A 57,671-nucleotide genomic window follows, 5' to 3' on the forward strand; every position below is an offset into this window, starting at 1 on the left:
ATTCCCTTCATCGATCCCATCGATATCCGCTATCGCCGCTTCGAGACCATGCCAAAGCCGGTGGCGCAGGCTGTCATGTTCTGCCTGATGGACGTTTCCGGCTCAATGTCCGAGCACATGAAAGATCTCGCCAAGCGGTTCTACATGCTGCTCTACGTCTTCCTGACACGCCGTTATCGCAAGGTCGATATTGTCTTCATCCGCCATACCGACCGCGCCGAGGAAGTCGACGAACAGACTTTCTTCCATGGCCCGGCTTCGGGCGGCACGCTGGTCTCCAGCGCGCTGCAGGCGATGCATGAGATCGTGCAGTCGCGCTATCGCCCCGCCGACTGGAACATCTATGCCGCGCAGGCCTCCGACGGCGACAACTCCTATGCCGATGGCGATCTCTCCGGCCGCCTGCTGAAAGACATGATCCTGCCGGTGACGCAGTTCTTCGCCTATCTCGAAGTTGGCGAAAGCGGCAGCCATCCGTTCGAAACGTCGGAATCCTCGCTGTGGACGCTGTATCAACGGCTGCGCGCGGAAGGCGCGCCGCTCTCGATGCGCAAGGTCAACGACCGCAGCGAGATTTTCCCGGTGTTCCACGATCTCTTCCAACGCCGCACGGGCAAAGAGGTGGCACCATGACAGACCGTCTCTACCAGGGCGCCGAATGGGACTTCGTCACATTGCAGCGCATTCACGATGCCTGCGAGGAGATCGCCGAAAAGGAGCTCGGCCTCAACGTCTATCCGAACCAGATCGAGGTCATCACCGCCGAACAGATGCTGGATGCTTACTCATCCGTGGGCATGCCGCTGTATTACAAGCACTGGTCGTTCGGCAAACAATTCGCCCATCAGGAAGCATCCTATCGCAAGGGCCTGATGGGTCTGGCCTATGAAATCGTCATCAACTCGTCGCCATGCATTTCCTACCTGATGGAGGAAAACACGGCGACGATGCAGACGCTGGTGATCGCTCACGCCGCTTTCGGCCACAATCACTTCTTCAAGAACAACTACCTGTTCAAGCAATGGACAGATGCCGACGGCATTCTTGATTATCTCGATTTCGCCAAGGGCTATGTGGCACAATGTGAAGAACGCCATGGTCGTGCCGCTGTAGAACAGACGCTCGACGCCGCTCACGCGCTGATGTCGCACGGCGTCGATCGCTATCCCGGCAAGAAATCGCTGGATTTGCGCGCCGAGGAAAAACGCGCCAAAGAACGCCGGAACCACGAAGAAACCTCGTTCAACGATCTCTGGCGCACGGTGCCCGTGGGGCCGACGAAGAGTGCCTCGCTGCTCAGCGCGGAGCGACGACGCGCCCTGCTCGGCCTGCCGCAGGAAAACCTGCTGTACTTCCTGGAGAAAGCCGCGCCGCGGCTGCAAACCTGGCAGCGTGAGCTGCTGCGCATTGTCCGGCACATCTCGCAATATTTCTACCCGCAAGGGCAGACCAAGGTGATGAACGAAGGCACGGCCACTTACGTGCATTATCGCATCATGACCCGGCTGCATCAGAGCGGGCAGATTTCGGACGGCAACTACCTGGAATTCCTGCAATCCCACACCAATGTCGTGTTCCAGCCGAATTACGACGACCGGCGCTTCTCGGGCTTCAACCCCTATGCGCTCGGCTTCGCGATGATGCAGGACATCGAGAAAATCGTTACCGATCCGACCGACGAAGACCGCGCCTGGTTTCCCGATATCGCCGGCAAAGGCGACGCGATGGCGGTGCTCCGCGATATCTGGGCAAACTACCGCGATGAGAGCTTCGTCAGCCAGTTCCTTAGCCCACGGCTGATGCGCCATATGCGGATGTTCCACCTGCATGACGATCCTGCCGAGAGTGCGGGCATTCGGGTCGACGCCATCCATGACGAGCGTGGCTATCGTCGCGTCCGACGTGTGCTGGCCCGTCAGTACGATGTCGGCCTGATCGACGCGAATATCGAAGTGGTGGACGTCGACCTCGCCGGCGATCGCCGGTTAATGCTGAAGCACTCGGTGCTCAATGGCGCCCTGCTCAATGAAGCCGACGCCAAGCGGGTGCTGCAGCATCTCGCCGATCTCTGGAGCTATGACGTCTCCCTCGCCGAGGTCGATGCCTCCGGCCTGGTGCTCAAGGAACACGTCGCCCATCCCCGCGTAATGGCCGCAGCGGCCTGATCGCCTCCTCCGTTTTCTCCCGCAAACTCCCCTGCCCGGCTTTTCGCCGGGTGGGGACTTTCCTTTGAAGGAAATATAGGGTAGGGGACTATCCTATGTCGCATCTCACCGCTAACAAGACCAAGCTGCTCGCCCGGGTCCGTCGGCTCGCCGGCCAAATGGCCGCCATTGAGAGGGCCATCACCGAAGACGCCGGCTGCGCCACGATCCTGCATCAGGTCGCAGGCGTGCGTGGCGCCGTAAGCGGGCTGATGGATGAACTGATCGAGGACCATGTCCGCGAACATGTCGCCCATCCCGACCTCAGCACGGACAACCGTGCGGCCGGCGCCGAAGAACTCATCGCCGCCATCCGGCGCTACGCGAAATAAGGACTGGCCGTCATGAGTATTCACAGCGACATCGATGCCCTGTCCCATGACCATATGTTCCTTGGCGACAGGCACGACGAAAACACCCGCCGCACATTGTGGGTAGTGGCGCTCACGGCGATCATGATGGTCGGCGAGATTATCGCCGGCACGATTTTCAATTCGATGGCGCTGCTGGCGGACGGGTTTCACATGGCGACCCATGCTGGCGCGCTCGCCATCGCTGCAGGCGCCTATGCCTTTGCGCGGCGCAACGCGCACAACCGCCGCTTTACGTTTGGTACCGGTAAAGTCGGAGATCTCGCAGGCTTTGCCTCGGCACTGATCCTGGCCGTTATTGCGCTCGGTATCGCCGTGGAATCCATCGTTCGATTATTCGATCCTTCGCCCGTAGCCTTCGGCGAAGCCACCTTCGTCGCGGTCATCGGCCTCGCTGTCAATATCGCCAGCGTCTTCCTGCTGTCGGGTGGTCACGGTCACCATCACGGCCATGACCATCATCACGACCATGCACACGACCACGGCCACAATCACGATCATCACGCACGCCATGACGACAACAACATGCGGTCGGCCGTCGTCCATGTGATGGCCGACGCGCTGACGTCCATACTTGCCATCGCGGCCCTGCTTGCCGGGCGCTATCTCGGCTGGGTCTGGCTAGATCCCGCAATGGGAATCGTGGGCGGCATCGTCATCGCCGTCTGGGCGTGGAATCTGCTGCGCGACACCTCAGCCGTCCTGCTCGATACCTCGGACCCGCATCTCGAACAGGAAATCCGCGACGAGGTTGAGCGCGCCGGCGACGCCCGAATCTTCGACCTGCATGTCTGGCGCGTCGGCCCCGGTGCGCATGCCGCGATCGTCGGCTTTGCCGGCGCAGCGAGCGTCGAGGCGGTGCGCCAACGCCTGACAGCCGTGCATGAATTGCAGCATGTGACGGTGGAAGCGCGCTAAGCGCCGGACGCACATCTCCCGCGCGACGAGCCTGCGGCGAGGCGGGTTGGCTTTCGCCGCATGGCTGATTAACCTGACGTCATCATCGCCAGCCAAATGGCGGTCGCGCCAATTGTGGCGTGCAAGAAACGTCTGGGATGGACATGCAAGAAAAGATCGCGCCGGGAGCCTCGATGCCGGCGACACGTCACGAAGTTCTCTATGACGACCGTGTCGTCACCTGTTTCCTGGACCGTCCTCTGAGCCTCGACGCCATGTTGCGCGCCGTCGTCGCGCGCAAGCCCGACGGCATAGCACTGGTGCTTGGCACGCAGCGCGTCACTTATGCCGAGCTCGACCGCATCGCCGAGAATATCGCGCGCAATCTCATCGCCGCCGGCTTCCAGAAAGGCGAGCGCATCGCCATGCTGCTCGGCAACTGCCTGGAATTCGTCTATCTCGCGCTCGGCGCCGGCCGTGCCGGCCTGATCGTCGTCCCGCTCAACACGCGGCAGCGCAAGCCCGAGATCGACTATGTGCTGCAGCAGTGCAAGGCCTCGGCGCTGGTCTATGACGCCGATTGCGAGATGAACCTGCCGGAGCCGCGCGCCGAATTGCGCGGGCAATGGGTGGTCGGCAGCGGACGGGCAACATCATTTAGCGAACTGATGAATGATGCGCCCGCCGTGGCGTTTCCCGAGCCTCATCAGGAAGACACCGCCTATCTGCTCTATACGTCGGGCACGACAGGCAATCCGAAAGGCGCGATGCTCACCCATGTGAGCATCATCCACTCGGTTCTCAATTTCCAGCACGGCTATGGCCTGCGCGACGGCGATGTCACCATGTTGGCGGTACCCGCCTCGCATGTCACCGGGCTTGTGGCGCTGATCCTTGCGACCATCAATGTCGCCGGCACCACCGTCATCCTGCCGGCCTTCAAGGCGCCGGAATTTCTCGCCGTCGCGGCACGCGAGCGCATGACCTACACACTGATGGTGCCGGCGATGTATAATCTCTGCCTGCTGCAGCCGGACTTCGAGACCCATGACCTGTCGGCCTGGCGCATCGCCGGCTTCGGCGGGGCGCCGATGCCCGAAGCGACCATCAAGCGGCTCGCCAAGGCATTGCCGGACCTCAATCTCTGCAATGCCTATGGCTCTACAGAGACGTCATCGCCAGCAACAATCCTGCCGCCCGGCGCGCCTGCGAACAAGATCAACACGGTTGGCCGCCCGGTGACCGGCGCGCATATCGTGGTCGCCGATGACGATGGCCGCGAGGTGCCGACCGGGCAGGATGGCGAGCTGCTGATCGCGGGGGCGATGGTCGTGCCCGGCTATTGGGACAATCCGGATGGAACGCGCAGCGGCTTCGTCGGCGGCTATTGGCGCTCCGGCGATATCGGCCGCATCGATTCGGACGGCTATGTCTCTGTGGTCGATCGCAAGAAGGACATGATCAACCGCGCCGGCTTCAAGATCTACTGCACCGAGGTCGAGAACGTGATGTCGCATCATCCCGCCATCGTCGAGAGCGCGGTGATCGGCAAACCCGATCCGGTGCTGGGCGAACGCGTGCATGCCTTCGCCTACAGCCCCGATGGCGGCAACGAGGCCGACATCCGGAAATACTGCGCCGAGCGATTGTCCGACTACAAGGTGCCGGACACCATCACCTTCCTGAAGGAACCGCTGCCGCGCAACGCCAATGGCAAGATCATGAAGACCGAGTTGCGCAAGCTGATGGCGGGCTGATCACCACGCCGCCACGGCGCCGTCCGACCTTGGATCCGTCGCGCCTTCGAGCACGCCGTTCTCATGCAGCACGATCGCGCCCGCGTGACCCATGGTGCCGGTATAGCTGCCGAGCACTTCCACCACGTGACCGGCATCGCGCAACTGCTGGATCAAGGCGGGGTCGAAACGATCCTCCAGTTTCAGCGTAACGCTCTCGTCGCCCCAGGTCTTGCCGAGCAGCCAGCGCGGTGCCGTCACCGCCTGCTGCAGCGGCATGCCGAACATGCCGTAACGCGAGAACACGGCCGACTGCGTCTGCGGCTGCCCCTCGCCGCCCATATTGCCATAGACCATGCGGCGGCCGTCATCGAAGATCGCCATCGCCGGATTGAGCGTGTGGAACGGCTTGCGGTTCGGCTTCAGTGCGTTCCAGCCACTCTCGGCGAGGCGGAACGAGGCACCACGGTTCTGCCAGCAGATGCCCGTGTCCGGCAGCACCACGCCGGAACCGAATTCGAAATAGACCGACTGGATGAACGAGACCGAGCGGCCCTGACCGTCGATGACACCGAGCCAGATGGTGTCGCCGGGCTTGCGGACATGCGGCCACGGCAAGGCGACCTTGCGATCGATATGACGCGCGAGTTCGTCCAGCTTGGCGTTGTCGAGGAAAGATGCGGGATCAACCGTCATGTGATCGGGATCGCCGACATGTTCGTCGCGCACGATGAAGGCCTGTTTGGTGGCCTCCACCAGACCATGGATGTGGTCGAAGCCTTCCGCTTGGGTGACGCCGAGGCGATCAAACATCGCCAGGATCATCAGCGATGACAGGCCCTGCGTCGGCGGCGCCATATTAAAAAGTTGCGCACCGCGCACCGTGGTCGACAGCGGCGGACGCTCCGTCGCCTGATGGTTCTGCAGGTCTGCCGCTGTGACAGGCGACGCGACCTTGGCGAGGTCGGCGGCGATGCTATCCGCAAGCTTGCCCTTGTAGAAACTCTCGAACCCATCGGCAGCGAGACGCTTCAGCGTCGCGGCGAGCGCCGGCAGTTTCATGATATCGCCTTCAGCCGGCGCGTGGCCGTTCGGCATAAAAGTCCCGGCGAAGTTTGGCTGGTCCTTTAGCTCCGCGGATTTCTCGGTCGTGAGTTCCGACTGGCTACGGGTGACGACGATGCCGTTCTCGGCGTAATAGATCGCGCTTTCCAGCAGGCGTTCACGCGCCATCGGCTTTTGCCAATGCTTTGAGACGTCCAGCGCCTTCTGCCAGCCGGAGACGGTGCCGGCGACAGTGTTGGCGGCGAGCGGCCCGCGGAATGGGATCGCCGAAGCGCCCTTTGAGGCGTAGTAAGCCAGATCCACCGCCGCGCCGGCACGGCCGCAAGCATCCACCGTGGTCGGGGTCTTGCCGGGCTCGGCGATCAGCCAGAAACCGTCGCCGCCAATGCCGGTCATATGCGGATAGACCACCGCCAGAGCGGCTGCCACGGCGATCGCCGCTTCCACGGCGGTGCCGCCGTCCTTGAGCACATCGAGACCGGCCTGCGACGCCAGATGATGCGGAGAGGTCACCATACCCCGTCGCGAGCGCGGTGTTTCAAGCATTCATCGTCTCCAGAACTCGTGGCATGCCAGCGGCGTAGGGCGCAGTCGTAACGCGTCCAGCCAATGATTCAAGCCTTTCGGGCGACGATTTTCCCATCCAGCGCGGCCAGCCGGCCGTTCTTGTAGACCGCGCGGCGGCTCGGCAGATCGACCACGGCCTGCGGCACATGCGGGGCATCGATGGCGACGAAGTCGGCCTTGGCGCCGACCCGCAGGCCCCAGTCATCCAACCGCAGCGCCTCGGCGCCACCGGCGGTGACAATGTCGAAAGCCAGCGTCAGATCGGCGTCGGTGTTGAAGCCGGAGCGGTAGCCGATCATCATCGCGCGGCCCAGCATGTCGCCGTCGCCATAGGGCCACCAGGAGTCCCGAATATTGTCGCAGCCGCCGAATACGGTAACGCCGGCCGCACGCAGCAGCTTCACCGGCGGAAACGGCCGCGCGCCGGGCGCATTGGTCATGATGGCGACGCCGCTCGACGCCAGCGTTTCCGCCGTGCGCTGAACCACATCGGGGGCGACATCGCCGAGCGCATAAGCGTGGCTGATGGCGACATGGCCGTTCATGCCGAGCGCCCGCGTACGTGCGCAGATCTGCTCTATCTCGAAGATGCCAAGCATGGAGGGATCATGCAGATGGATATCGACATCGACACCTCGGCGTTCGGCGATACCGAACACGACATCGAGATGTTTCTCGACATCACGGTCGAAACCGCCGGGATCAAGGCCGCCGATCACGTTTGCACCGAGATCGAAGGCGGCATCGAGCAGATCCGGCGTGCCCGGACTGCGCAGGATGCCGCTCTGCGGGAACGCGACGAGCTGGATGTCCATGACATCGCGATGCGCTTCGCGCACTGCGAGAATCGTCTCCAGTGATTTGAGACCCACCGAGCCGTCGACCATCACATGGCTGCGCATCCGCGTGCTGCCGTGGCCGAGACAAAGCTCGAGCTGGCTGCGCGCCCGCTCCGCCATCGGCGCGGCCTTGGCCATGTTGTCGGCCTGAAAGCCGACGCGCTCCTGCACGTTGAAGCCGTTGGTATAGGGCTGATGCGGCCGCCAGACGTCGCCGTAGAAACTGGTATCGAGATGGACATGACCCTCGACGAAGGACGGGATCACCAGCGTGCCGCCGAGATCAACGGCGCCGGCAGCATGCGGCGCCGGATCACTGGCCGGTGCGATCGACACGATGCGACCGTCGCAGACGGCAATCGCGTTGAGGCTGCCATCGGCGAATTTCGCCGATGTAAACACGGTGTCGATACCAGCCATCCCAGCCTCCGCTATTGATAGGTCGCCACGATATCGGCGACGGCGCGCTCGAGCTGCTGCGCCGTTGCGCATTGGCGGACAACGTTGCAGAACGTCGCATAACGCGGCATTTCGGAATCGCCGAAGCCCCAGCCCATGCGTCCCTCCGGATTGAGCCAGACCAGCCGCTTCGAGCGCTCGCCGATGCGGCGCAGGATGTCGGCGCGCGGATCGAGATTGTTGCTGCGGGCATCGCCGAGAACAATGACCGTGGTTTGCGCCGTAATCGCGCTCATGAACCCCTTTTCGAAATCGACGAAGGAGCGACCATAATCGGACGAGCCATAACCGACCGAAGACATGATCTGCTTCATCGCCTCTTCAGGTTTGTTCTTCTCCAGGACTTCACTGACTTCGATCAGGTTGCCGGAGAAGGCGAAGGAGCGCACATCGGACACAACTTCATGCAGGCTGTGGATCAGCAGCAGGAAGAAATCCGACACCTGCGCTACCGAACCCGAGACGTCGCAGATCGCGACGATCTTCGGCTTGTCGCGGTGGCGGCGCTTCCACGCCGTCATGAACGGCACGCCACCCCACGCCGCATTGCGGCGGATGGTGCGCCGGACGTCGAGATGACCACGGCGCTGGCGCTTGCGCGGCTTGCTGAAGCGCTCGCGCAGCCGCCGGGCCATTTGCCGGATCAGCACGCGCATCTGCGCGATCTGCCGCTGCTCCAGCCGGGCCATCGGTGCATTGCGCAGGATCTCGTTGCGCAACGCCTCTTTCTCCTCGCGGCCATACAACAGCAAGGCCTGCGACACCATCTCGCTGACGGTCTCGCGCAGGCTGCCGAGCGCAGTCGTCAAACGTTCTGCATCACCCGAGTTGCTGGCGCTGAGCGCGTCGATATCGTCGCGCAGGCGACCGACACCGAGTTGCTCGAGCACCCGGCTCGCAAACAGCCCCCGCTGGGTGAAGACGCGGATATTGGTCAGGCCGGCGGCATTGGAGGCATTGGACAGGGCGGCGGTGATGGCGGCGCGGTCCTGCGATAGCAGCATTTGCGCGAGCGTACCGAGTTCGGGCGCGGTGGGCGCTTCACCCGGAGCCGAACCGTCGACCGGGACAGCGCTGGTCTCGTTTTTACCTCCGCCGGTGTCTTCATCGTCATTCGCCGCAGGTGCTTGCTCGAAATCGGGATGCGCAAAGAACGTATCGAAACAGGCAGCGAGCGCCGCTTTCTCTTCGCCGGACTTCGCCATGGTCAGCAGCAGCGCATCGCGCAGGATGGCGCGATCGGCGGGGCCCACTTCGGCCACGGCACGCATCGCATCGATACTTTCGGCAGGCGAAATCCGCACACCGGCGCCGCGCGCCGCCCGAAAGAACCGATGCAGCGTGTCGCGCATCGCTAACCAAACACGCCTTGCCGGCCGGCCTTGGCAACGAAGCCCGAGACCTGCGGCAGTGTCGCTTCAATATCACCCTCGTATTTCAGCAGGACATTGAGCGTGTCCTTGACCATCTCATGGCCAAGTTCTGATGCGCCGAGCAGCACCAGCACCTTCGCCCAGTCGATGGTCTCACTGACGGACGGCAGTTTCTTCAGATCCAGCGTGCGCACCTGATTGACGAAGCCGACGAGTTGCTTGCGCAGTATCGCGGACACGCCGGGCACACGTGTCTCGACGATCCGCTCTTCAAGTTTCGGCTCAGGGAAGCCGATATGCAGATGCAGGCAGCGGCGCTTCAGCGCGTCGCCAAGATCGCGCTCGCCATTCGAGGTCAGGATCACGGTCGGCGGTACGATGGCCACGACGGTGCCGAGCTCGGGGATCGTGACCTGGAAGTCTGACAGGATTTCCAGCAGCAGCGATTCGAATTCGGCGTCGGACTTGTCGATTTCGTCGATCAGCAGAACGCAACCCATCGGCTGTTCCAGCGCGCGCAGCAACGGGCGCGGCTCGACGAATTCCTTGGAGAAGAAGACGTCACCGAAATCATGCAGCTGATTCAGCGCCTTGTCGAGCGTATCGGCGCCGCCCAGCACCTCGCCGAGCTTGTCCTTCAATATCTGAGTGTAAAGCAGCTGCTTGGCGTATTTCCACTCATACAGCGCCTTGGCCTCATCGAGGCCTTCGTAGCACTGCATGCGGATCATCTCGAGGCCGCGCGAGGCTGCGATCGCCTTGGCGAGTTCGGTCTTTCCGACACCGGCAGGGCCTTCGACCAGAATCGGCTTCTCGATCTTCTCGGCGAGATAGACAGCGGTGGCGATCTGCCGGCTGGCGATATAGCCGGCTGAGGCCAGACTGCGCTCAACGGCTTCGATCGATGCTGACGAACTGTTGCTCTCGGCCACGCGCTTTACTCCGGATTTCGCATGCTGGAATAAGCTGTGGCGTGCTAGCCCGGCTCGTTCCGGCGTCCTGATTTGCTACGTGGTTCAGCCCGCTGCGTCCAGCGCCACCGGCTCATCGCTCAGTTGCGGCGACTGGGGGCCTGACAATTGAGCGCCTTGCGGTAACCCGCGGCGCGGGCGTCGTCCTCGCTGCAGAACCAGCGATCCGGCTTCGGCTGGGTCGCATAATTCCGGCACTGGGGAATGAGATAGACGCCGACATGGCCGGTGAATTTGGCGCGGCGGACCTGTTTCGCCCGGATATTGCAGCCGGTTGGCATCGTGAGATCGACGGGGAACAGTGCCGCGCGCAGCTCCCTGTCCTTGTCGTTCCGGCACGCCGAGCCGAGTAACGGGCTGTCGGCGGCCTTGCTGCGGAACTCCGCAGGCGTCACGAAACAGCCGCGCCACAGGCCTTGGCGCCTTTCCTTGGCAGCGGTCTCATCTGGTTTGAAGCTGGTTTTGGCGCTTGCCTTGTCCGACGGTTCGACGCTCACCGCATAGCCCGATCGGATCACCGCCTGATTGAGGCTACCCGTCTCGCCAACGATGCTGCAGAGACCGGAGCGGCGGTTCTTGTAGATCTTGTCCTCGCCCTGATCGTCACAGCGAACCTCGCGCTTGCCGATCAATTTCACCAACTGGTCCCTTGCCTCGACGCCGCAGGCCCAGTTGTCGGCATGTTCATCGACACAGGGCTGATCGACCTCCGGCGCGTCCAGGCCGGCAAGTTTGTAAACGACATTGCCGATCTGAATCGTATCGCCGTCCTTGACGATTGCTTCAGCCGCCGAGCTCGGGCTGGCGACAAGCAGCAGGAACAGCAAAGGCAGGATACGCATCGATCTCGTCTCGGGGCGGTACGGGAAGGCTGCCACCAGTCCTATCGCAGCAGAAGCGCCCACGAAAGAGACATCACACGCACCGCGCCGTTACACCGCCACCAGCATCGCCACACCAACGACGATCAGCGCGATCCCAGACAATTCCCGTGCCGAAAGGGGCTGCTTGAACGAATAATAGGCGACGGCCTGCGCGAACAGCACCTCGACCAGCGCCAGCGTCCGGACATTCGCAGCGGCCGTAAGCGCAAAAGCCAGGAACCAGAATTGCGAGGCAGCCGCCCCCATGAAGCCGGCCAGCATCGACGGTTTCCATAGGCCGAGGATGTCGCTCAGCACCTTTGGCGCGCGTGCCAGCAGATAGATGGTCAGAATCAACGTTTGCACGAACAGTGCCCAGACCAGCGCATAGGACGCCGCGGTCACGAAGCTCACGCGCGGCACGGTGATGATCGCACCGCGGAAGCCGACGGCCGATAGCGCGAAAGCGGCCGCCGCGACCAGCCCGAGCACGGTCGGCCGGATGCTGGCGATATCCCTGGTCGCGCCGGATCGCAGCGCGGTGACCACGACGCCGATGGTGGCAATCAGGATCGCCGCGACCTTCAGCGCCGTCAGATGATCGCCGAGAAACACGAAACCGAAAATCGCGGTCTGGATCGCCTCGGTCTTGAGATAGGCCGTAGTGACCACGAAGGAGCGGTCATTCATCGCCGCCAGCATGAGCCCCGTCGCAAATATCTGGCTCAGCGCGCCGAGTAGCAGCCACGGCCAGAATTCGGCTGATGGCCACGGCACCTTGTCACCCGTCGCCAGGATGATCACCACGAAAAAGACGATCGAAAACGGGAAGCCGAACAGGAAACGGATATTGGTCGCGCCCCAGGTGCCGAGCGGCCCGGTCAGCGAGCGCTGCATGGCATTGCGCGCGACCTGCCCCAGCGAGGCGATGATCGTAAAGGGTATCCAGAGCGATGCGATGGTGAACATGAGGCAGGAAGGGTCCGCGTGCGATGGCGCGGAACCTGACTGCGCCGCGCCTTTGGGTCAAGGACATTGGGGTCAAGCGACCCATGCCCATGCCTGCAATGCGCCCGCGACCGCCTCCAATCCGGCTACCAGACGACGCGAACGACGCCCTTGCCCGCATGGCTGCGGGTGAGATTGGAGAATTCGCCCTCATAGGTCGCCGCGACCGACAGCCCGCTGCCGAGCATGACCTCCGCACTCGCGCTGGTCAGCGCAGCATCGGGTGCCATCGCCGCGCCATTCACCACGAAGCTCGCACCGGGCAGCGACTGGAACGATGCCTGTGCGAAGCGGTCACGGTTGAAATCATGCGCCCAGGCCGCGCGTCCACGCAGCGTCAGCAATGCTTCGTCGAGTGCGAATGACTTGTCGGTGCGCAAGCCCAGTTCGCTGCGGGTCGCTGTGACATTACGCGCGGTATAGTTCAGCGCGAAATTACTGCCGCCGGCGACAACCGTTTCCGCATAGGCCGGCAGATCGATATTCGTGACCTGGCCCGCGGCATAGGGCGTCAAACCCATGCCGCCGAGCCACGGCAGCACACTGCGATGGCCGCCTTCAACGCGCGCCGAGAAAGCGTGCGCGGTGAAGTTCGCGCGCAGCCTGTCCGCATTGACGATGGTCGCCAGCCGTTCCGTGGTAACGTTCTGCCAACCATAAGCGAGTGCGCCGGTGAAATAGGCCGATCCTTCATGGTGACGAATGAAGCCGCCTATCTGGAACAGATCCGAATGACCGGTGCCGAGGTTATCGGTGAGGCCGAAACTGGTGCCACCACCAGCCACGGCGAAGCCAGCCAGCGTCTCCGGCGACAGCCAGGTATCGGCACCAACGGCAATGCCGCCGATCCGGCTGCTGCTGTTGTGCGAACCGACGATCGTATTGCCGTCGGTCGCCTGACCACCACCAAAACCGGCGGCCCAGACGTTCCAGCGCGACTCGAAACTCGCCGCCGCAGGTGGCGCCTTGGTAATCGTGCCGTAGGCATCGCGCCACGATGCCGCTGAACGATCCGCCGACGCGAAGGCGTTCGAAGCTGTGCCCGCAGTCGCAAGACCACGATTGGCAGCGAAAGGATCGGTCAACACGCCCATGAATTGCGTCATGGCCTGCACGGTGTTTTGCTGCACGCCGGTTGAGAGTTCGCCCGACGCCTGCGTGAGGTCTTCCGGTGTCATCGCGCCGAGCGCATAGGGAATGCCGCCATGGTTGCTGAAATAGGTGTTCAGAGATGAGGCGATGTTGTTCTGGTTGATATTAAGACCCGTCAGCTTCAGATCGACATTGAGGTAAACGTTTTGAGCATCGTAGCTCAGCGTCGTGATGAACGAGGGCGGCTCGTCGCTGACGATATTTGGGCTGAACGAGCCTGTAATGCCGCCTGCGGCATTCAAGATCGTGTAGCGTTCACGCACATAGGCCGCGGGATCGAAGCTGACGCGAACGCCTGCATTGTTGAGCGACGCGGTGCCGGTGACATTGGTCCGATCCGCCGCCAAGCCAGATACTTCCACCATGTAGCTCGAAGCTGCAGCAAATGTCAGATTGCCTTGTACTGACAGCAGCCCGATCGAATTTCCTGGCGACAGCATGCCACCATCTAGGATCTGTGCGGTGCTGACGATGCCGTTGCCGCCGAGCGTCGCGCCGCGTTCGACGCTCACCAGCGACGATGCCGCGATCGAGCCGTTGACGCTGAGCGTGCCGGCCTTGACGTCGGTTGCGCCCGTATAGGAATTGATGCCGTCGAGGCGGGTGGTGCCGGGACCGCTTTGTGCAAACGAACCGCTGCCGGAGATGGCACCCGCCAATGTCAGCAGACCGTCGCGCTTCGCGACGAGTTCGCCATTGTTGATGACATTGCCAACGATCGATCCGGTGAAACCACCATCGCCTATCTGCAGAATGCCTCGCGCGATCTCCGTGCCACCGCTGTAAGTATTATCTGCCGTCAGGACCGCCGTGCCGGTGCCGACATTCCGGAACATGCCGGTTCCCGTGATCGTCCCGCCGAATGTGTAGACATCGGAGCGGAAGATCTGGAACGTGCCGTTGTTGATGACATCGCCGATGATAGAGCCCGCTGTGCTGCCAGTGCCGAGTTGCAGCGTACCGGCAGAGATCAACGTGCCACCGCGGTAGGTGTTGTCATTGCCAAATGCCGTAAGACCTGCGCCGACCTGGATAACAGCGCCCGGACCGGAGATGACGTCATTGTAGAAGATGTTGTTAGATCGGTTGAATGCCAGAACACCATTGTTCGTGACATTACCGGACAGTGTGCCAGTGGTACCGCCATTGCCGATCTGCAGCGTGCCGGCATTGATCGTCGTGCCGCCGCTGTAAGAATTGACGCCTGCCAGGACCAGCGTGCCCCAACCGTCCTTGATCAGGGCGCCAGCGCCCGAGACATTTCCTGTTGTCGAAAATGTCGTTCCGAACAGTGTCTCGATCGTGCCGTTGCCGCTCAGCACGATGTTTCGCGCGGACGCGATATCGGCGAGCGTCAGCAGCGTGCCGCCCGAGAGCGTCAGCGAGCCCGCGCCGAGATTAGCGTCCGCGATGACTGCAACGGCGCCGCCGGACACTGTCGTGCCGCCTGTGTAAGTATTCGCTCCAGACAATAGCAACGTGCCACTGCCGGATTTCACGAGGCTGCCACCTACACCCGTGATTGTACTTGCGATGACTGTATCGCTCGCCTGATCCAGCGTCAGTTGCGCACTGGCGAGCGTGATCTCGCCACCGAATCCGATCAGCGAATGAGTCGTGGTATTGTAACCGTTGAGATCGAGCTTGCCGCCATAGACGATCACGTCACTGCCGTTGGGCAGTGCACCGGAAGCGCCAAGCTGCAGCATACCGGCTTCAAGCACGGTGCCGCCGGTCCAGCTATTGACGTTCGACAACACCAGTGTGCCGTCGCCGGCCTTGACCAGGCTGCCCCCGCCGGACACCGTGCCGGTGAGCACCAGCGCCGTTGCAGCGTCGGTATCGATCTCGCCGATGCCAAGCAGCGACACGTCGCGTGCCGAGGCGATGTTTGCAGTCGTATGCAAGATGCCGTTATCGAAGCTGAGACCGCCGGTCGCGGCACCGAGATTTGCATTCGACGAAATCTGCAGCGTGCCTCCGCTGATGGTTGTGCCGCCGGTATAGGTGCTGGTGCCAGCAAGCACGAGCGTGCCGCCCCCCGTCTTGTTCACACCACCGGCACCTACAATCGGAGCCGAGATCGTCACCATCTCGCCCGACAGAACACGCAGCTCACCAATACCGTCCGAGCCGTCCAGCGCGGTTGGCCGTAACTCGCCGGTGCCTTGAACAAGGTTGTAGAGGCCACCGACGAATTGCAGCCCATAGAATTTCTGCGATCCATCTATCGTGATCGTACCGCCTGGGCCGTTGAAGACGCCATAGATGGAGCCCCACGTGGTGTTGGCAACGCCGCCCAGATCAAACCAGTTATTGTTAAGCGCATTCCAGGTTCCACTGCCACCCGCGGCACCACTCGACGCATCATCCCAACGTTGGAGGATGTCAGTGCCGTTGGGCGAAGCAATAAGATCCACCACGTGGGGCCGTGAGCTATCGATCGAATAGGTGACGGGAAACAGTGCCGAGATCGGGGGCGTCGTGCCGGCGGCTAGTCCGGAGATTGACGAACCGCCGGTGTAGCTGATCATGCGATAGTATCCAACCGGTGGCGCACCCGTACCACTGATGTTGAATGTCACGTCGTGGAGCGAAACATCGCCGTTGACGAAGACACTCGCTGACGTCGTTGAAATCGCTCCGGCCGAGAAATGACCCAGATTGAAATCGAAGGCGCTGCCGGCAAGCATCGACAGGTTTCCGTTCACCGTCAGACGGCCCGTGCCATCAGGTGCAAGGGTGCCACCGTTGAGCACCGTGGCGGCACCGACGGAGCCATTGCCGGTAAGGCGTCCGCCCGCATCGACATTGACCGTGCCACCGAGTTGTCCGGTCACGCCAAGCGTTGCGCTCAGGATTTCCGTGGTACCCGTAAAAGCAGCACTGCGACCGGACAGGATCGTGGTACCTGACAGCACATTGATCGCGCCATTGCCGGTGATGAGGTTGTTGAAGAGATAATCCCCGCTCGTATGGTTGAAATTGAGCGTGCCGCTTTGTGCGAGTTCAACCGGGCCTGTCACAACACCAGGCGCCAGAGCCGCTGCCCCGGGCTCGGATCCGATACTCAACGCACCGCTGACGCCGGAGGCGCCCACCTGAATCGTGCGCGCCTTCGCGGCGCCTCCATTGCTCACCGTCAGCGCGCCAACAGACGCTGCGCCGATCCTCAGGGTCTGGACATCGAGCGCCGACCCTGCACCGTCGACGCTCACCGTGCCATGCGCGACATAGGACGCATCGTTGCCAATCGAAGCGGTAGCTGCAGTCACATGCATGCCACCCGCAATCAGCAATGAGCCGTTGCCGCGATAGCCGACGAACAGATTGGTATTGAGCCACGATGCGCCTGGGCCAGAGACGGTGACATTGGCATCGGTACCGCTGTCATAGCCAACATAGCCATTGGCCGTCGTCAGTCTGGCGCCACCAGCAAAGGCCAGACTGCCGGCGTTGGCGCGCAAATCGCCGTCAAAGGATGTCGATATTCCCGAAAGCGTCCAGACGGCGTCGCCATTTTTTTCCAGCGCCGAGAAACCCCGATACTTCGTGCCGAGTGCAGAGAGATCGAAAGTCGCATTCTGTGAGCCGCCCAACGCAAAAATGTTGGGATTGCTAGCATTCAGACCGACGACGACATCGCCTGTAATGTTCGCGCCGGACCAGAGCTCCAACCTGTTGCCACCGCCGGTGAACAAAATCGCCGCGGCGCGCGATCCGTCGATATTCCGCCCGCCTTCGATCGTCCCGCCGGCAACAACCGTTACGCCGGCGCTTTGCCCGAAGATGCCGGCTCCCCCCACTCCATTCGCGCCGGCGTGACCGCTGCTTCCATTGCCGAGCTCCCATCCGCCGCCGCCCGGGCCAGCGGCACCGCCGACCCCCGCATCGCCGCCCTGCACCAATCCGCCACGGTCGACGCGTATGGTGCCGGGATTCGTCAACACGATGCCATCGCCGCCGCTACCGCCAGCACCGCCATTGCCACCATTGCCGCCGGAAACGCCCTGGCCGCCCGACCCGCCGGCCCCGCCGCCGCCGGCGGCGCCACCGAGCACCGATGCGCCGCCCTCAATGACGGTCAGGCGCGCTCTTGAGACGACGATGCCGGCGCCGCCGTTGCCACCATTGCCGCCACTGCCGCCATCGCCCCCGACGCCGCCGTCGGTTGCAGTGGTGATGCAGGGCGGCTGTCCGCCGGGACAATAGTTGCCGATAGTATCGGGGGCGCCAGTGCCTCCACCACCGCCGGCGCCGCCCCAACCGCCGAGACCACCTCTGATCGTCGGTGCAAGCGTTTCTAAAACCTCTCCGCTGGAGAAGAGACCTATTCCGCCGCCGCCGCCACCGCCACCTCCGCCGCCCCCACCGCCATAACCGGGGGCCATGAAGGTGCCGTAAAAGGCCAACACGCCACTGCCGCCGCTCGCACCGACGCTGCCGTAGCCGCCTCTGCCGCCTGCAATGAACAGGTTGCCGGGAACGAATGACCCGCTGAAGATCGCGCCGGTGCCGCCTCCTCCGCCGCCGCCGCCGCTACCGCCGTCATGACCCATTCCGTGAAACCAGCTGGTCCCATCTGCGCCGGGACCCTTCTCGGGAAACCAGCCGTATTGTCCTGCCTGCCCCTGGATTTCGCCGCCCGCCAGTTGCGAGCCAATAAACCCCGGAACCCCTCCCAGGCCGCCTAGCCCTCCTCCTGTGGCATGCGCACCGCTGCCACCCTTGCCGCCATCGCCGATGTTGGCGTCTTTCGGATGGGTGTTGTCGGCATCCCTGCCGCCGCCGCCACCGCCGCCGCCGCCATTCGCCGGATCGATCACGCCGCCTGCCCCACCCGTCTTCGGATCGCTGGTAGAGTGAGCGCCGCCAGTGCCGCCAAGTCCGGAGGACTGGGCATGAACCGCTAGCGATGAAGCAATCGCCGCAACAACCAGCAACGGGCCGGCAAGCGACAGCGTCATGGCTGTCGACGTCATCAATGTGTTAGCACGGCGCACGACGGTGCCGCTGCTCTTGCCCGAGCGGCTGCGGCGCGCTGAGCTGACGACGAAAGATAGTGGGAGCTTCACGATCCAACTCCAGCTCGCAGATTGACGCGAGTGAAGCTCATGAAACATGCGATCGTATGATGAGTCGCAATCAAAGATCGACGAATCGACCTACAGGTTCGACGAATGCGCAGCAGGATTTTTGCGTGTTGAAACACAGCAACACACGCGGCACAAAACACTCGTTCTTCTGACGTTGATAACGATTTATTAAATCATGACCAGCGGGAGACTGACGCCAATCAAGCACGAGAATATGAGTCGTTAACGCACTCACCTTCATTTCGCTTGATGTAGTTCAAATGCCAAGATGCGCTCGTAGCTCAGCTCGGCCGGCGCGCGACACCGGCCAGTGGTCTTCATAGTCATGTAGGCGCAATTGCCACGCTCCGCTCGACCGGCGCACGACCTCGCGCACGAACTGATGATTGACCACGGCCGTGCGATGGATGCGCACGAACCAGCCCGGCGGAATCAGGCCCAGCCACTGGGTCAGCGGCCTTGGATCGAGCACCATCGCGCCATCCACCAGCCACACCTCGGTATAGTCTTTAGAAGAGCGCAGGCCGACGATTTCGGTCAATGGCGTACCGAGAACGCCGTGCGCGCGGCGTAAATAAATCAGTGCGGGATGTGCAGCCTGCGAATCGTTCCTACCAGAGGTGATCGCCGACCGGCTATAGCGTGCCGCCGCGATGAGATCGGCACAACGAAACAGATCAGGGATTTCATCCGACCACCGGCGCGATGCTGTGACCCCATCGAAACCGATACAGGCGACGAGCCTGCCGTCATGAAATACCGGCACACTGAGCACGCTTTTGTTGTTCTGCCGGATAAATTCAGCGCGCAGCGGACCAGCGCTGCGTGGCAGCGCCTCGATGTCATTGACCATCACAGCCTGCCCCAGGACCAGCCGTTGATGCAGCCAGCCGATCATGGTGACCGGCGCATGCTGCAGGTCCTGCACAAATGACCCAACCCCGCCGCGACTCCACTCATGGGTGTTGCGAAAGCGCAAATGGTCTGCGTCGTATTCGAACATCCACGCGCGATCGGCGCCGGCGGCGGCGCCTATGGCTTGGAGTATCTCGGCAATCGCAGTATCAAGCGGCCGCGTCAGCAGCAGCATCGCCGTGTCGAATACCCAATCCGACTGCATCGCCGCGACACGATCGTCGCGGTTGACGAATTCCCAAGGCTGAACTGAATCCGGTGACAACTGCAGTACTCGCGGTATTGGTCACAAAACCTACTCGACCACCTTATGTTCGGCAACGTGTCAGTCCGTGCAGCATGGCGACTATCCCATCGCGGCACCCGAGCATCCACATCGCGCGATGCGATCTTGGGCAGTTTTCGACGCCACAACCGGCATTGCGGCGTCCGCTTTTGGCGATACATTGAAGCAAAGCGCATTCGGAGACTGCCGGATCATGCTGCGATTTCTGTCTGTCGTTCTCGGAGCCCTGACTTGTTGGGCGCTGAGTTGGGTCGTTACGCCGGCACTCGCGCAAAATACCCCGCGGGGAAGTGAGTGTCTGGCAATGGCCACACGGCCACCACTCGCTGTTCCAGTCAGTTTGCGCCGGACTGCGGCGAAGGCCGGTGAAGTCGCCATCACCTATGCCGGACACTCCACCTATTACATCGACACACCCGGCGGAGTGACCATCGCCACCGACTATAACGGCGTCTACAAGCTCGATCGCATTCCGGACGTCGTGACGATGAACCGGGCGCATGGCACTCATTACACGCTGAATCCGGACCCGCGGATCAAGACCGTGCTGCACGGATGGGGCGAGGCCGGGCAGCCCGCACGGATCCATGAGCGCATTGGCGACGTGCTGATCCGCAACGTCACGACCGATATCCGTCGTTACTATAACGACGACGCCGGCGGCGAGATGGTCAAGGATGGCAATTCGATCTTCATCTTCGAGGTGGCCGGCCTGTGCATCGGCCATCTCGGCCATCTGCACCACAAACTCGACGAAAGCCACTTCGCCGCGATCGGTCGCCTCGACATCGTGATGGTACCGATCGATGGCAGCTACACGATGTCCCTCGACGGCGTATCCGAAATCACCCGGCGGCTACGTGCCTCGGTGGTGCTACCCATGCATCGCTTCATGACGCCGCTCAGCGATTTTATGACAAAGATCGGGAAGCAGTTCGATATCGATCAGCGCAGCGCCCAAACGCTGACGATATCACTCAATACGCTGCCCAAGGCGCCGATGGTGATTATTCTCAATGGGGTTTGACGATTTGGCGAGGCGGAGGCAAGCGGAACTGAAACGCTACACCTCTTCCGCAACAACCATGTAATTGACGTCCATATCGGACGACAGCGTCCAGCGGTCACCGAGCGGATTGTAGACCACGCCTGATTGTTCGGTGATTTCCAGCTTGTTGCGCGACAGATGATGCGCGAGTTCGTCCGGGGTGACGAATTTGTCCCACTGATGGGTGCCCCGCGGCAGCCAGCGCAGAACATATTCAGCGGCGACGATGCCGAGCGCAAAGCTCTTCCAGTTCCGGTTCAGCGTCGAGACCACCATCAGGCCACCGGGCTTCAGCATCGACGCGCAGCGATCGAGGAAAGCACCAACATCGACCACATGCTCGACCACTTCCATCGCCAGGACGATGTCGAAGCGTTCACGTTTGTCCATGTCCTCGATAGTGGTGCAGCGATAGTCGATGGACAAATGCCCTTTCTCGGCATGTAGCTTGGCGGCAGCGATATTGGTGGCGGAGGGATCGATACCGATCACCTGTGCGCCGAGCCGCGTGAACGGCTCACAGAGCAGACCGGCGCCACAGCCGATATCGAGCATGCGCAATCCGCTCAGACAATTCAGGCTGCGAACATTGCGATCGAACTTGCGGCAAGCGGCGTCGCGAATATAGGTCAGGCGCAGCGGGTTGATCTTGTGCAGCGGCGCCATCTTGCCGCGAGGGTCCCACCATTCCTCGGACAGCTTCGAGAATTTCGCGACTTCGCTGGCATCGACGGAGGATGCAGAAGCGTCGGAGAAGTTTGCTTGGATGGCCATTGTTGAGCCGTTGTCCTATCGCGCTGTGATGTGGCTGCGAAATGCGAGCGGCGACGCGATGGTCTTTATCTCCTGCGCATCGTTGCCCATATTCTCGATGGTGACGTCTCCGTAATTCAGGATGCGCCCCAATATGTTTTGATTGACGCCGACGCTAGCGACCTTGTCGGTGCTAAGCTCGAAAGTCTTCCGCGTGATGAAGCCTTCTTTGTAGATAACCCGCAGATTTGTGACGTCAGTCTCAGTCGTCCAGCGCCGGAACCAAGCGACCACCGTCCAGTAGAGAGCGAGCACAGCAACAAGGCCGGCCCCGATCAAGGATGCCGGCATCACCGTCGGGCCGGCCAGCATCAGAAGCGCGGCGGCCACGATCCATCCTAGAATGCCCTTCCAGTAAATTATCCAGTGCAAGTTGCTGGAATATAGCACCTTCTCGCCCGGCTGCAGGATATCGTCGATATAGCGCCCCATCCGCCGTCCAATTGCCTGTCTCGGGTCATTCCAAGGGATCAGGAACCCGGGTTGCTTGCCCCCATCCCCGCCGCTATGTATACGCGCGTTTTCGCCCGCGCACGTCATGCGCGGTATCTTTACCCTCTGTCGTCAGGGAATGCACCACTCGTCATGGGCCGGCTCGTAATGAAATTCGGCGGTACGTCCGTCGCCAACATCGACCGCATCCGCAACGTCGCGCAACACGTCAAACGCGAGGTCGATGCCGGTCATGAAGTCGCGGTCGTGGTGTCGGCGATGTCGGGCAAAACCAACGAATTGGTGGCCTGGTGCAGCGAAGTGTCGCCAATGCATGACGCCCGGGAATACGATGCCATCGTCGCGTCCGGTGAACTCGTGACCGCTGGCCTGCTGGCGATTGCGCTGCAGGCTGTCGGCATCCAGGCCCGCTCGTGGCAGGGCTGGCAGATCCCGATCAAGACATCAGACGCCCACGCGTCGGCCCGGATCGAAGAGATCGACGGCAAGGAAATCATCAAGCGCTTCACAGAGCGCAAGGAAGTGGCCGTCATTGCCGGCTTCCAGGGCATCCATGAACAGACCGGGCGCGTGACCACGCTGGGCCGCGGCGGATCCGACACCTCGGCAGTGGCGATTGCTGCCGCGATCAAGGCCGACCGCTGCGACATCTATACCGACGTGGACGGCGTCTATACCACCGATCCACGTGTCGTGCCGAAGGCACAACGCATGAACAAGGTGGCGTTCGAGGAAATGCTGGAGCTGGCGTCGCAGGGCGCCAAGGTGCTGCAGGTCCGCTCCGTGGAACTCGGCATGGTCCACAACATGCCGATTTTCGTGCGCTCAAGTTTCGACAAACCCGAAGACATCGACCCGCACGGCACCCCGCCGGGCACGCTGATCTGCAGCGAGGAGGAAATCATGGAAAGCCACGTCGTCACCGGAATCGCCTTTTCCAAGGACGAAGCCCAGATCTCCGTCCGCCAGATCGAGGACAAGCCGGGCGTTGCTGCCTCGATCTTCGTGCCGCTGGCCGAAGCCAACATCAATGTGGACATGATCGTCCAGAACGTCTCCGAAGACGGCAAGACCACCGACCTGACCTTCACTGTGCCGGCCACCGACTACGCCCGGGCCAAAGAGACCATCACCGCGGCCAAGGCCAAGATCGGCTATGCCCGCATCGACAGCGCAACCGATGTTGCCAAGGTCTCGGTGATCGGATCGGGCATGCGCAGCCATGCCGGCGTCGCCGCGCAGGCCTTCGCCGCCCTCTCCGAGCGCCAGATCAATATCCGGGCAATCACCACGTCCGAGATCAAGTTCTCGGTCCTGATCGATACGGCCTATACGGAACTGGCGGTTCGCACCCTGCACACGCTGTATGGCCTCGACAAAGCGTAGAAAATTTTTCCTGAAACATCCGTTATTTTGATGTGAACGGTGTGTTTCTTGTCTGGCAAGCGTTTTGCTTGGCAAAACAACCCTCAATTCGCTATACGGCCTGCATGGGCAGCCGTCGCGGCTGAGGGCGCCGTTTCGGACAATCTGATACGGTTCTGTCGCTGCGCCTCTTGTTGCGCGGCGGCACAAACTTTATTGTTTTCTGAGGCTTAGCGCCGACACGCGGTTTTTCCGGGTGCCGGCTTCGCGGGGAGGGTGTCGGCACATGCGGAGCGCGTCGGGTGGCCCCCGAGTCTTGCTGAGACGGCTCCGCGAAGTGATGGCGGAGCAGGTCAGCGCTCAGGAACGCCTCGACAAGATCGTGGTGTTGATCGCCGCCAATATGGTGGCGGAAGTCTGCTCGACATACGTGCTGCGCGTCGACAATACACTCGAGCTCTACGCCACCGAAGGCCTCAACCGCGACGCTGTCCACCAGACCGTCCTGTCAGCTCATGAAGGCCTCGTCGGTCTCGTGGCATCTGAGGCGACGCCGTTGAATCTCAACGACGCGCAGAGCCATCCGGCCTTCTCGTTCCGCCCGGAGACCGGCGAAGAAATCTATCACTCGTTCCTCGGTGTGCCGATCCTGCGCGCCGGCAATACGCTGGGCGTGCTGGTGGTGCAGAACCGCGCCAAGCGCACTTATGTCGAGGAAGAAGTCGAGGCGCTGCAGACAACGGCGATGGTGCTTGCCGAGATGATTGCCTCCGGCGAGCTTTCGGCGCTGGCCCAGCCGGGCGCCGAACCCGCGGCGCGGCATTCCTTGCACAAGACCGGCGCCATCCTCTCTGATGGAATCGCGCTCGGCCATGTGGTGCTGCATGAGCCGCGCGTTGTCATCACCAATTACATCGCTGAAGACCTGCCGAAAGAAATCAAGCGGCTGGACATGGCGCTGACCAAGCTGCGCTCGGACCTCGACCGCATGCTGGAACGGGGCGACGTCGCCGACAGCGGTGAGCACCGCGATGTGCTCGAAGCCTATCGCATGTTCGCCAATGACCACGGCTGGTCGCACAAGCTGCACGAAGCCGTCGCCACGGGCCTTACCGCCGAAGCCGCCGTCGAACGCGTGCAGTCGGATACCCGTGCGCGCATGCTGCGTTCCACCGATCCCTATCTGCGCGACCGCTTGCATGATCTTGAAGATCTCGGCCATCGCCTGATGCGGCAGCTGGTCGGTCAGGATCACGCGCCCTCGCGCGAACAGATGCCGGACAATGCGATCCTGATCGCACGCGCGATGGGCCCGGCCGCCCTCCTCGACTACGACCGCAAGAAGCTGCGTGGCCTGGTGTTAGAGGAAGGCACCGCCAATTCGCACGTTTCGATCGTGGCACGCGCACTCGGCATTCCCGCGATCGGCGAAGTCGCCAACGCGCCTGGCATCGCCGATCCCGGCGACGCCATCATCGTCGATGGCACATCCGGCTCGATCTACATCCGCCCATCGCAGGAAATCGAATCCGCCTATGCGGAGCGCGTGCGTTTCCGCGCGCGGCGACAGGCGCAGTATTCGGCGTTGCGCGATCGGCCCTGTGTCACCAAGGACGGCCAGAAGGTCGATCTCCTGATCAATGCCGGACTGATCATCGACCTCCCGCATATCGACGACACCGGCTCCGCGGGCATCGGCCTGTTCCGCACCGAACTGCAGTTCATGGTCGGCGAAAGCCTGCCCCGCTCCAGCGATCAGCTGGCGCTCTATCGGGCCGTGCTCGATGCCGCCGGCCCGAAGCCGGTGACGTTCCGCACCCTCGATATCGGCGGCGACAAAGCGCTGCCGTACATGGAGACCATCGTCGAGGAAAACCCGGCGCTCGGCTGGCGCGCGATCCGTCTTGGCCTCGATCGGCCGGGTCTGCTGCGCGGCCAGATCCGCGCACTGCTGCGCGCGGGCGGCGGGCGGGCACTGCGCATCATGTTCCCGATGATTTCGGAAGTGGCCGAGTTCGATCAGGCCAAGGCGATCATCGAGCGTGAGCTGACCTATCTGCGCCAGCATGGCCATGCGCTGCCAGAGCGGATCGATGTTGGCACCATGATCGAGGTGCCTGCGCTGGTTTATCAGCTCGACGAACTCCTGAAGAAGGTCGACTTCGTTTCCGTCGGCTCCAACGACCTGTTCCAGTTCCTGTTCGCTGTCGACCGCGGCAATGCCAAGGTGTCGGAACGCTTCGATACGCTGTCGGCGCCGATCCTGCGTGTATTGCGTGAGATCGTGCAAAAGGGCGACGCCGCCAAGCGTCCTGTCTCGCTGTGCGGCGAGATGGCGTCTCAGCCGATCGGCGCGCTGGCGCTGGTCGCCATGGGTTACCGCTCGCTGTCGCTGTCAGCCACCGCGCACGGCCCCGTGAAAGCGCTCATCCTCGACCTCGATGCCGAGAAGGCCGAGGCCTTGATGACACGACTGCTCGACGCTCCTTCGGGCAGCGTCTCGATCCGGCAGAAGCTCACCGAATTCGCCGAAGCCGAGGGGCTATCGTTGTAGCGAGGCCCTTGCCCGCACGACCCACCTTTCCTTTTCTGCGATCTCCGAGACGTCCCCATGTCCATGCTGCCCGAAACCAAACTCGACGTTCTCCTCGCCCATCATGCCTCGCTCGAGGCACAATTGATGGGTCAGGTCAGCGCCGAAAATTATGTGAAGATGACGCGCGAGCTGTCCGAGCTCAATCCGCTGATCGACGCGGTGAAGACCTATCGCGGTGCGCTTGCGGAGATCAAAGATATCGATGCGATGATTGCCGATGCGGGCACCGACGCCGAGATGCGCGAGATGGCGCAGGCCGAGCGCCCGGCACTGGAAGAACGCATCGCGGCACTCGCGCAGGAAATCCGCGTGGCGCTGTTGCCGAAGGATGCAATGGACGAGCGCAATGTGGTGCTGGAAATTCGTGCCGGCACCGGCGGCGACGAAGCCTCACTGTTCGCCGGCGACCTGTACCGGATGTATGAGCGCTTCGCGGCGCTGTCCGGCTGGAAGGTCGAGGTGATCTCGGCCTCCGAAGGCACCATGGGCGGCTACAAGGAAATCATCGCCGAGGTGAAGGGCCGCGGTGCGTTTGCCAAATTGAAATTCGAATCCGGTGTGCACCGCGTGCAGCGCGTGCCCGATACGGAGACTCAGGGGCGCATTCACACGTCGGCGGCAACGGTCGCTGTCATGCCCGAAGTCGAAGAAGTGGATATCGACATCAAGCAGGACGACCTGCGCATCGACACCATGCGCGCCCAGGGCGCCGGCGGTCAGCATGTCAACAAGACCGAATCGGCGATCCGCATCACGCATATCCCGACCGGCATCGTGGTGATGATGCAGGACAGCCGCTCGCAGCATAAGAACCGCGCTTCGGCGATGAACATCCTGCGCTCGCGCATCTACGATGCCGAACAACAGCGCCTCGACGCCGCGCGCTCGGCGGAGCGTAAGGAGAAGGTCGGCTCAGGCGACCGCTCGGAGCGCATCCGCACCTACAACTTTCCGCAGGGCCGCGTCACCGATCACCGCATCAATCTCACGCTCTACAAGCTGCCGCAGGTGATTGCCGGCGAGGCGTTGGGCGAACTTGTCGATGCGCTCACGACCGAACATCAGGCCGCGCAGCTCGCAGCTCAGGGCGACGCGGCGTGAGCGCCGGCGACACGTTCGCCGGACAGACTGTCGAGAACGCACGACGCTCATTGACCAATCTGCTCCGCACCCAAGGCATCGATTCCGCTGAACTCGACGCCCGCTTGCTGACTGGTGCCGCGCTCGGACTCGATCTCACCGGCTTGATCTCGGCAGCGAAACGCATCCTGACGTCCGATGAAGCGGCCCAACTTGCCCGCTTCGCACAACGCCGCATCGATGGCGAACCCGTCGCCCGCATCCTCGGCATGAAAGAATTCTGGGGCCTGCCGCTGCAACTATCGCCCGATACGCTGGTGCCCCGCCCCGATACCGAAACCATCGTCGAGGCGGCGCTCGAATTTCTCGATGCGACAGGTCCACGCGACCGTCCGCTTGTGATCGCCGATCTCGGCACTGGCTCGGGCGCGATCCTGCTGGCGCTGCTTTCGGAGTTAACCAACGCCACCGGCATTGCGACCGATATCAATCTCGACGCCCTGCGGACGGCTCGCTCCAACGCTGCGCAACTCGGCTTGATCGGGCGCGCCCATTTCGTTGTCTGTGACTATGCCTCGGCCCTGACCGGCAGCCTCGACCTGATCGTCTCCAATCCGCCCTATATTCCCTCGGCCGATATCGCCGGCCTCGACATCGAGGTGCGCGACCACGACCCGCTCCGCGCCCTGGATGGCGGAAAGGACGGACTGTATGCCTATCGCATCATCACCCCTGTAGCCGCACGGTTGCTGGCGCCCGGCGGCCTTCTGGTGGTCGAGGTGGGCCACGACCAGAGCGACGCTGTCGCCGGTCTGATGGCGGCATCCGGGCTAATCCTCCCAGCGCCCCCAAAAGCTGATCTGGGAGGCGTCCGCAGGGCGGTATCAGGACAAAAAAAGCCCCGATAAAGCCTTCTTAGGACAGAAAAAACCACTTGGAATATCCCCGGGGAGCGACTACCTTCCTGTCACAACATCGGTTCAGGGTTGGCTCGCCCCGTAGATTTACGGCAGGAAGCCAGAATTCTCGCTAGAGAGCCCGTCCGGGTGAAAGGTTCCAACAGGCAGGTCTGATTGAGCGCGAGGGCTGATAAAGCTGCGCTGCTTACGACCGCAAAGCGAACGAAAGCCTGATATTGCGCTTTAAACTTCACGCACAGAAGCCTGGCCTTGTTTCGGCAGGTGGGTGATTTGGTCCGGCTGGCACGGTCAGCGGGCGGTTGGGGAACGCGTCTTTGTTGAACGCGAATGACGGCAAGATCGATGCAGCGAAGGCCTGCACGACGATTCGGACGCTTGACGCGGCCGCATCCCGCAATGTGCTGCGGCAATCATCTCTTTGAAACACAGCTCTGTGACACTCTGGATCGATAACTGAAGGCGACACATGCGAAACGGTCAGAACAACAACAAGCGGATGCGGAACAACAACAACCGCAACAACAATAGTAACAACAACAATAACAATCGGCGCGGCCAGAACCCGATGACCCGGGTGTTCGAATCGAACGGCCCCGATATCAAGATCCGCGGCACCGCTTCCCACGTCGCAGAGAAATACGTCCAGTTGGCGCGCGATGCGCGCAGCTCCGGTGATCCGGTTGCCGCCGAGAACTATTATCAGCACGCCGAGCATTATTTCCGCCTGATCGCCGCCGCCCAGGAGCAGTTCCGGCAGAATCAACCGCAGCCGCGCACCGAAAACGAGATGCCCGCGGAGGATAGCGACGACGAGAGCGAGAGCTATTCGAACTTCGGTGCCGAACCCGGTTTTGTGCCAGTGCAGCAGCAGCCCTTTGCACAGCGCGAGCAGCCTCAGCAGCGTGAGGGTGGTCAGTCTTATCAGCAGCGCGGCGAACAGCCTTATCAGCCCCGCGAGAACAATCATCGCGAACAACGCCAGCAGAATCAGCCGCAGGCCCAACCGCAATATCAGCCGCAACCGCAGCCGATGATGCCGGTCGGCGATGGTGTCGATCGCCTGCCTTCTTTCATCACGGGTGGTGCGCAGCCTCAGCCGGGTGCGGCCCCAGGCGGTTTCGAACAGAATGGTGGTGGAGAGCGCTTCCCGCCGCGTCGTCGCCGCCGTCCGCACGGTCCTCGCCCCGACGTTGCTGCAGCAGGCGCGCCGGCAGAAGCACCAAGCGACGATTTCAATCCGGGCAACTCATAAGCCCAGCCGCTCTCCGGGGAGAGCGCACATCACGAAGTATGGATTGGCCGTGGCTCAAAAAGCCGCGGCCAATTCTTTTGCGCCTGGCAGATTGCTGTTGCTGTCCATTCGCGCGTTGGTGACTGCGAGCAGCTTGGCCACGGTATTGTGGCGGATCGCCACCGGATTGCGTTCATAGCCGCCGCGCTGGAAGAAATTCGCCGTCGGCACCTGTTCGCGCATCGCCTGCGGCATGGTCACCATATCGAAGCCGTTGCCATCGCCGGTGAGATTCATCATCTCCAGTTCGGCTGCGCTGAGCGGGCGATCGAAGCCGCGGGTGCGCGCAAAATTCACGGAGGTCAGCAGTTTGTGGACCTGCAATTGCGGGCCGATGTCCATGTCCAGCACCAGCGCATGCATGGCCCAGCCCTGCGGCGTCGTGCCAAGCTTCTCAAGAGCGTTCCAGTTTTGCGGAACGCTGCGCACGATCGCCTGCATCCGCTTGAACACCCCAATCTTGTGATCCATCGCCTTGCGCTGTGGGCCTGAGAGCGTCGATGCCTTCTCGCTCAGTACCTTCAAAATCTGAGACCCCTGTTCGGCAACGAGCGTCGTCGTATTGGCCGTGAGCAGCTGATTGTAACCAATAGCGGTGGAGATCGCGCGCGATCCCGGACGCGACGGGTTCAGGCCCGACTGCATGTCATGGCCGCCATTGCCGCCGGTCTCGAAGGAATAGACGCGCACCGCAATGTCGCGTGTCAGCCCGGCCTGCAAGGCGGCACGAGCATAGGCGCGCTTGAACTCCATCTCGTTGGCAGGCCGCTGCGGCACGAACTGGAATTGCTCCCTCGCCGCAGCGAGGAAGTCTGCCACCACCGGAAGATCCTTGCGAACGCGCGGAGCATCCTCGGGCTCTGGATTCACCGGACGCTTCGGTCCTTCATAAAGCGGTGCCTGTTCCAGCACGTAGTCATTCAGCGTGATCTGCTGGCGGTCGCGACGCTTGGCATTGCGGATCTTCCGCTTCTCAGAGATCGCATCCCAATAGGCACCGGCCTCCTGATCGAAGGCGGCGCGCGCTTCCTGATATTCTGCAAGTTTGCGACGGTATTCCGCGATGGCTTGCGGCGAAGCAGCCTGCGCCATGGCATTGGCGACATTTCCGGGCAGTCCGTTCGAGTCAAACGTATACGCAGGCGAGGACGCCAATAGCAGGACGACCGGAGCGATGACGGCCAATGAGCGAATCGAATGAGACATGAGACCTGTTGAGTAGTTGCAGACCTGCGCCCGCATCAATGCAAATCACTGAGACCGAACGCCGCCCCGCGCTGGCCCCGACGTGAGTCAATGGTGTTCCCGTCCGAACGACGTTGGAGCAGTTTGGTGAAGATTGTCTTTCCAATACCTGTCGCCCCCCTAACCACAACGGCGGTTTCCCGCCACCCCTGCGCTCGTCAACCACTTGGAATGCTTCACTTTTCCCTGGCGCCGCTGGTCTTGACGATCCGCGACCATTTGGCCTCGTCCTGATCGATGAAGACCGCATAATCGTCCGGCGTGCCCGGCGTCGGTTCAGTGCCATCCTGCTGCAGGCGTTTTCTGACCTCGTCGGAGGCCAGCGCCGCGCGCAGTTCCTTGTTGAGTCGGTCGATGATCGGCCGCGGCGTTCCGGCCGGCGCGATCAGGCCATAATACAGCGACGCATCAAAACCCTGCAGTCCGGATTCGGCAATGGTCGGCACGTCCGGAAGCAGGCTTGTGCGTGTGAGACTGGTCACCGCCAGCCCGCGCAGCTGTCCACCGGCAATATTGGCATGAGTCGCAGGGATCGGCGCGAAGGCCATTGGAATATGCCCGCCGATCAGGTCGACCAGCGCCGGCCCGGTTCCCTTGTAAGGCACATGCACCAAGGTGATACCCGCCGCATGACCGAAATATTCGCCGGTGATGTGGCTTGCGGTACCTGCCCCCGCCGAACCGAAATTGAGTTTGCCGGGGTTCGCCTTCGCATAGGCGATCAGTTCGGCAACCGTCTTTGCCGGGAACGACGGGTGCACCACCAGAGAGTTCGGCGAATTGCCGATCATTCCGATTGGCGCGAAATCCTTGCGCGGATCGTAGCCGGCCTTGGTGTAGAGCGTGGGTCCGATCGCCAGCGTACCGGTATAGCCGAGACCGATCGTGTAGCCGTCCGGCGCGCTCTTGGCGACGGCGTGCGTTCCCACGGTGCCGCCGGCGCCTGCCCTATTATCAACGATGATTTTCTCGCCAAGCGTCTCGCTCATCTTGTCGGCGATGACGCGCCCGACAATCGACGTGCTGCCACCAGGCGCGAAAGGGATAATCAATGTGACGGGGCGTTCCGGATAGTTCTGCGCCCGCGCAAGGCCCGTTGAGCCGTCCCAGGCACATGCCACCATGGCAGCGCACAGCCATCCCTTCCATGTCACCATGGCGACCATCCTCCCCGAAACGCATTCTTGTTGCCGGCATCGTTGCCGAAACGACGCTGCTTCGCAACAGGGACGCTACTTCCAGGCGAAGACCGGCTGTTCCAGCTCGGCCACGCGGGTGGTTCGGCCTGCGAGCAATTCGCTGAATTGATAAATCAGCGCGGCAGTCGGTGCGTGGATCATGTGCCCGAAATGACTGTACCGGATCACGCGCCGATCGCTCTCGGGAATCGCAATAAAATTGAATGCTTGCGGCCGCGCGATCTCCGACAGCGCGATACGATGAACCGATGCGACCTCGTCAGGATTGGGAGCCAGCCGCGCGCTATCTTGCGCCCACATCACAACCGGCGTGATCAGATAGCCGGAGCGGGTTGGATAATCATCGAGGATACCGATGACATCGTCCTGCGTGAGCTGCAGACCGAGTTCCTCATGCAATTCACGGAGCGCAGCCTCCGACGGTGTTTCGCCGGGGTCACAGCGACCGCCAGGAGGCGCCCATTGATTGCTGTGCGCACGGAGGCTGGATGCCCGCAATGTCAGCAACAGCGAGGTCTCTCCTGCGTTCTCCGCTTCGGCCATCACGAGGCCCACCGCCGCACGTTTCAGCCCGGATGCTTGCGGCCCCTCATCGACCCGCGTGAATGCGGCGACGCGCGTTTCGATCATGTTTCGGGTGGCGGCATTGAACGGCAGCATCATCCGCGATTGATAGCACAATCACGGATGATGCAACAAAGTCACACGAATACAGCGCTTTAGGCCAGTTCGGATGCTGCACGCTGCATGTTGTCCGACATATCTGATGTCACAGTGCTCTGCTCCTCGACGGCCGCCGCCGTCGAGGTCACGAACTCGTTGACATGTTCGATGGCCTGTTTGATCGAGACCAGCGCTCCGACCACGTCACTGGAGATACCGTTCAGGGCCTCGATTTCGCTGCTGATCTTGTCGGTCGCCTGCTTGGCCTGGTTGGCCAGGTTCTTGACCTCCGCCGCGACCACCGCAAAGCCTCGACCCGCCTCCCCCGCGCGAGCCGATTCGATGGTCGCATTGAGTGCGAGCAGATTGATCTGACCGGTGATGTCGCCGATGAGTCCAACGATGCCACCCATTGCATGGGCAGCCGAGGTGAGTCGCTGCGCCTGGATGTCCGCCGTCTCTACCTGCTGCACCGCGGACTCCGCCGTCTGACGGGACTTCACCATCGTCTCGGAGATTTCGCGGATCGATGCATTCATCTCTTCGCTGCCCGCTGCGACCGACTCGATCAGGGAACGAGCGCGCTCGGCTTTCAGTCGGGCCATGGCCTGCGCCGTAATATCGGCGGCGTATTTGACCACCTTGAACGGCTTGCCGTTGAGATCGAAAATCGGATTGTAGGACGCCTGGATCCAGATTTCCCGTCCCCCCTTCCCGATGCGCTTGTATTCCGCGGCCTGGTACGTCCCGCGATTGAGGCTCGCCCAGAATTCCACATAGGCCGCACCGGATCGCTCCGCCGGATCGACGAACATGCTGTGATGCCGGTCGCGGATTTCGTCGATCGTGTAACCGACCGCATCAAGAAAATTCTGGTTTGCCGTCAGGACGGTGCCATCCATGCGAAACTCGATGACCGCCTGCGACTTTCGAATAGCTGCCACCTGGCCGTTGCTATCAGCGGCAAGCAGCTTTTGTTGGGTCACGTCGGTCGCGAATTTCACGACCTTGAACGGCTTGCCGGCATCATTGAGAATCGGATTATAGGTCGCGAGAATCCAGACTTCCTTGCCACCCTTGCCGATTCGCTTGTATTCGGCCGCCTGATACTCACCCCGGCCGAGCCGCGCCCAGAAGTCCCGGTAAGCTGCGCCATCTCGTTCTCCGGCTTCCACGAACATGCTGTGATGTCGCCCCTGTATTTCGGACAGCGCGTAACCAACCGTGTTCAGGAAATTCTCGTTGGCGACAATGACGGAGCCATCAAGATTGAATTCGATGACCGCTTGTGCGCGACTGATCGCGGCCACCTTTCCGTAGGCCTCGAGACTTTCGAGTTTATGCGCCGTGATATCTGTGGCGAATTTGATGACTTTGAACGGCTTGCCGTTCTTGTCCATAACCGGATTATAGGAGGCTTCGATCCAGATTTCCCTGCCGCCTTTGGCGACCCGCTTGAACTGCCCTGTCTGAAATTCGCCCTTGTTAAGGTTACCCCAGAACTCCCGATAAGCGACACTCTCGCGTACGCCGGGCTCCACAAACATGTGGTGATGCTTGCCCTTGATCTCATCGAGCGTATAGCCGAGCGCCTTGAGAAAATTTTCATTCGCCCTGATGATCGTGCCATCGAGATTGAACTCGATGACGGCCTGGGAGCGACTGATGGCGGTCGCTTGCGCCAACGCATTCTGCAAATCGATCTTGCTCTGTCGGTTAAACATCTGTCGCTCCGTGGCCAAACGGCCGTTGTCTAAAAATAGTCGGCGATACGCCGTCGCGCGTGCGCTGCGCGTCGTTTCCTCAGATCAAATGAACTGGAAATTTCGAGCAGCTGACCTAGTCGACCAGCCGCCGATTCTGCGATTCCCCACGCCCCCAATAGGCCGCGACCTTTTCAGCCAGCAGGTTGTGGTTGTCATGCAGCTTGCCGTTGTTGTTCGCTGCCGGCTGGTCGGCGGTGCCAGCCGTCAAGCTGCGTGCAGCAATTTGCTGGAAATATTCAAGTACAGCGATACGCAGGTTGGACGACAAATTTGGTGTTTCGCGCTTGCGCTCGATCTTCTCGATATAGTGCTCGATAGTTGTATTCTCCATCCGGACGATCGCCTGCAGGCTGGCCCAGAAGCTGTCTTCCAGGCTGACGCTGGTACGCTTCTTCGAGACGACAACCGAGCGCTTGCGGTTAACGTTGGGGCGGTTCATTGCGGCTTCGTATCCCATTTTATCAGTCCTCTTCTGTTAAAGATGGCATTGAAACTCACGCGTTACTGATTCAGTTCACCAACACTGCGCCGTCACAGCGAATGCCGGATACCCACACATCGGCCTGTCCAATTCCGACGCCGAGACTTGCCAGCGTTGCCGCCAGCAATTGATCGATTGAGCTGGTTGCCCCGCTGATGATGCTGGTGACGAGTCCGCCGAGACCCGGGATCGCCAAACCCAATCCAAGAACACTGATGTTGAGGTCGCCCAGCAGACTTCCCGTCAGGGAAGACGTGAAGTTTGTCGTGTTCACCGTCTTCTTCGTCTGCGACGTGATATCCGAATAGCTGAAGTTGACGCTGCCCGGCGTGGTATTGCCCATGCCGGCATGGGCCTTTGCCGTCACAATTGGAATGCCCAGGAGATTCACAAGCGGTGCCGGCCCCGGAGTCGGCTTGGTCGCAACATTGTTGAGATCAGCTACAGTGACGTTACCTATCCATGCATCGACAATGCCCGGCGTGACCCCAAGCGTGACGCTCGATGTACTGACATTGGGATAGCCGCAACTGACCTTATTCAGCGTCGCCGTGCCCGACGCGACCTCCACATAGACCGGCAGATTGACCAATGACGCCGAACCACTTCCGATCAACTGGATGGATAGCAGCACCCGTGTCTGGGCTGTATGAACACTAATGCCCTGCGTACCCACGGCAATCCAGCCGGATCCCTGTGGCCGTGCGCCAATGGTCGCCGTCAGTGACGCACTGGTAATACCTGGCAAGCCAAGGTTGACAGATGCGGCGATCTGGTTGGTGCCGTTAGCAATTCCGGCCGTTGCCTGCAGCAGGTCGTAGAGCGAGATGCTCACGCCGTCTTTTGGCTTTACGCCCACGATCAGGTTCGCGTAGGGGCCCGCATCGATTAGTGTGCCAGGCGTTATCCTGGTCGTTACAGATGCCGAAGCCTGCGATATCGTCGAGAGCGCGGTGGTTGCCGTCCCGCTGCCATTAGTGGCCTGTTGCGCACTCAACGCCGCGGACAGAACATCTCCGATCTTGACGTTCGATTTCAGTAGCGTGTCATAGGTCACACCGGTCAGACCGACACGCATCGCCAGCGCCGAAAGGAAGGTGAAAGCATCAATGCGCGCGCCAAGAAGCGCATTGTAGTCCATGACTGAGAGCGACAGGGTCGTTCCCAGCATCGATCCAAGAACGCTATTCAACAAGCCGCCATTTAGCGACGCCAGCCGCGAACCGATCGAGAACGACGCCATGGCAGTCGTTGTTGCGGTCGCCGTCGTCTTGATGGTGAAGTTATTGCTGCCGGTAAAGAAATGGCTGAAGTAAAGCGGCGTCGCCGTCTGAAGACTGACCCGCGCCGCATTGGCTGTTCCAGTCGCCGGTGTAACAAAGCGGCTTTGCGCAGCGACGGCCGAATTGGCCGTATAAGTTCCGAGTTCGACACCGATCAGGGCGCTGGCCGGATAGTTGTTGCTGGTGACCGCCGCCTGCGCGGCATTCGTCGCATTGCTCAGATTGCTCGCGGCGACGATCGCCGCGAGATCCGCAGCGGCCTGCGTCTTGCGGCGATCGGCAGCGATGGTCCCGATATCAACCCCCAGTGCAGCACAACAAACGGCCAGAATCATGCCGCCCGCAGACATGATGGCAATATTTCCGCGCTGGTCGGTGCGAAATCTCTCGAGAAGCCCGCGCATCGGTTCCATCGCTCAAAACCCTCCATAGGGAATGGCGGCAGATCGCGCGACTTGCGATGGAGGCATCGGCACGAAAGGAAGCGAATAGATGAACATGCTCGACGCGTCGTAGTTGACCGTGACCACAAAGACATTTGCGTTCGACGGTGATGTCGCCGCATTGACGCTCAGCTTCGACGCATTGATCAATGGATAAGTGGCTGCATTCGACGTGACATAGGTCGATGCGATCGAGCCGCGTTCGGTCTCGGTCAGTCCGGCGACGGAAGAACGCGCCGCCTCGGCAGCAAGCTGCTGAACACCGTGAACCACCGCAAAATATGATCCGAAGACAACGATGCCGAAAATGATCGACAGAAAGACAGGCAAAAGCATTGCGAATTCGACTGCGGAAGCACCGCGTCGACACGACAGAAATTTTCTCATGCTGGCGTCGAATCTCAACATGCGCTGAGCTTCGCAAGACCGCGTGAAAACTACCTATACAACTCCTGTTACCACCTGATGGGGATCGATCATCTCCGATGCCCGCATTGTATTGAATGATAGCATTCGATTTGATGAGGGGATCACATTCTCTGATACACGCGTCGTTGAGAGAACTAGATACCGAAGAACTTAACGTGCAGCTCCTCTATTAGAATACTGTGTTTCTTGTGAATGCCCTCGCGCGCGCACAGCACGAGTTTGGGTACAGCCAGCTTTGGAAGATAATACTCATTGGCCGCCAGGAGCGGCGCTGGGATCAGAGCTGTTGGCAGCAGGGTTAAGCCGATGCCTGCTTTCGCAGCTTCGATCCGAGCATGATAGTCCGGGCTGGAGAATGCAATACGATAGATCATGCCCTTGCGCTCAAGCGCCTGAATCATGACGTTATGCACGATCTGTCCCGGCCAGGTCAGCAACGGAATGGGCGCACCAGGACTTAACGTGAAATCCTTGGATCGGACCCAGGTCAATTCATCGTCGCGTTGCGCGACGACATCGATGGCCGCATCCACGGGCATCTCGGAGACGCTGAGGAACACGCCGACATCGACGTAGCCATCGAGCATGCTTTTTGCGATCTCGGCCGAATTATCTGAATAGATGCAGACATTGCTCATCGCCGCCTTGCTCATCCCTTCCATTGCGCGTTGCGAATAGAAATTGGCCAGACCAAGTCGAATAGTTTGATCTTCGGGCGAAGCACCGCGCAGCAAGAGTAACTGGTCGTTCGCCTCCAGAATCTTCCTGGCCTGGATCAGAACGAGCTTTCCGAGTTCGGTCGTCGATGAGCCGTTGGCAGATTTCAGGAAGATACTGCCGCCGATCGCGTGTTCAATGCGCTTGATCTGCGAGCTGATGGCGGGCTGGCTCAGGCCGAGCAGCTTCGCGGCCTTGGTGATACTGCCGGCTTCGGAGATACCGACAACCGATCGCATGATTTCGGTTGGGATGCTCGAATGCTGGTACCGCCGATGCATAATACGTTGTCCTTTGAGATCGACGTCTTCTCCACGCAACGGAATTGTCCGCTTCGAGACGTCACACCAAAGTCACCGGCCAGCTACACCAACCTGACCGAAACGTTTCTTAGGATCGTTTAAATTGCAGATGCAGAGACACACACCTCCCTTCAAGTTGTATCGGTGTCCTTTTACACATGCCAAGTACTTTCATGAGGAGGCGCATGTGATTTCTCCCATTCGCGGCATCAAGGAGATTCGCGGGTAGAGCACTACCGTGATTACACGCACCTTTACAGGCAGCGAGATGCAAAACCTCCGGGATAGTGATTTTCGGGCTGGAACTTGGCCAAAGTGATTCGCAGAAAAGAATTGATGTACCACCTGAGATAAGTCAGGCGCACTCAACTTAAAGTAACAAATCTCTTTATGGCCTTATGGAGCGCGAGCGACATTCCGATGCCGGTGACGCCGCCTGCAAGTTTGACCAGCGCATCCCGCACCTCGCCATGCCGGTCCGGCGTTAGATGCTGCAGCACCTCAAGCCCGACTGCTGCACCGCTGACGAGCGTCAGAACAAGCCAGAGATGGCGGGGATAAGCGAGACCGAACAAAAGGCCCACAAGCGCAAATGCGCCGAAGCGCTCAAGGCTGACGCCGGCAAAATGCGGCCGCAGCCCAATCGGGGACAGAGTCACAAAAGCAATCAGTGCAAGTGTAGTCCACGCAATAACAATGATGTTTTTTCGATACATCCAGCAGCCATATCCCATGCAACCGCAGGAGCGGCGATTTCTCACCTCTGACGGTTAATCGAACGCGCAGAGAACTACTACCGGCGTTCCGACGCACTCCCCCGGACAAAATCTTCCTCAGCGGGAGCTGCGGAGTTGCCAGGTGTCGAAACTGTCGGGTTTGATCTCGAACCGATCTTGCATCCGTGCATACATGGTTCCCGCGATGCGTGCGACTGGAAGATAGTGATCATAATCCGTGCGCAAGGTGACGGGGTCGACAACACCATCACGAACCTGAATGCCCAGAACCTCTCCGACCAGTAAGTCGCGTTCTGCGCCAAAATTCATCATGGTCACTTTTCGGCATTCCAGTGCCGCAGGCGCCTTCGCCAAATGCGGCACCGGCACATTGATGCCAGCCATCATTGGGAGCTGCAGGGCATCCAGTTCGCCGATGTCGGATGGAAAGCTGATGGAACAATCTACCATATCGTTGGCGAGTGCCTCATCCACCATGTTGATAACAAACAACCCATTGGTGCGCACATTGCGGGTCGTATCCTTGACCGACAGGTCGGGCCTGGCCTGCAGGCCGACCACCACCAGTGGCGGCTTCTCGGAGAACACATTGAAGAACGAGAACGGCGCTGCATTGACGACGCCGGCATCTGAGATGGTGGTAATCAAGGCGATCGGACGCGGCACAACCAGACCGCACAACAACTTGTAACGCTCGGGACCACTGAGCTTCGCAAAGTCAAAATGAATCATCGCCAATCGTGCCTCATCAGTTGCCGCCTTGCCGCAACGAGGCAGGAGCTTATCCGATCTTGAACAGCCGGCTCGCATTGCCGAACAGGACTTTCTAACGGTCAGTGTCCGATAGCTTGGCCTTGTTGACCAGCCCCACCGGATCGGGGCTCCCCATGTCGAACGGATGATCCGAGCCCATCATGACGCGGTCAACGCCCGGTCCGAACCAGATTGTCGACCAGCTCGGACGAGAACACGCAGGTATCGAACCAGAGGCCTTCAGATCGGTCGACGGCGCACCTCTCGTGAGCCCGCGCACGTCCGGGACGCGCGTATCGATCTGGAAGCCGCGCGAGCCGAGCTGCTCGACCGCATGACCCCCTCCCCCACCGCCCGCGCGGGAAACCACATCGGCGCGAGGCATCGAAATCGTCGTGATGGCGCAGCGTCTTAACCCATCGTTCACCCAAGTTCGTAACGGGGTGTTGGCGGTCCCCCCGGTACAAAAACCCGCATGGGGCAAAACGACGCAAAGTCGGGGGAGCGGTCTGATGGCGCTGGCAGTGTTGCCGGCTACGCCGCACTGCGCCGTTTCCGGTTCCAAGGCGGGCCGATCCAAGGCCTGATCCTGTGCGGTTGCCTGCTGATTACTGCCATCGCCATCGGCACGGCCTACATCACCGTCCATTTCAGAGACCGCGCCATCGAGAGCAAGAAGCGCGAACTGGAAAACACGGTTCTGCTGGTGGCACGACACTTCGACCAGCAGTTCGGGGATCTGCAAGGCGTCCAGAACGACATCATCACCTATATGAAGTCCGCCAACATCCAGAACAGCGCCGCCTACCAGCATCTGATGTCAGGGATCGACGTCCATCGCATGCTGCGCACCAAGCTCAGCAGCCTGCCCTATGTCGGCGGCATCAACCTGTTCGATTCCGAAGGCAAGTTGCTCAACTCGTCGGAAACCTGGCCCGTGCCGGCCATCGACATCGCCGACCGTCGGCATTTCCAAATGCTGCAGGCCGACAACGGGCCCGCGGTCGTATTGGCCGAACCCGTCATCAGCAGGGTGACCGGTGCATGGACCGCCGTGTTTTCGCGCAAGCTGGTCGGGCGCCATGGCGAATTCATGGGCATCATCGGCCGCGGCGTCGAGCCCGTTCACTTCGAGAGCTTCTTCGCATCCCTCGCGCTCGAAAAAGGCGCCAAGATCTTCATGATCCACCGCAACGGCACCGTGCTTGCTCGCTATCCGCAGAACGAGACCGTGATCGGCCAAAACCTCAGTAGCAGCTCGGTCTTCAAGGACCTCTGGTCGTCGGGCGGGACCTCGACGGGGCGCTATATCAGCCCCATCGACGAGGAAGACGAATTGGGCTCCGCGAGGCGCCTCGCGGAAGCTCCCGTGATGATCGTCGCAACCGCCAGCATGGCTGCGGCGTTACATGACTGGCGCGAGCAGACCAAGTATCAAATTATCGGCGCAATGCTTGCCACGCTGGTGATCCTGGCGACGCTGTTCCTGATCGTCCGGCAATTGAACCGCCAGCACCGCTCGGCCGAACGGATGCTGGCGCAAAAATCGACGCATCTCGATACCGCAATCAACAATATGACGCAGGGCCTGCTGTTGTTCGATGCCCATGGCCGGCTGGTCGTCTGCAATCAGCGCTTCATCGACATGTTCGGGCTATCCGACAAGATTGTGAAGCCAGGCTGCTATTTCCGCGATCTCATCCAGCACCGCAAGGACACCGGAACCTTCATCGGCGATGTCGATGACTACTGCACGCGGTTCCTGCGAAGCATTGCGGAAGGCCTTGGTCACGATACACTGCTGACCACGCCTGACGGACGCTCGATCCAGGTTCTGGTTCAGAAATCAGAGGACGGCGGCTGGGCTTCTACGCTGGAAGACATCACGGAGCGCAAGCACTCGGAAGAGCGCATCGCGCATCTCGCGCACTATGATGCGCTGACCGACCTCCCCAATCGTGTGATGTTCCGCGAGCGGCTCGAAGCGGAAATCGCAACGATCCAGGACGGCGCGCGATTTGCGATTCTCTATATCGATATCGATGAGTTCAAGAGCATTAACGACACGCTTGGCCACGCTATCGGCGACGAGCTGCTGAAAGTCGTGGCGATGCGCCTGCGCAGCTGTATCGGCAATGCGGGCTTTGTCGCGCGGCTCGGCGGCGACGAATTCGCCATCGTGCACACCGGAATCGCTCGCCGCAGCGACGTCACCAGCCTTGTCGTGCCACTCCAAGAGGCAATCCGCCAACCCTATGATTGCCTCGGCCACCAGATCACCACCGACGCTAGTATCGGGATCGCCGTGGCTCCCGATGACGGTTCCGATCTCGACGAATTGCTGAGACACGCGGACCTTGCGATGTATGGCGCCAAGGCCGCTGGGCGCCGTACCTTTCGCTTCTTCGAGCCTGCCATGGATGAAGACGCAAGGGCGCGGCGCGCGCTGGAGCAGGATCTGCGCAAGGCGCTCGCGGAAGGTGGACTCGAGGTTCACTATCAACCCGTCGTCGATATCGCCAGCAACGAGATCAGCGGCTGTGAAGCCCTCTTGCGCTGGCGGCATCCGGTACATGGCATGATTTCGCCGGCGGAGTTCATTCCGATCGCCGAAGAAACCGGCTTGATTGTCGAACTCGGCGACTGGGTACTCCGAACGGCGTGCATGGAAGCCGCCTCATGGCCCATTCCGATCAAGCTCGCGGTCAACGTCTCACCAGTTCAGTTCACGTCGCAGACCTTGGCTCTCAACGTTGCCCGGGCGCTCGTGGCGGCGAACTTGCCCGCTCACCGGCTTGAGCTTGAAATCACGGAAACAGTGCTGATTCGCGACGACGAGACTGCACTTGCCATCCTCCATCAGCTTCGCAGCATCGGCGGCGTGCGCATCGCGCTCGATGATTTCGGCACCGGCTATTCGTCCCTCAGCTATCTGCAGCGCTTCCCGTTCGACAAGGTCAAGATCGACCGTAGCTTCATCCGGGATATCATGGCCCCGGACGGATCGTCGTCTATCGTGCAGGCGGTCGTGACCATCGCTGCTGCACGCAACATGATGACCACCGCGGAAGGCGTCGAGACGGCCGATCAACTCGACGCGCTACGTGTGCTCGGCTGTACCCAGATGCAGGGCTTTCTGTTCAGCGCCGCCAAGCCGTCGCACCAGATCCGGGCGATGCTTCAGCACCGTGAGGCCGCCGTCGCCTGACGCCGGCCTGAAATCCTCGCGAAACGGGTTATTTCAGAGAAAACAGAAAGCTGGCGATCCCGGCATGACTCGAACATGCGACCTACGGTTTAGGAAACCGTCGCTCTATCCGGCTGAGCTACGGGACCGCGATCCCGGTCAGGAGCACCGGGCATGGACAGTTCCATATCAGAGCCGTTTGATCATCGCTACCCATTGATAGCTCAAACAGGACGGGTCCGGAACTGACGTCACATTCCTTTGACAGGCCGGTACATCTATTGCGGAACGCCTCGTACCGCCCGTCGTTGGCTGGCTGTCACCCTAACGATGGAGAATCCCACATGACAAAGATGAGACTTCTTGCCGCTGCTGCCGTGGTCTCTGGCTTGATGGCCACGCCGGTGATGGCAAAGGATCCGATGAATCGCCGGACACAGGCCACGCAGGAATATCGAGCCGAAACGGCCAATAACGGCTATCGTGATTCGGGCTTCTGGCCGGGTGACGTAGCGGCAGGCGTGGTGGGCGGTGCCGTGGGTGCGGCCGTGGGCACGGCCGGGGCCATCGCAACTGCGCCGTTCCGGAACAGCTACAATTCCTATGACGGCTACAATGGCGTCCAGCGCGATTCCTATGCCAAGCGCATGGGTTTCGTTTGTCAGCCGGGAACCTGGTTCCGCGGCGAGGATGGTCGACGGCACATCTGCCAGTAATATAACGGACATCTGAGAAAGGGGCGGCCCAGACGGACCGCTCCTTTTCCGTGCCTGTTGTCCGATAGAGTCGCAGGCCCGCCAAACGAAACCGCACCACCACTACTGTCGGACGCAGCTCATCGTGAACTACGTGTGGTCCCGTGTAGGTGATCGCGCGCCGTAGCGACGCGACGCGAAACTACTGTCGAGAACAGTTCAAAATACTGAGGTCATCAATTTCGGTGATATGAGAGCAGCAAGAGATCTCTGCCTGAAAGTACTTCCACATCAGCGCGGTATCGCGAAATGGCGCACTGACCACATGACCGTACTGATGCGGTCATGCTGCACTTGCTCCAAAAGCGGGGAGAAGTAACACATCCGAGGTTGAAAAACGGCCCACAAATGGCGAGAATTTGGCTTGTTACCAACATCGGAACCCAAGTGGCTCATTCGTCCGCATACAAGTCGCTCACATTTGCTCTACTGACGACCGCATCACTCGCCGGTCTCGCGCTGATGTCTTCGCCTGCTCTTGCGCAATGGTGGACTGCCGCACCTGCGGACTATGAAGATTGCGCCGAGCGTATCGAGAAATCGACGGTTTCGAAAGACGCCAAGGCTGCGGCGCTATCGGATTGCGAAAGCAAGTTCGCCGGACGGCGCAAGCGCGGTGGCGGCTATACGTATCACGACTTCATGCAGAACCGCAGCTTCGATATCGCTGGTCCGAACCCAACCACGGCCGAGCAGAAGGCGATCGACGAGCAGTACAAGACCTATCTGGACAATCAGCGTCGCAGCGTCATCGTCGCGGCCTTCGCTGAGAAACAGCGCGAGGTGCAAACCCAGGCCGCGCTCGAAACAGACTTTCGACGGACCACGGAACCCCCAAGCGACGTGAAGCCAGTCGTGTTACCTCGGCCTCGGCCCAAGGTGCGTGCCAAGGAGCCGGACTGCGCGATCGAGCCGCTTACATGCGGATGGTCCAAATTGTCATCGGGGTTGAAAGACATCAAGGACGCGCTCTTCGGCACGCCCGCGCCGACCAAGACCAAGCGCACCTGAACCATAACAACCCGCCAGGTATCAATCCGTGATGACCATCGCCCAGAACATCCGGTAGGGCGACTTGGGATTGGTCACGTAAGCAACGCCGACCTTGCGTGCGCCGGGCATAAGCAGGTTCTCGCGATGACCTGGACTCTCTTCCCACTGCTTCAACGTTTCGGGAAATGTCAGGAAGCCCGCCGCGATGTTTTCAGCTGCTTTGGATTTGCGGAGCTTCCCCACACGTGCGGAGAAAACACCGCCGACCTCGTGGCTGACCTTGCCACTGGATGACATTGCCTGCGCCTGAGCAAGCGCGACTGCATTCAGCTTGCTGTCCAGCGTGACGGAGGAGAGTTTGTGCGCACGGCGAAAGGCACTGATCTGGCTCGCATAATCCGCCGCTCTCGCCTCGACCATGGTTACCGCGATCAACGCGCCACACAGCACAAACGACCTCACGGGGCGGTAGTTCATGACAATCCCTTCACGGATCAGATTCAACGACCATACAGACGACGTTGCGCAGGAGGTCGCGACAGCGGCTTGCGGGCACGGGCACGCGCCTGCACTTCAACGGCACGCCGTTGCTCGGCGAGCCGGGCATCATATCCCGGCGACGGGGTGACCGTCGGAGGGATCGCAAATGCAGGTGCGATGGCACCGATGCTTGAAATAGCCATGGCCACAGCGCTAGTGGCGAAGGATTTTCGCTTCAATATCCTCAAAAGCAGGGGTCGCATTGATCGCTCCACCCAGGAAAACGGCCCGAAGCGCTCACGCGCTTCAGGCCGGCTTCGGTCGTGACAGAAGCTTACTTCTTGGCCTTCTTGGCCTTCGCGGTCTTGGTCACCTTGGCGGCCTTTGTGGCAACCTTCTTCGCCTTGCGGCGGCGATGACCGAGCGGAATGCCGAGCTTGATGGCTTTCTGACGCAGCGAACCACCGGTGCGCTTCATCTCCTTGGAAATCTTCTCGAGCGGTGTCTGGGCCTTTGAATGCGCCTTCAGGATCTTCACGTCTTCCTTGGTGTACTCGCGACGGACGAGTTTCTTTTTCGCTTTCTTGGCCATTGTAGCTCCGATTGTTAGTTGAATAATTCGATCAGCACACGCTTTGCCGATGATATGAAAGGATCAAACGCCCGGCCCAGCGCGCGAAACGCGAACCACCGTCAATCACGCGGCGTTCTATACTAAAGATGTGGCGAATGACATAGCCCCAGATGTCACATCATGATGTTCAGTATTGAACTAGCCGTACTCCTGCGAGCCTTCTTCACGACGCGAGCTGCTCCTCGTCTGCGAATAATGGGCTAAAAGACTCTTTACATCTCATTTACTGAGAATTCACCGGCACGCATCGGCGATTGATATTTAACGAATAATCATCGGCTGGATGCGAATACAACGGATAATGGTACCATCGCATTGACTGGCATGCGCAATTGGAGCATTCGGATAGTTGAGTCCACCGATAGCAGCCGAAACGAATAGTAACATTCTCGTAATGATAGCGCCGAGGCCGGTCCAGCACTCCCTTCGGCCCCATCAATGTCGTGCTAACTGCGAATCTGATCCGGCGTGAGTGCGGGCGATCCCCTGCCTGACGTCTCTGCGTGCTTGATCAATGTCATCACGCGCAGCGATAGTGGAGCCGTGATCTGATATTGCTCCGCCAGCTCAACGATGACACCCTGCAAATAGTCAATCTCGGTACGGCGATCGCGCTGCAGATCCTCCCACATGGACGAGCGCGCATTTGCGTCGATCTTCATGGTCCGCCCGAGCAGCATATTGAACAGGCTGTCGGGCAGCCGCAGCAAATGCGGCGTTAGCCACGCGGGGATCGGCGTCGCCGAGACGGGCTTGATACCGGCCACTTTCAGAACCGCAAGGCCTTCCGCCATTTGATCGGCGAATAACGAGCGCCACGCGCGCTGTGCCAGCTGCAACCGCAGCGGTGTATCCGACAGCGCATTGAGCGCATTGTTCAAATTGACCAGCAGCTTACCCCACTGGACGCCGACGATATCGTCGCTCGCCAGGACGGCAAGATGCGGTACGGATAGTGCCGAAGCAGTATCGGCCCCATCGCGTTCGACTACGATGTTTCCAGACGTTGCGCGGTGAACATGACCATCGCCCTTTGCGATGACATTAAATGGCACCATTCCGCCGAGGATGCGGCGCCCGGGCAGAGCTGCGCGGAGAACGCCAACATTGCCGACGCCATTCTGCAGGCTGACGACGATGGCGTCTTTCGCAGCATGATCCGCGATCAGCCTCGCCATCTCCGCCGTATCGCCGCTCTTGACCGCGACTAGAATAATCTTCGCCTCATTCATGAGGGCGGGGTCATCCGACAGTCGCAGCTGACCGGGGGCAAGACATCGATCGAGGCCCTCGAAGCTCGTCAGCCTCAGACCGTGCATCTCGATACTGTCCACGATGCGCCGCCGCGCTAGTATGGCAACGTCGTGGCCGGCTGCCGCCAGGACGCCGGCCACGAAACAGCCGATACTGCCGCCACCAGCGATACAAATGGGTCGCGCTTCGATCACTTCATCTCCCGTTCATCCGGCATCCATTACTAGCAAAATGCCGCAGCGCTGCCTATCGGCGGAACCGACGCGCCTTGTAGACGTCATACCGCGCAGCTATGCTTTCGCCGGGCTGGCAGAACAGGAGACGATCATGGGTTTACTCGACATTCTGAACGGCATGGCCAACGGGCCGCGTGGCCCCAGCGATCCCAACGACAAAAGCGGCGGCATGTCGCCGATGACGATGGCGATCCTCGCGCTGCTTGCCTACAAGGGCTACAAACATCTCACCGGCAATCAGCCGGCGACGGAAGGACAGCCGCAACAGGTCCCCGCGCCGAATACGACCCAGGCCAGTGTGCCGGAAAGCGGCGGCCTCGGCGGGATGCTGGGAAGCCTGCTCGGCGGCAATACAGGCGCCAGTGCGGGCGGCGGCTTGGGCGATCTCCTGAAGGGACCGCTTGGCGGATTGCTGGCGGGTGGCGCAGCTGGCAGCGTTCTCAGTGGCGGCCTCGGCGACCTGCTCAAGCAATTCCAGCAGAACGGCCACGGTGACACGGCGGCTTCCTGGGTCGGCCCAGGCCCGAACAAGCAGATTTCGCCAAACGACCTTGGCTCCGCGCTTGGCGCGGATCAGATCAGCCAGCTGATATCAAGCACCGGCATGTCCCGTGAACAGCTTCTCGCCGAGCTGAGCAATGCCCTGCCCGATGCCGTCAATGAGTTCACGCCGCATGGCCGCCTGCCGACGGCAGACGAGGCAAAATCGCATCTGGGCTAGGGCACATTTAATAAAAGAGGGGACGTTGCCATGTTGTGGATCATTTTCGTCGGCCTGGTCGCCGGTATTATTGCGCGCATCCTGTCGCCGGGACCCAACAATCCGAGCGGCTTCATCCTGACCATTGTGCTCGGCGTCGCCGGCGCGTTTCTGGCGACCTTCGTGGGTCAGGCGATCGGTCACTATGGCCCGAACCAGGGGGCAGGCTTCATCACCGCCACCATCGGCGCACTCGTGGTGCTTTTTATCTGGAACAGACTTGTTGCCCGCAGGGTGATTTCCGATCCGGGCTCACGATAAGCCGGCTGAAAAATATGAGCCTCGGTTCCTGACCGAGGCTCATTGGCCTTCTTCGTATGGTTTTCAGCGCGTCGATTGCAGATGCATGCCTGCATCCATCCGCACCAGTTCGCCCGTCATGTTGCTTGAGGGAGAAGTGGCGAGGAAACAGATGAGCCCCGCGATATCGTCAGCTGTCGAGGCGACCCGCAGCGGCACTTTCGCAATCACCGCCTCGCGCACCTTCGTTGCCGCTTCCGCACCACGTCCTTTGGTAAACCATGGCGTGTCGATATAGCCCGGACACACCGTGTTGACGCGGATCAGCGGTGCCAGCGCACGCGCCAGCGAGAGCGTGATGGAATTCAACGCACCTTTGCTGGCCGCATAAGCCACCGATGATCCGGCACCGGTGAGGCCGGCCATGGACGACACGTTGACAACGGCAGAGGACTGACCCGATGCCCGAGCGCCGGCTTCCAGCAGGGATCGCGCAGCGCGCACCATCTGATATGGGCCGATGGTGTTGATCGAATAAATCCACTGAAAATCTTCAGCCGAGAGACCGTCGAGATCGTGGTGCGGAACGTGCTTGGTCACGCCGGCATTGTTGATCAGCGCATCGATGCGCCCCCAAGGCGCCGCAGCGGCAACGATCTTCTTGCAATCGTCGTCCTTGGACACGTCGCCTTGAACCACGATGACTTCGGTTGCACCAGCATCGCGACACAGCTCGGCGGTGGCTTCGGCCTCCTTCTGACTCGACGAATAGTTGATGACAATACGGGCGCCGTCCTTGGCGAGAATGGCCGCAGTCGCAGCACCGAGCCCCGATGCCGCCCCCGTAATCACGACGCGCAAACCATCACTTGCCATCTGCATTTCCTCTGTTTTCGTATCGAACCTTGATGCGATCTACCATAGTGCGATCGAGCTGGCATACAACGCAGGGCAAGTTCGCTTCGCGGAATTAAATTGCGCTGCAACAGGCGCATATCATGCCGCCACTGCAGGTGCCTCTGCGGCCAGCCCGCTTGTCTTTGCACCGCCTTTTCCCCATCATGAATCATAAGAAAAGTGGCAGCACCCCATGCCCGGCATTCCCTGCCGAATGAGATGCGCTAGCAAACGGGGAACGCCTTGACGGACGCTGACAATATCGTTGCGGAAACTGCGGAACGCATTTTCGCCGATCTCGCTGATGGGCAGACCATCAATCACGACAAGCAAGGTAACTGGAAGGCGCCGCTCTGGCAGGCACTGACCGATGCTGGCCTGCCGCTATCCTGGGTGCCTGAGGAGTGCGACGGCTCCGGCACCAGCATGGCCGAAGGTTTCAGCGTCCTCAGCGTCGCCGGCCGCGCCGGCGTTGCGGTGCCACTCGCCGAGACCATGCTGGCGGGCTGGCTGCTCGCGCAGGCCCAGATCAAATCACCGGAAGGCATGATGACCGTGGCGCCGGCAAGCCCGCGCGATCGCCTCACGCTGAATACGCACGGCACCATCAGCGGCCGCGCGCGTGGCGTGCCGTTTGCCAAGGACGCCAGGCATATCGCCGTCGTCACTTCCGGCATCGGCGGTGCATCGATCGCATTGGTCGAGACAAGCGCCTGCCGGATCGATAACGGTCTGAGCCTCGCGGACGATCCCTCCGACACAGTGAGCTTCGACAACGTGAAGCCGGTCGCGATCAAATCTGCACCATCGGGCTTCGATCAGAACTCGCTGTTGCTGATGGGTGCCCTCGTGCGCAGCCAGCAAATTGCCGGTGCATTGGAAACAATGCTCGGCATCGGCGTGAACTATTCCGGCGAGCGCGTGGCGTTCGAGAAGAAAATTTCGAAATTCCAGGCGGTACAGCACAATCTGGCGAAGCTCGCGGGCGAGACCTCGGCAGCCCTCGCCGCTGCCAGCTCCGCGGCTGACGCCTTCTCCAGCGGCGCTCCCCTCGATGATGCACTCTTCCTGGAGGCCGCCGCTGCAAAGATCCGTTGCTCCGAGGCCGCAGAGAAAGGTGCCGCCATCGCGCATCAGGTTCTTGGTGCCATCGGCTTCACGCAAGAACACATCCTGCATCGCTACACGCTGCGCGCGTTGGCATGGCGGGATGATTTCGGCAGCGAAAGCTACTGGGCGGTCGAACTCGGCAAGCTGGTCGCCGCACGCGGCGCCGACGAGCTGTGGCCCCTCGTCGCTTCGCGCTGATCGAACACAAGAAACGAGATCTTTCACATGACTGCAGCCCTTCGTTTCGATCCGATCCGCCTGCCGCCCGAATGCGAGCAGTTGCGCAAGGAAGTTCGCGCGTTCCTCGCCGAGGAGATTGCCGCTGGCACCTTCGATCCGCACAAGCCTCAGCGCGAGGACTCGGACAATCCCGAATTCAGCAAACGCGTTGGTGAGCGCGGCTGGCTCGGCATGACCTGGCCCAAGAAATACGGCGGCCACGAGCGCTCGTTCCTTGAACGCTACGTCGTCACCGAGGAAATGCGCGTAGCCAATGCGCCGGTGCGCCGCTTTTTCGTCGCCGACCGCCAGAGCGGCCCGGTGCTGCTGAAATACGCGCCCGAGCACATCAAGATGGACATCCTGCCGCGCATCTGCCGTGGCGAGGTCTGTTTCTCCATCGGCATGAGCGAGCCAAATTCCGGCTCCGACCTGTTTGCCGCCAAGACCAAGGCCACCAAGACCGACGGCGGCTGGCTGATCAACGGCAGCAAGATCTGGACGACCTCAGCCCATATGGCCGACTACATGATCGCGATCTTCCGCACGTCTCCGCCGACCAAGGAAAACCGCCGCCATGGCCTGACCCAGTTCCTGGTCAATATGAAGAAGCCGGGGATCACGGTGAACCCGATCGCGCAGATCACCGGCCAGTATGAATTCAACGAAGTCGTCTTCACCGATCACTTCGTGCCCGACGACCACATGCTGGGCGAGATCGACAGCGCGTGGAAACAGGCCACCAGCGAGCTCGCTTACGAGCGGTCCGGCCCCGAACGTTTCCTTGAGACCTATTACGTGCTGACCGAACTGGTCCGCGCCGTTGGCCCGAAGCCTGATACCCGTAGCGCCGAAGGCATCGGCCGTCTCGTCGCGCAACTGCACACCATGCGCCGCATGTCGGTGTCGGTGGCCGGCATGCTGCAGGCCGGCAAGGAGCCCGTGGTGGAGGCCTCCATCGTCAAGGATATCGGCACGATCTGGGAACAACAGCTGCCCCATCGCGTGCGCGAGCTTGCCGCCTTCGTGGACGACACAGCCTCGAACCACGCCACGCTGGACGAGATGCTCGGCTTCGCCATCAAGACGGCGCCAAAACTGACCATTCAGGGCGGTACCACCGAAGTCCTGCGCGGCATCATCGCGCGTGGCCTTGGCCTGCGCTGAGACTCGTCGTTCCGGGGCGCACGTGCATCTTTGCGCGTGAACCTCAGCCATTCCAATTGGAGTAGCAGGGAACCTCGAAATAGTTGAACACACCCAGATTCGGGTTCGCGATCGCCAACTGGCGCTCGCTCCCCGGAATGACGACGAGAACCGAGGAAACAAATGACCACCTACAAAGATATCGGCGTCGAGACCCGGGGCCACATTGCGATCATCGAGATCCGCAAGCCGCCGCTGAACTTCTTCGACATCCTGCTGATCCAGCAGATCGCGAATGCGCTCGACGAGATCGACGCCAATCCCGAGATCCGCGCGACCGTACTGTGCGCGCAGGGCAAGGCGTTCTGCGCCGGCGCCGATTTCAGCGATCCCAACCGCAAGGAAACCGAAGCGGCCGCCAAGAGTGGTGATCCCGCCGACAATCTCGGCTCCATCGGCCACCTCTATATGGAAGCCGTGCGTATCTTCCGCGCCAAGAAGCCGATCATCGCTGCCGTCCATGGCGCTGCCATCGGCGGCGGGCTTGGCCTTGCCGTATCGGCCGATTTTCGCGTCACCTGCCCGGAAGCGCGCTTCGCAGCCAATTTCACCAAGCTCGGCTTCCATCCCGGCTTCGGCCTGACGGTTGCGCTCACCGAAGTGGTCGGCAAGAACAATGCCGAGCTGATGTTCTATACCAGCCGTCGCGTCGGCGGCGAGGAAGCCCTGAAGATGGGTCTCGCCAATGTGCTGGTGCCGCAGGCCGAGGTCCGCGACGCGGCCATCAAGCTTGCGGAAGAAATCGCCGAATGCTCGCCGCTCGGCCTGCTCTCCACCCGCGCCACTATGCGCAATGGTCTGGCCGACCGCGTGGCGAAGGCGACGGAGCACGAACTCGCGGAGCAGACGCGCCTGCGTGCCACTGAAGACTTCAAGGAAGGCGTTGCGGCGACTGCCGAACGCCGGGTGCCGAACTTCAAGGGGCGCTAAGTCCCCGTCGGGTTTGTTTTTCAAACCTCACTGTGAAATGGCCGGGTTCTCCCGGCCATTTTTATTCGACGGGCGCTTTAGTCCTTCCGCACCACCAACGCATCGACGATGGTGGCTCCCTCACCCACGGGATGCACGAGCACGGGATTGAGTTCGATCTCCGCGATCTCGCCCGCGAACTGCGCCGCAAGCTGCGAGATCTGCGCGATCAATTCCGCTGCTGCTGACACGTCGGCCTTCGGCGTCCCGCGAAAGCCATTCAGCAATGGCGCGGCCTTGAGTTCGCCCAGCATGGAGGCGGCCTCATCGGCACTTACCGGTGCCTGACGATAGACCACGTCCTTGAACAATTCCGTCGTCACTCCACCAAGGCCGACCATCACCATTGGTCCGAAAGTCTCGTCCAGCATCGTGCCGACGATGATCTCGATACCTTTCCTGGCCATCGCCGCAACCAGAACGCCCTGGAGCGCGGCTTGCGGTCGATGCTGCCGGACGCTGGCGAGCAGCGCATCGTAAGCGGCGACAGCTTCATTCGTCGTGGCGATGCCCACCCGCACGCCGCCGACCTCGCTCTTGTGCGGAATGTCGCGTGACTGGATTTTCATCACCAGGGGGAAACCGATCTTGGCAATCGCTGCATCGAGCGCCGATCTGTCGGTGACCAGAACCTCGCCTGGCAGCGCGACACCGGCAATCTGCAGCAGCGTCTTGCTGTCGTATTCGGAGAGCGTCGGCGTGGCGAGATGCTCAACCAGATCGTTCGGCGCGATGGTAGCTGTGGCGACCGGCTCAGCCAGCTTGAACCTGGCGTGATCGACAAGTCGCCGCAACGCGACGCTGACATGCGTGAGGCCGGATAACACGACGACGCCGGATTCGGCGAGACCTGTGCGCGCGAAGTTCGACGGCAGCGTGTAGGACCAGAACACCACCGGCTTGTTCTGCGCAGCGATGACGGGCTTCAGCTCCGACGTCTTGAACGGCATCCGCGTCTCGCTCGACAGCGAAATCACCACCAGGATCGCATCGATCTCGTCAGACTTGTCGAGCAGTTCGATGGTCTTCTGCAGCCCACCACTATGCACCGCCTGGGCCGTGATATCGATCGGGTTACACGGCGACCCGTAGGACGGAATCAACCCACGAATCGTCGCCTGAATGCCATCCGACAATTCCGGCACCTTCAGCCCCTGTGCCGAGATTGCATCGGCGCCCCAGATGCCCGCGCCACCGGAGACGGTGACAACAGCGACCCGGTCGCCTTTCGGCAGCGGCGATGTGACCAGCACGGCCGCGATTGCCACCGCTTCGTCGAGATCGTTGGAGACGATGAAGCCATAGCGCGCGAACACCGCGTCATAGGCGGCCGTCCAGCCCGCCATGCTGGCAGTATGCGAGGCTGCTGCGCGCTCACCAGCACCGGAGCGGCCGACCTTGGTCACGATGACCGGTTTGCCGAGTTTTGCCGCCTTGCGCGCCGCGGCTAGAAATTTGTCGACGTCGCGAATGCCCTCGATGAACAGCAGGATTACGTCGGTCGCCGGATCCTGCACCATGTAGTCGAGGAATTCGCCGGCGCCGAGATCGGACTCGTTGCCGGTCGAGATCACGGTGCTCAGAGCAATGCCGAGCGCCTTCGCGCGGTTATAGATCGCAAAGCCGATCCCGCCGGATTGGGCGACGATACCGATACGCTTCGTGGTAGCGACCAGCCGCGGCTGATCGGGCTTCACATCGACGGTCGGGCTGAAGGTCGCGGCAATGCCGGCGATCTGGTTGTAGTACCCCTCCGCATTCGGTCCGGAGATCCGCATTCCCGTACGCTTCGCCAGCGCCGCAATGGCATCCTGCATTGCGATCGAGTCGCCCCCCTCCTCGGCAAAGCCTGAGGAGATGATGATCGCATGCTTGACGCCGAGCTTGGCACACTCCTCCAGTGCGCCGAGCACGACACGCGCGGGAATGATCACGATGGCGAGATCGATCGGCCGCCCGATTGCTGCGATGGTCGGATAACACGTCAACCCATCGATATCCGGATAGTTCGGATTGACTGGATAGATCGCGCCGGAGAACTGGTTTTTGCGCAAGAAAGAGAGAAGCAGGCCGGGGATCTTCGTGACATCGCGGGAAGCGCCGATGATGGCGATGCTGGATGGATTGAAGAACGAGTCCAGCGGATGCGGACGTGTCACAGTCATGGCGTTTCCCGTTTATTGTTGTTGCCATAGCGTTTTCGAGCGAAGTGGATACCGGCTCGTTTGAAGGAAACGCGTCAGAACAAGAAGGGATCGTGCGGCGATTACCGCCCTCACGCAACGACGCGAAACGTGACCCCGGCCAGCAGAAATGCATCGCCAGCGCACGGACAGCCCCGCTCCCGCGCACTGCCGAGCACCTGCGCGACATCGTTGACCCGAAATGTGAGCCCGGTCATCGCCTCGGTCTTGCCCTTGGCGAAGCGCAAACAGCCGTTGGTGAAAGCGATCTGCGGATCGTCATTCCTCGCCGAGGTCAGCGGCACGCCGATGATATTGCTCCAGTGCTGCGCCAGATCGTAATGGTCGGGACTCTGCAGTTCGACTTCGGTGAGCGCGCGCGTGATATCGTGGCGGATCGCCTCCTGCCAGTCCGGACCGGCCGGCGGATACGGCCCGAAATCGTCGTCGCTGTCTTGAGTATGATTGAACTCGATGAAGGCAGCGCGGCAATCACGTGGATGCAATTGCACGCCGTGATAGGGCGGATGATCGATCACATTGGCGGTGCGCACGCCGATGCTGGCGGCGAAGCGCCCGCGCTCGTCAGGATCCTCGCAGGACAGGATCACCATATAGCCGCCGCGGCCGCCTGATTTCTCCATGAACCGTCCGGCCGCCGTGCCCGGCCGGGTCGGCGCTACCACTTCGAGCAACGTCGCCTCAACCGGCATCAGCGCATTTTCGAGGCCATATTTGCCGACATGGGGGTCGCGGTAGCAAATATCGAGGCCAAGAATGGCCGCGATATCGCTCACCACTGGCTCCAGATGCGGAGCGACCAGACAAACTTGCCGCAACCGCATCTGGCTCATGATCATTGCCCTCTGAAAACCGGCTTGCGCTTCTCGACGAAGGCCTTGGCGGCCTCCTTGTGATCGTCGGTATCGCCGCAGCGGGTATGATGGATCGCCTCGTTGTCGAAACAGGCTTCCAGCGTCATCGTCTCGGCATTGTTGATATTGGTCTTGATATAGCCGTAGGTGATGCTCGGACCCTGCGCGAGCGACACCGCCAGGTCGCGCGCCGCTGTCTCCACCTCGGCATCATCGACGACCTTCGTCACCATGCCGAGCGCCAGCGCCTCCTGCGCACTCAGCACCGGCGACATCAGATAGAGCTCGCGCGCCTTGGCGCTGCCAAGCATCTGCGTGAGGAAGTAGGTGCCGCCATAATCACCGGAGAAGCCGACCTTGGCGAAAGCCGTGGTGAGTTTCACCGATTTGCTGGCGACACGGAGATCGCAGGACAGCGCGATCGAAAGACCGGCGCCTGCGGCCGCACCATCGAGCTGTGCAACCACCGGTTTCGGCATCTGGTGCAGAATGCGCGACACTTCCATGCCGCGGCGGAGATTGGCCCGCTTCGCCTCGAACGGCAGCGGTGCACGGCCGGCGGCCATCGACTTAACGTCGCCGCCGACACAGAAGGTGCCGCCCGCGCCCTTGATGAGCACGGCACGGACATCGTGATCTTCCTGCGCGCGGCGGGCCGCCGCGACCAGACCCTGTGTCATCTCCGGATTCAGCGCATTGCGCCGATCCGGACGATTCATGGTGATGGTTAGAAGACCGTTGTCGAGGTCCTGCAGGACGATGTCGCTCACGATTGCGCTCCTTGTTGTTGTTCTTGATCGTCCGGCAAGCTTCAGACCCCGACGATTACTTCTTCACCAGCGGGCAGCGCGAGGCTTCCAGCGGCTGAAATGCCTGCTCAGCGGGGACTGTTGCGATTAGCTTGTAGTCATCCCAGCGCCCCTTGGATTCCGAGGGCTTCTTGACCTCGAACAGATACATATCGTGCACCATGCGGCCATCCTCGCGAATCCGGCCATTCTTGGCAAACATGTCGTTGATCGGCGTCTCTTTCATGAGTTTCATGACTGGAGCCGAGTCCGTGGTACCGGCGGCTTTCACAGCCTTGAGATAATGCAGCACCGATGAATAGACACCGGCCTGGGCCGAGGTCGGTACGCGTTTTGTGCGCTCCTGGAAACGCTTGGTGAACGCGCGCGTCTCATCATTGAGATCCCAGTAGAATGCTTCCGCCAGGATCAGGCCCTGTGCAGTATCAAGGCCGACACTATCGATATCGGAGATGAACGCCAACAGCGGCGACAGTTTCTGTCCGCCGCTGCGTGTCAGGCCGAACTCGGCCGCCTGCTTGATCGCGGTGATCGTATCACCGCCGGCATTGGCGAGGCCAACCACCTTGGCCTTGGAGCTCTGCGCCTGCAGCAGGAAGGACGAGAAGTCGGACGTATTCAGCGGATGCTTGACCGAACCCAGCACCTTGCCACCCGCCTTGGTGACGACCGCCGTCGTATCCTTTTCGAGATCCGCGCCGAATGCATAGTCGGCCGACAGGAAGAACCAGGTGTCGAGGCCGTTCTTCACAGTGGCGAGTCCGGTCACATTGGCCTGCGCATAGGTGTCGAACACATAATGCACGGTGTAGGGACCGCAGGCCTCGTTGCTGAGGCGGATCGAGCCCGGGCCGTTGAAGATGATGATCTTGTTGCGTGCGCGCGCGATTTCACTTGCAGCCAGTGCGGTCGCCGATGCCGCCACGTCGATGATTGCCTCGACACCCTGATTGTCGAGCATGTCGCGCGCGATGTTGGCGGACAGATCGGCCTTGTTGAGATGGTCGGCGGCAATGATCTCGATCTTGCGGCCCAGCACTTCACCACCGAAATCTTCCGCGGCCATCTTGGCTGCGGTCTCGCTGCCGACACCGGTGATGTCCGCATACAGGCCCGACATGTCGAGAATGGCGCCCAGCTTCAACGGCTTGGTCTGCGCCATTGCGCTTGTTGCCGCGAACGCCATTGCTGACGCCAGCAGACCTGTAATGATCTTCTTCAAAAGTCCCTCCCTCAAAACGTGCCGCAGCTTTTTGCGCGGTATTCGTTTTTGTTATCGCGATCATGCCGCAATGGAACAACAGCGGCAAGCGGCGGTGCAGCCAAGAATAGCTGCAATGACATCAAGGTTTTCCGCAAAGCGGAATGGATTGCTGGCTATGATAGACGAGAGGTTGACCGGAGCCCGCAAGGTGGCGTGATGCGTGCCGCATCTGCAAGATATGACGTGTCGCATGCCGCAACACTGTTGCTGGCAG

49 protein-coding genes and 1 tRNA gene (1 of these 50 running past the window's edge) are annotated in these 57,671 nt (G+C 61.0%); 20 read left to right on the forward strand and 30 right to left on the reverse strand.

Translation table 11 applies throughout. The annotated features are described in order from the left end of the window. The 5 genes from ACEK02_RS18170 to ACEK02_RS18190 all read left to right on the forward strand — a co-directional run. On the forward strand, positions 1-633 hold a 633-nt coding region (locus ACEK02_RS18170), incomplete at its 5' end, for a DUF444 family protein (RefSeq protein ID WP_371422974.1). Beyond that, positions 630-2,165, forward strand: a complete 1,536-nt coding sequence (locus ACEK02_RS18175) for a SpoVR family protein (RefSeq protein WP_371422975.1) — start codon at positions 630-632, stop codon at positions 2,163-2,165. The genes ACEK02_RS18170 and ACEK02_RS18175, both read left to right, overlap by 4 nt. A 95-nt stretch (positions 2,166-2,260) precedes the next feature. Next, positions 2,261-2,536, forward strand: a complete 276-nt coding sequence (locus ACEK02_RS18180; protein ID WP_371422976.1) for a metal/formaldehyde-sensitive transcriptional repressor — start codon at positions 2,261-2,263, stop codon at positions 2,534-2,536. 12 nt (positions 2,537-2,548) lie between these two features. Beyond that, complete coding sequence (dmeF, locus tag ACEK02_RS18185; RefSeq protein WP_371422977.1) at positions 2,549-3,493, forward strand: CDF family Co(II)/Ni(II) efflux transporter DmeF; 945 nt, start codon at positions 2,549-2,551, stop codon at positions 3,491-3,493. 137 nt (positions 3,494-3,630) lie between these two features. After that, on the forward strand, positions 3,631-5,229 hold the full coding sequence (locus ACEK02_RS18190) for a class I adenylate-forming enzyme family protein (protein WP_371422978.1): 1,599 nt from the start codon (positions 3,631-3,633) through the stop codon (positions 5,227-5,229). On the opposite strand, the gene ggt is transcribed toward ACEK02_RS18190, so the two are convergent. The 8 genes from ggt to ACEK02_RS18230 all read right to left on the reverse strand — a co-directional run bounded on the left by ggt (position 5,230) and on the right by ACEK02_RS18230 (position 19,721). Then, positions 5,230-6,819, reverse strand: coding sequence for a gamma-glutamyltransferase (ggt, locus tag ACEK02_RS18195; RefSeq protein ID WP_371422979.1), 1,590 nt, complete (start codon positions 6,817-6,819; stop codon positions 5,230-5,232). A gap of 68 nt (positions 6,820-6,887) precedes the next feature. Then, positions 6,888-8,099 (reverse strand): amidohydrolase family protein, encoded by a 1,212-nt coding sequence (locus tag ACEK02_RS18200; protein ID WP_371422980.1) that lies wholly within the window; start codon positions 8,097-8,099, stop codon positions 6,888-6,890. A gap of 11 nt (positions 8,100-8,110) precedes the next feature. Next, positions 8,111-9,490, reverse strand: a complete 1,380-nt coding sequence (locus ACEK02_RS18205; RefSeq protein ID WP_371422981.1) for a VWA domain-containing protein — start codon at positions 9,488-9,490, stop codon at positions 8,111-8,113. A 2-nt stretch (positions 9,491-9,492) separates the two neighbouring features. After that, complete coding sequence (locus tag ACEK02_RS18210; protein ID WP_371422982.1) at positions 9,493-10,443, reverse strand: AAA family ATPase; 951 nt, start codon at positions 10,441-10,443, stop codon at positions 9,493-9,495. Between the two features lie 119 nt (positions 10,444-10,562). Further along, positions 10,563-11,324, reverse strand: a complete 762-nt coding sequence (locus tag ACEK02_RS18215) for a thermonuclease family protein (protein WP_371422983.1) — start codon at positions 11,322-11,324, stop codon at positions 10,563-10,565. A 90-nt stretch (positions 11,325-11,414) separates the two neighbouring features. Then, positions 11,415-12,314 (reverse strand): EamA family transporter, encoded by a 900-nt coding sequence (locus tag ACEK02_RS18220; RefSeq protein ID WP_371422984.1) that lies wholly within the window; start codon positions 12,312-12,314, stop codon positions 11,415-11,417. 125 nt (positions 12,315-12,439) lie between these two features. Further along, positions 12,440-18,580 carry an autotransporter-associated beta strand repeat-containing protein gene (locus ACEK02_RS18225; protein ID WP_371422985.1) on the reverse strand — a complete coding sequence of 2,047 codons (6,141 nt, stop codon included), beginning with the start codon at positions 18,578-18,580 and terminating at the stop codon, positions 12,440-12,442. A 277-nt stretch (positions 18,581-18,857) separates the two neighbouring features. Further along, complete coding sequence (locus ACEK02_RS18230; protein WP_371422986.1) at positions 18,858-19,721, reverse strand: GAF domain-containing DNA-binding protein; 864 nt, start codon at positions 19,719-19,721, stop codon at positions 18,858-18,860. Between the two features lie 274 nt (positions 19,722-19,995). Here ACEK02_RS18230 and ACEK02_RS18235 point away from each other — a divergent pair, with 274 nt between their 5' ends. Then, on the forward strand, positions 19,996-20,829 hold the full coding sequence (locus ACEK02_RS18235; RefSeq protein WP_371422987.1) for an MBL fold metallo-hydrolase: 834 nt from the start codon (positions 19,996-19,998) through the stop codon (positions 20,827-20,829). Between the two features lie 36 nt (positions 20,830-20,865). Here the strand turns inward: ACEK02_RS18235 and ubiG are convergent, their stop codons facing one another. Next, positions 20,866-21,624, reverse strand: coding sequence for a bifunctional 2-polyprenyl-6-hydroxyphenol methylase/3-demethylubiquinol 3-O-methyltransferase UbiG (ubiG, locus tag ACEK02_RS18240; protein ID WP_371422988.1), 759 nt, complete (start codon positions 21,622-21,624; stop codon positions 20,866-20,868). Between the two features lie 15 nt (positions 21,625-21,639). Next, entirely contained in the window at positions 21,640-22,095 is a 456-nt protein-coding gene (locus ACEK02_RS18245; RefSeq protein ID WP_371423023.1) for a PH domain-containing protein, read from the reverse strand. A 153-nt stretch (positions 22,096-22,248) separates the two neighbouring features. Between ACEK02_RS18245 and ACEK02_RS18250 the strand changes: the two genes are divergently transcribed. The 5 genes from ACEK02_RS18250 (at position 22,249) to ACEK02_RS18270 (ending at position 29,329) form a co-directional block, all read left to right on the forward strand. After that, entirely contained in the window at positions 22,249-23,502 is a 1,254-nt protein-coding gene (locus ACEK02_RS18250) for an aspartate kinase (protein ID WP_371422989.1), read from the forward strand. A 265-nt stretch (positions 23,503-23,767) separates the two neighbouring features. Then, the gene (ptsP, locus tag ACEK02_RS18255; RefSeq protein WP_371422990.1) at positions 23,768-26,035 is read left to right on the forward strand and encodes a phosphoenolpyruvate--protein phosphotransferase; all 2,268 of its coding nucleotides are present in this window, start codon (positions 23,768-23,770) and stop codon (positions 26,033-26,035) included. A gap of 57 nt (positions 26,036-26,092) precedes the next feature. Continuing rightward, on the forward strand, positions 26,093-27,178 hold the full coding sequence (gene prfA, locus ACEK02_RS18260) for a peptide chain release factor 1 (protein ID WP_371422991.1): 1,086 nt from the start codon (positions 26,093-26,095) through the stop codon (positions 27,176-27,178). After that, positions 27,175-28,065 carry a peptide chain release factor N(5)-glutamine methyltransferase gene (prmC, locus tag ACEK02_RS18265; RefSeq protein WP_371422992.1) on the forward strand — a complete coding sequence of 297 codons (891 nt, stop codon included), beginning with the start codon at positions 27,175-27,177 and terminating at the stop codon, positions 28,063-28,065. The genes prfA and prmC overlap by 4 nt, the downstream gene beginning before the upstream one ends. Before the next feature lie 478 nt (positions 28,066-28,543). Next, entirely contained in the window at positions 28,544-29,329 is a 786-nt protein-coding gene (locus tag ACEK02_RS18270) for a DUF4167 domain-containing protein (protein ID WP_371422993.1), read from the forward strand. Between the two features lie 54 nt (positions 29,330-29,383). On the opposite strand, the gene ACEK02_RS18275 is transcribed toward ACEK02_RS18270, so the two are convergent. From ACEK02_RS18275 to ACEK02_RS18325, 11 genes are all read right to left on the reverse strand, one after another. After that, the gene (locus ACEK02_RS18275; RefSeq protein ID WP_371422994.1) at positions 29,384-30,574 is read right to left on the reverse strand and encodes a hypothetical protein; all 1,191 of its coding nucleotides are present in this window, start codon (positions 30,572-30,574) and stop codon (positions 29,384-29,386) included. Positions 30,575-30,789: 215 nt separating this feature from the next. Further along, a complete protein-coding gene (locus ACEK02_RS18280) occupies positions 30,790-31,770 on the reverse strand; it encodes a Bug family tripartite tricarboxylate transporter substrate binding protein (RefSeq protein ID WP_371422995.1) in 981 nt (326 codons plus the stop codon). Between the two features lie 75 nt (positions 31,771-31,845). After that, positions 31,846-32,475: a CoA pyrophosphatase gene (locus tag ACEK02_RS18285; protein WP_371422996.1), complete on the reverse strand. Its 630-nt coding sequence runs from the start codon at positions 32,473-32,475 to the stop codon at positions 31,846-31,848. 56 nt (positions 32,476-32,531) lie between these two features. Beyond that, positions 32,532-34,199, reverse strand: a complete 1,668-nt coding sequence (locus tag ACEK02_RS18290) for a PAS domain-containing protein (protein ID WP_371422997.1) — start codon at positions 34,197-34,199, stop codon at positions 32,532-32,534. 115 nt (positions 34,200-34,314) lie between these two features. Beyond that, positions 34,315-34,680, reverse strand: coding sequence for a ribbon-helix-helix domain-containing protein (locus ACEK02_RS18295; protein ID WP_371422998.1), 366 nt, complete (start codon positions 34,678-34,680; stop codon positions 34,315-34,317). A gap of 70 nt (positions 34,681-34,750) precedes the next feature. Continuing rightward, positions 34,751-36,409: a pilus assembly protein TadG-related protein gene (locus ACEK02_RS18300; protein ID WP_371422999.1), complete on the reverse strand. Its 1,659-nt coding sequence runs from the start codon at positions 36,407-36,409 to the stop codon at positions 34,751-34,753. 12 nt (positions 36,410-36,421) lie between these two features. Continuing rightward, positions 36,422-36,835: a TadE/TadG family type IV pilus assembly protein gene (locus tag ACEK02_RS18305; RefSeq protein WP_371423000.1), complete on the reverse strand. Its 414-nt coding sequence runs from the start codon at positions 36,833-36,835 to the stop codon at positions 36,422-36,424. Between the two features lie 176 nt (positions 36,836-37,011). Beyond that, positions 37,012-37,914 (reverse strand): LysR family transcriptional regulator, encoded by a 903-nt coding sequence (locus ACEK02_RS18310; protein ID WP_371423001.1) that lies wholly within the window; start codon positions 37,912-37,914, stop codon positions 37,012-37,014. 347 nt (positions 37,915-38,261) lie between these two features. Then, positions 38,262-38,612, reverse strand: a complete 351-nt coding sequence (locus ACEK02_RS18315; RefSeq protein ID WP_371423002.1) for a VanZ family protein — start codon at positions 38,610-38,612, stop codon at positions 38,262-38,264. A gap of 117 nt (positions 38,613-38,729) precedes the next feature. Then, complete coding sequence (locus ACEK02_RS18320) at positions 38,730-39,365, reverse strand: flavin reductase family protein (protein WP_371423024.1); 636 nt, start codon at positions 39,363-39,365, stop codon at positions 38,730-38,732. 94 nt (positions 39,366-39,459) lie between these two features. Further along, positions 39,460-39,771 (reverse strand): hypothetical protein, encoded by a 312-nt coding sequence (locus ACEK02_RS18325; RefSeq protein ID WP_371423003.1) that lies wholly within the window; start codon positions 39,769-39,771, stop codon positions 39,460-39,462. 90 nt (positions 39,772-39,861) lie between these two features. On the opposite strand from ACEK02_RS18325, the gene ACEK02_RS18330 reads away from it, so the two are divergent. Then, complete coding sequence (locus ACEK02_RS18330; protein ID WP_371423004.1) at positions 39,862-42,594, forward strand: EAL domain-containing protein; 2,733 nt, start codon at positions 39,862-39,864, stop codon at positions 42,592-42,594. Positions 42,595-42,645: 51 nt separating this feature from the next. Here the strand turns inward: ACEK02_RS18330 and ACEK02_RS18335 are convergent. Further along, positions 42,646-42,722, reverse strand: a tRNA-Arg gene (locus tag ACEK02_RS18335). Between the two features lie 195 nt (positions 42,723-42,917). Here ACEK02_RS18335 and ACEK02_RS18340 point away from each other — a divergent pair. Both ACEK02_RS18340 and ACEK02_RS18345 read left to right on the forward strand, forming a co-directional pair. Further along, positions 42,918-43,289 (forward strand): hypothetical protein, encoded by a 372-nt coding sequence (locus ACEK02_RS18340; protein ID WP_371423005.1) that lies wholly within the window; start codon positions 42,918-42,920, stop codon positions 43,287-43,289. Between the two features lie 324 nt (positions 43,290-43,613). Further along, a complete protein-coding gene (locus ACEK02_RS18345) occupies positions 43,614-44,339 on the forward strand; it encodes a hypothetical protein (RefSeq protein ID WP_371423006.1) in 726 nt (241 codons plus the stop codon). Between the two features lie 21 nt (positions 44,340-44,360). Here ACEK02_RS18345 and ACEK02_RS18350 read toward each other — a convergent pair whose 3' ends face one another. The 3 genes from ACEK02_RS18350 to ACEK02_RS18360 all read right to left on the reverse strand — a co-directional run bounded on the left by ACEK02_RS18350 (position 44,361) and on the right by ACEK02_RS18360 (position 46,883). Further along, a complete protein-coding gene (locus tag ACEK02_RS18350; RefSeq protein ID WP_371423007.1) occupies positions 44,361-44,825 on the reverse strand; it encodes a CAP domain-containing protein in 465 nt (154 codons plus the stop codon). A 310-nt stretch (positions 44,826-45,135) separates the two neighbouring features. Beyond that, positions 45,136-45,393 (reverse strand): hypothetical protein, encoded by a 258-nt coding sequence (locus ACEK02_RS18355; RefSeq protein ID WP_246664137.1) that lies wholly within the window; start codon positions 45,391-45,393, stop codon positions 45,136-45,138. Positions 45,394-45,881: 488 nt separating this feature from the next. After that, complete coding sequence (locus ACEK02_RS18360; protein ID WP_371423008.1) at positions 45,882-46,883, reverse strand: 2-dehydropantoate 2-reductase; 1,002 nt, start codon at positions 46,881-46,883, stop codon at positions 45,882-45,884. A 133-nt stretch (positions 46,884-47,016) separates the two neighbouring features. Here ACEK02_RS18360 and ACEK02_RS18365 point away from each other — a divergent pair, with 133 nt between their 5' ends. Together ACEK02_RS18365 and ACEK02_RS18370 are read left to right on the forward strand one after the other, a co-directional pair. Then, positions 47,017-47,646 (forward strand): YidB family protein, encoded by a 630-nt coding sequence (locus ACEK02_RS18365; RefSeq protein WP_371423009.1) that lies wholly within the window; start codon positions 47,017-47,019, stop codon positions 47,644-47,646. A 30-nt stretch (positions 47,647-47,676) separates the two neighbouring features. After that, positions 47,677-47,946, forward strand: coding sequence for a GlsB/YeaQ/YmgE family stress response membrane protein (locus ACEK02_RS18370; protein WP_371423010.1), 270 nt, complete (start codon positions 47,677-47,679; stop codon positions 47,944-47,946). 63 nt (positions 47,947-48,009) lie between these two features. Here ACEK02_RS18370 and ACEK02_RS18375 read toward each other — a convergent pair whose 3' ends face one another. Next, positions 48,010-48,801 (reverse strand): SDR family NAD(P)-dependent oxidoreductase, encoded by a 792-nt coding sequence (locus ACEK02_RS18375; RefSeq protein ID WP_371423011.1) that lies wholly within the window; start codon positions 48,799-48,801, stop codon positions 48,010-48,012. Positions 48,802-49,065: 264 nt separating this feature from the next. On the opposite strand from ACEK02_RS18375, the gene ACEK02_RS18380 reads away from it, so the two are divergent. From ACEK02_RS18380 to ACEK02_RS18390, 3 genes are all read left to right on the forward strand, one after another. Further along, positions 49,066-50,130: an acyl-CoA dehydrogenase family protein gene (locus ACEK02_RS18380; RefSeq protein WP_371423012.1), complete on the forward strand. Its 1,065-nt coding sequence runs from the start codon at positions 49,066-49,068 to the stop codon at positions 50,128-50,130. A 27-nt stretch (positions 50,131-50,157) separates the two neighbouring features. Beyond that, positions 50,158-51,318, forward strand: coding sequence for an acyl-CoA dehydrogenase family protein (locus ACEK02_RS18385; RefSeq protein WP_371423013.1), 1,161 nt, complete (start codon positions 50,158-50,160; stop codon positions 51,316-51,318). Between the two features lie 162 nt (positions 51,319-51,480). Beyond that, the gene (locus ACEK02_RS18390; RefSeq protein WP_371423014.1) at positions 51,481-52,287 is read left to right on the forward strand and encodes an enoyl-CoA hydratase/isomerase family protein; all 807 of its coding nucleotides are present in this window, start codon (positions 51,481-51,483) and stop codon (positions 52,285-52,287) included. Positions 52,288-52,364: 77 nt separating this feature from the next. Here the strand turns inward: ACEK02_RS18390 and ACEK02_RS18395 are convergent, their stop codons facing one another. The 4 genes from ACEK02_RS18395 to ACEK02_RS18410 all read right to left on the reverse strand — a co-directional run bounded on the left by ACEK02_RS18395 (position 52,365) and on the right by ACEK02_RS18410 (position 57,379). Next, entirely contained in the window at positions 52,365-54,491 is a 2,127-nt protein-coding gene (locus ACEK02_RS18395) for an acetate--CoA ligase family protein (RefSeq protein WP_371423015.1), read from the reverse strand. Positions 54,492-54,601: 110 nt separating this feature from the next. Continuing rightward, positions 54,602-55,363, reverse strand: coding sequence for a hypothetical protein (locus ACEK02_RS18400; RefSeq protein ID WP_371423016.1), 762 nt, complete (start codon positions 55,361-55,363; stop codon positions 54,602-54,604). A gap of 2 nt (positions 55,364-55,365) precedes the next feature. Then, a complete protein-coding gene (locus ACEK02_RS18405) occupies positions 55,366-56,154 on the reverse strand; it encodes an enoyl-CoA hydratase (RefSeq protein ID WP_371423017.1) in 789 nt (262 codons plus the stop codon). A 55-nt stretch (positions 56,155-56,209) separates the two neighbouring features. Then, entirely contained in the window at positions 56,210-57,379 is a 1,170-nt protein-coding gene (locus ACEK02_RS18410) for an ABC transporter substrate-binding protein (RefSeq protein WP_371423025.1), read from the reverse strand. Positions 57,380-57,640: 261 nt separating this feature from the next. Here ACEK02_RS18410 and ACEK02_RS18415 point away from each other — a divergent pair, with 261 nt between their 5' ends. Then, positions 57,641-57,671: the beginning of a thermonuclease family protein gene (locus ACEK02_RS18415; RefSeq protein WP_371423018.1), read on the forward strand. It continues 734 nt past the right edge of the window; only the first 31 of its 765 coding nucleotides appear in the window; it begins with the start codon at positions 57,641-57,643; its stop codon lies beyond the right edge, outside the window.

The sequence above is a fragment of the Tardiphaga sp. genome, from assembly GCF_041424195.1.
Lineage (GTDB): Bacteria > Pseudomonadota > Alphaproteobacteria > Rhizobiales > Xanthobacteraceae > Tardiphaga.

Coding starts and splice junctions, on each gene's coding strand:
- ggt (WP_371422979.1), bottom strand. CDS start 6,819: ATGCTTGAAACACCGCGCTCGCGACGGGGTATGGTGACCTCTCCGCAT.
- ACEK02_RS18190 (WP_371422978.1), top strand. CDS start 3,631: ATGGACATGCAAGAAAAGATCGCGCCGGGAGCCTCGATGCCGGCGACA.
- ACEK02_RS18215 (WP_371422983.1), bottom strand. CDS start 11,324: ATGCGTATCCTGCCTTTGCTGTTCCTGCTGCTTGTCGCCAGCCCGAGC.
- ACEK02_RS18295 (WP_371422998.1), bottom strand. CDS start 34,680: ATGAACCGCCCCAACGTTAACCGCAAGCGCTCGGTTGTCGTCTCGAAG.
- ptsP (WP_371422990.1), top strand. CDS start 23,768: ATGCGGAGCGCGTCGGGTGGCCCCCGAGTCTTGCTGAGACGGCTCCGC.
- ACEK02_RS18330 (WP_371423004.1), top strand. CDS start 39,862: ATGGGGCAAAACGACGCAAAGTCGGGGGAGCGGTCTGATGGCGCTGGC.
- ACEK02_RS18305 (WP_371423000.1), bottom strand. CDS start 36,835: ATGAGAAAATTTCTGTCGTGTCGACGCGGTGCTTCCGCAGTCGAATTC.
- ACEK02_RS18175 (WP_371422975.1), top strand. CDS start 630: ATGACAGACCGTCTCTACCAGGGCGCCGAATGGGACTTCGTCACATTG.
- ACEK02_RS18205 (WP_371422981.1), bottom strand. CDS start 9,490: ATGCGCGACACGCTGCATCGGTTCTTTCGGGCGGCGCGCGGCGCCGGT.
- ACEK02_RS18250 (WP_371422989.1), top strand. CDS start 22,249: ATGGGCCGGCTCGTAATGAAATTCGGCGGTACGTCCGTCGCCAACATC.
- dmeF (WP_371422977.1), top strand. CDS start 2,549: ATGAGTATTCACAGCGACATCGATGCCCTGTCCCATGACCATATGTTC.
- ACEK02_RS18180 (WP_371422976.1), top strand. CDS start 2,261: ATGTCGCATCTCACCGCTAACAAGACCAAGCTGCTCGCCCGGGTCCGT.
- ACEK02_RS18290 (WP_371422997.1), bottom strand. CDS start 34,199: ATGTTTAACCGACAGAGCAAGATCGATTTGCAGAATGCGTTGGCGCAA.
- ACEK02_RS18220 (WP_371422984.1), bottom strand. CDS start 12,314: ATGTTCACCATCGCATCGCTCTGGATACCCTTTACGATCATCGCCTCG.
- ACEK02_RS18395 (WP_371423015.1), bottom strand. CDS start 54,491: ATGACTGTGACACGTCCGCATCCGCTGGACTCGTTCTTCAATCCATCC.
- ubiG (WP_371422988.1), bottom strand. CDS start 21,624: ATGGCCATCCAAGCAAACTTCTCCGACGCTTCTGCATCCTCCGTCGAT.
- ACEK02_RS18285 (WP_371422996.1), bottom strand. CDS start 32,475: ATGATGCTGCCGTTCAATGCCGCCACCCGAAACATGATCGAAACGCGC.
- ACEK02_RS18320 (WP_371423024.1), bottom strand. CDS start 39,365: ATGATTCATTTTGACTTTGCGAAGCTCAGTGGTCCCGAGCGTTACAAG.
- ACEK02_RS18385 (WP_371423013.1), top strand. CDS start 50,158: ATGACTGCAGCCCTTCGTTTCGATCCGATCCGCCTGCCGCCCGAATGC.
- ACEK02_RS18410 (WP_371423025.1), bottom strand. CDS start 57,379: ATGGCGTTCGCGGCAACAAGCGCAATGGCGCAGACCAAGCCGTTGAAG.
- ACEK02_RS18355 (WP_246664137.1), bottom strand. CDS start 45,393: ATGGCCAAGAAAGCGAAAAAGAAACTCGTCCGTCGCGAGTACACCAAG.
- ACEK02_RS18375 (WP_371423011.1), bottom strand. CDS start 48,801: ATGGCAAGTGATGGTTTGCGCGTCGTGATTACGGGGGCGGCATCGGGG.
- ACEK02_RS18235 (WP_371422987.1), top strand. CDS start 19,996: ATGCTGCGATTTCTGTCTGTCGTTCTCGGAGCCCTGACTTGTTGGGCG.
- ACEK02_RS18315 (WP_371423002.1), bottom strand. CDS start 38,612: ATGTATCGAAAAAACATCATTGTTATTGCGTGGACTACACTTGCACTG.
- ACEK02_RS18270 (WP_371422993.1), top strand. CDS start 28,544: ATGCGAAACGGTCAGAACAACAACAAGCGGATGCGGAACAACAACAAC.
- ACEK02_RS18200 (WP_371422980.1), bottom strand. CDS start 8,099: ATGGCTGGTATCGACACCGTGTTTACATCGGCGAAATTCGCCGATGGC.
- ACEK02_RS18300 (WP_371422999.1), bottom strand. CDS start 36,409: ATGCGCGGGCTTCTCGAGAGATTTCGCACCGACCAGCGCGGAAATATT.
- ACEK02_RS18345 (WP_371423006.1), top strand. CDS start 43,614: ATGCTGCACTTGCTCCAAAAGCGGGGAGAAGTAACACATCCGAGGTTG.
- ACEK02_RS18390 (WP_371423014.1), top strand. CDS start 51,481: ATGACCACCTACAAAGATATCGGCGTCGAGACCCGGGGCCACATTGCG.
- ACEK02_RS18280 (WP_371422995.1), bottom strand. CDS start 31,770: ATGGTGACATGGAAGGGATGGCTGTGCGCTGCCATGGTGGCATGTGCC.
- ACEK02_RS18230 (WP_371422986.1), bottom strand. CDS start 19,721: ATGCAGTCGGATTGGGTATTCGACACGGCGATGCTGCTGCTGACGCGG.
- ACEK02_RS18325 (WP_371423003.1), bottom strand. CDS start 39,771: ATGCCTCGCGCCGATGTGGTTTCCCGCGCGGGCGGTGGGGGAGGGGGT.
- ACEK02_RS18365 (WP_371423009.1), top strand. CDS start 47,017: ATGGGTTTACTCGACATTCTGAACGGCATGGCCAACGGGCCGCGTGGC.
- ACEK02_RS18370 (WP_371423010.1), top strand. CDS start 47,677: ATGTTGTGGATCATTTTCGTCGGCCTGGTCGCCGGTATTATTGCGCGC.
- prfA (WP_371422991.1), top strand. CDS start 26,093: ATGTCCATGCTGCCCGAAACCAAACTCGACGTTCTCCTCGCCCATCAT.
- ACEK02_RS18245 (WP_371423023.1), bottom strand. CDS start 22,095: ATGGGGCGCTATATCGACGATATCCTGCAGCCGGGCGAGAAGGTGCTA.
- ACEK02_RS18340 (WP_371423005.1), top strand. CDS start 42,918: ATGACAAAGATGAGACTTCTTGCCGCTGCTGCCGTGGTCTCTGGCTTG.
- ACEK02_RS18400 (WP_371423016.1), bottom strand. CDS start 55,363: ATGAGCCAGATGCGGTTGCGGCAAGTTTGTCTGGTCGCTCCGCATCTG.
- ACEK02_RS18275 (WP_371422994.1), bottom strand. CDS start 30,574: ATGTCTCATTCGATTCGCTCATTGGCCGTCATCGCTCCGGTCGTCCTG.